At 68.1% G+C, this 56,486-nt stretch carries 54 protein-coding genes (1 of these 54 only partly in view); 34 read left to right on the forward strand and 20 right to left on the reverse strand.

Features of this window, described 5'->3' with window-relative positions; genetic code table 11:
• The 6 genes from DM992_RS04625 to DM992_RS04650 all read left to right on the forward strand — a co-directional run.
• Positions 1-483: the 3' end of an ABC transporter substrate-binding protein gene (locus tag DM992_RS04625; protein WP_111015899.1), read on the forward strand. It extends 1,146 nt beyond the left edge of the window; 483 of the gene's 1,629 nt are visible here — the last part of the coding sequence; its start codon lies beyond the left edge, outside the window; it ends in the stop codon at positions 481-483.
• Between the two features lie 118 nt (positions 484-601).
• Positions 602-1,612 carry an ABC transporter permease subunit gene (locus DM992_RS04630; RefSeq protein WP_111015900.1) on the forward strand — a complete coding sequence of 337 codons (1,011 nt, stop codon included), beginning with the start codon at positions 602-604 and terminating at the stop codon, positions 1,610-1,612.
• 4 nt (positions 1,613-1,616) lie between these two features.
• Complete coding sequence (locus tag DM992_RS04635; RefSeq protein ID WP_072437556.1) at positions 1,617-2,534, forward strand: ABC transporter permease subunit; 918 nt, start codon at positions 1,617-1,619, stop codon at positions 2,532-2,534.
• A gap of 2 nt (positions 2,535-2,536) precedes the next feature.
• On the forward strand, positions 2,537-3,535 hold the full coding sequence (locus DM992_RS04640) for an ABC transporter ATP-binding protein (protein ID WP_111015901.1): 999 nt from the start codon (positions 2,537-2,539) through the stop codon (positions 3,533-3,535).
• Positions 3,532-4,548 (forward strand): peptide ABC transporter ATP-binding protein, encoded by a 1,017-nt coding sequence (locus tag DM992_RS04645; protein ID WP_111015902.1) that lies wholly within the window; start codon positions 3,532-3,534, stop codon positions 4,546-4,548. The genes DM992_RS04640 and DM992_RS04645 overlap by 4 nt, the downstream gene beginning before the upstream one ends.
• Complete coding sequence (locus DM992_RS04650) at positions 4,541-5,686, forward strand: TraB/GumN family protein (RefSeq protein ID WP_034179284.1); 1,146 nt, start codon at positions 4,541-4,543, stop codon at positions 5,684-5,686. The genes DM992_RS04645 and DM992_RS04650 overlap by 8 nt, the downstream gene beginning before the upstream one ends.
• A gap of 548 nt (positions 5,687-6,234) precedes the next feature.
• Here DM992_RS04650 and pxpA read toward each other — a convergent pair.
• From pxpA to pxpB, 3 genes are read right to left on the reverse strand one after another with little or no spacing between them, the layout of a single operon-like run.
• Positions 6,235-6,999, reverse strand: coding sequence for a 5-oxoprolinase subunit PxpA (gene pxpA / locus DM992_RS04655; RefSeq protein WP_034179283.1), 765 nt, complete (start codon positions 6,997-6,999; stop codon positions 6,235-6,237).
• Positions 7,000-7,054: 55 nt separating this feature from the next.
• Entirely contained in the window at positions 7,055-8,122 is a 1,068-nt protein-coding gene (locus DM992_RS04660) for a biotin-dependent carboxyltransferase family protein (RefSeq protein ID WP_111015903.1), read from the reverse strand.
• Complete coding sequence (gene pxpB / locus DM992_RS04665) at positions 8,119-8,775, reverse strand: 5-oxoprolinase subunit PxpB (protein ID WP_111015904.1); 657 nt, start codon at positions 8,773-8,775, stop codon at positions 8,119-8,121. Before pxpB ends, DM992_RS04660 begins: the two co-directional genes overlap by 4 nt.
• 148 nt (positions 8,776-8,923) lie before the next feature.
• Between pxpB and DM992_RS04670 the strand changes: the two genes are divergently transcribed.
• On the forward strand, positions 8,924-9,436 hold the full coding sequence (locus DM992_RS04670) for a winged helix DNA-binding protein (RefSeq protein WP_034179280.1): 513 nt from the start codon (positions 8,924-8,926) through the stop codon (positions 9,434-9,436).
• A 74-nt stretch (positions 9,437-9,510) separates the two neighbouring features.
• Here the strand turns inward: DM992_RS04670 and DM992_RS04675 are convergent, their stop codons facing one another.
• A complete protein-coding gene (locus DM992_RS04675; RefSeq protein WP_111015905.1) occupies positions 9,511-10,119 on the reverse strand; it encodes a 5-formyltetrahydrofolate cyclo-ligase in 609 nt (202 codons plus the stop codon).
• Between the two features lie 8 nt (positions 10,120-10,127).
• Between DM992_RS04675 and DM992_RS04680 the strand changes: the two genes are divergently transcribed.
• The 4 genes from DM992_RS04680 to DM992_RS04695 all read left to right on the forward strand — a co-directional run bounded on the left by DM992_RS04680 (position 10,128) and on the right by DM992_RS04695 (position 15,056).
• On the forward strand, positions 10,128-12,080 hold the full coding sequence (locus tag DM992_RS04680) for a lytic transglycosylase domain-containing protein (RefSeq protein WP_111015906.1): 1,953 nt from the start codon (positions 10,128-10,130) through the stop codon (positions 12,078-12,080).
• Between the two features lie 57 nt (positions 12,081-12,137).
• A complete protein-coding gene (locus DM992_RS04685) occupies positions 12,138-13,100 on the forward strand; it encodes a complex I NDUFA9 subunit family protein (protein ID WP_111015907.1) in 963 nt (320 codons plus the stop codon).
• 70 nt (positions 13,101-13,170) lie between these two features.
• Positions 13,171-13,818, forward strand: a complete 648-nt coding sequence (locus tag DM992_RS04690) for a glutathione S-transferase family protein (protein ID WP_111015908.1) — start codon at positions 13,171-13,173, stop codon at positions 13,816-13,818.
• Complete coding sequence (locus tag DM992_RS04695) at positions 13,815-15,056, forward strand: multifunctional CCA addition/repair protein (protein WP_111015909.1); 1,242 nt, start codon at positions 13,815-13,817, stop codon at positions 15,054-15,056. Before DM992_RS04690 ends, DM992_RS04695 begins: the two co-directional genes overlap by 4 nt.
• Positions 15,057-15,098: 42 nt before the next feature.
• On the opposite strand, the gene DM992_RS04700 is transcribed toward DM992_RS04695, so the two are convergent.
• Entirely contained in the window at positions 15,099-15,899 is an 801-nt protein-coding gene (locus DM992_RS04700; protein WP_111015910.1) for an XRE family transcriptional regulator, read from the reverse strand.
• A gap of 430 nt (positions 15,900-16,329) precedes the next feature.
• Here DM992_RS04700 and DM992_RS04710 point away from each other — a divergent pair, with 430 nt between their 5' ends.
• A complete protein-coding gene (locus DM992_RS04710) occupies positions 16,330-18,180 on the forward strand; it encodes a M24 family metallopeptidase (RefSeq protein ID WP_111015912.1) in 1,851 nt (616 codons plus the stop codon).
• Between the two features lie 49 nt (positions 18,181-18,229).
• Here DM992_RS04710 and DM992_RS04715 read toward each other — a convergent pair whose 3' ends face one another.
• The 3 genes from DM992_RS04715 to flgA form a co-directional block, all read right to left on the reverse strand.
• On the reverse strand, positions 18,230-18,670 hold the full coding sequence (locus DM992_RS04715; RefSeq protein ID WP_111015913.1) for a flagellar protein FlgN: 441 nt from the start codon (positions 18,668-18,670) through the stop codon (positions 18,230-18,232).
• Positions 18,671-18,746: 76 nt separating this feature from the next.
• Positions 18,747-19,076 carry a flagellar biosynthesis anti-sigma factor FlgM gene (flgM, locus tag DM992_RS04720; protein ID WP_111015914.1) on the reverse strand — a complete coding sequence of 110 codons (330 nt, stop codon included), beginning with the start codon at positions 19,074-19,076 and terminating at the stop codon, positions 18,747-18,749.
• Between the two features lie 118 nt (positions 19,077-19,194).
• A complete protein-coding gene (gene flgA, locus DM992_RS04725; RefSeq protein ID WP_111015915.1) occupies positions 19,195-20,418 on the reverse strand; it encodes a flagellar basal body P-ring formation chaperone FlgA in 1,224 nt (407 codons plus the stop codon).
• Positions 20,419-20,622: 204 nt separating this feature from the next.
• Here flgA and flgB point away from each other — a divergent pair, with 204 nt between their 5' ends.
• The 13 genes from flgB to DM992_RS04795 all read left to right on the forward strand — a co-directional run bounded on the left by flgB (position 20,623) and on the right by DM992_RS04795 (position 34,141).
• Entirely contained in the window at positions 20,623-21,111 is a 489-nt protein-coding gene (flgB, locus tag DM992_RS04730) for a flagellar basal body rod protein FlgB (RefSeq protein WP_111015916.1), read from the forward strand.
• A gap of 42 nt (positions 21,112-21,153) precedes the next feature.
• Entirely contained in the window at positions 21,154-21,579 is a 426-nt protein-coding gene (gene flgC, locus DM992_RS04735) for a flagellar basal body rod protein FlgC (RefSeq protein WP_006485701.1), read from the forward strand.
• 55 nt (positions 21,580-21,634) lie between these two features.
• Positions 21,635-22,375: a flagellar hook assembly protein FlgD gene (gene flgD, locus DM992_RS04740; RefSeq protein ID WP_111015917.1), complete on the forward strand. Its 741-nt coding sequence runs from the start codon at positions 21,635-21,637 to the stop codon at positions 22,373-22,375.
• Between the two features lie 27 nt (positions 22,376-22,402).
• The gene (flgE, locus tag DM992_RS04745; protein WP_111015918.1) at positions 22,403-23,644 is read left to right on the forward strand and encodes a flagellar hook protein FlgE; all 1,242 of its coding nucleotides are present in this window, start codon (positions 22,403-22,405) and stop codon (positions 23,642-23,644) included.
• Between the two features lie 19 nt (positions 23,645-23,663).
• The gene (gene flgF / locus DM992_RS04750; RefSeq protein WP_111015919.1) at positions 23,664-24,422 is read left to right on the forward strand and encodes a flagellar basal-body rod protein FlgF; all 759 of its coding nucleotides are present in this window, start codon (positions 23,664-23,666) and stop codon (positions 24,420-24,422) included.
• A 34-nt stretch (positions 24,423-24,456) separates the two neighbouring features.
• Positions 24,457-25,245 carry a flagellar basal-body rod protein FlgG gene (gene flgG, locus DM992_RS04755; protein ID WP_111015920.1) on the forward strand — a complete coding sequence of 263 codons (789 nt, stop codon included), beginning with the start codon at positions 24,457-24,459 and terminating at the stop codon, positions 25,243-25,245.
• A gap of 21 nt (positions 25,246-25,266) precedes the next feature.
• A complete protein-coding gene (gene flgH / locus DM992_RS04760) occupies positions 25,267-25,956 on the forward strand; it encodes a flagellar basal body L-ring protein FlgH (protein WP_096471958.1) in 690 nt (229 codons plus the stop codon).
• Positions 25,956-27,140: a flagellar basal body P-ring protein FlgI gene (locus tag DM992_RS04765; protein WP_204356101.1), complete on the forward strand. Its 1,185-nt coding sequence runs from the start codon at positions 25,956-25,958 to the stop codon at positions 27,138-27,140. Before flgH ends, DM992_RS04765 begins: the two co-directional genes overlap by 1 nt.
• A complete protein-coding gene (flgJ, locus tag DM992_RS04770; RefSeq protein WP_111015921.1) occupies positions 27,141-28,127 on the forward strand; it encodes a flagellar assembly peptidoglycan hydrolase FlgJ in 987 nt (328 codons plus the stop codon). It begins immediately after the preceding gene.
• Between the two features lie 245 nt (positions 28,128-28,372).
• Positions 28,373-29,128: a flagellar brake protein gene (locus DM992_RS04780; RefSeq protein WP_111015922.1), complete on the forward strand. Its 756-nt coding sequence runs from the start codon at positions 28,373-28,375 to the stop codon at positions 29,126-29,128.
• Between the two features lie 194 nt (positions 29,129-29,322).
• A complete protein-coding gene (gene flgK, locus DM992_RS04785) occupies positions 29,323-31,305 on the forward strand; it encodes a flagellar hook-associated protein FlgK (RefSeq protein WP_111015923.1) in 1,983 nt (660 codons plus the stop codon).
• A gap of 22 nt (positions 31,306-31,327) precedes the next feature.
• Positions 31,328-32,569, forward strand: a complete 1,242-nt coding sequence (flgL, locus tag DM992_RS04790; protein WP_111015924.1) for a flagellar hook-associated protein FlgL — start codon at positions 31,328-31,330, stop codon at positions 32,567-32,569.
• Positions 32,570-32,833: 264 nt separating this feature from the next.
• On the forward strand, positions 32,834-34,141 hold the full coding sequence (locus tag DM992_RS04795; protein ID WP_111015925.1) for a solute carrier family 23 protein: 1,308 nt from the start codon (positions 32,834-32,836) through the stop codon (positions 34,139-34,141).
• A 274-nt stretch (positions 34,142-34,415) separates the two neighbouring features.
• On the opposite strand, the gene DM992_RS41500 is transcribed toward DM992_RS04795, so the two are convergent.
• Together DM992_RS41500 and DM992_RS04800 are read right to left on the reverse strand one after the other, a co-directional pair.
• The gene (locus DM992_RS41500; RefSeq protein WP_162631591.1) at positions 34,416-34,622 is read right to left on the reverse strand and encodes a hypothetical protein; all 207 of its coding nucleotides are present in this window, start codon (positions 34,620-34,622) and stop codon (positions 34,416-34,418) included.
• A gap of 354 nt (positions 34,623-34,976) precedes the next feature.
• The gene (locus DM992_RS04800) at positions 34,977-35,861 is read right to left on the reverse strand and encodes a transcriptional regulator GcvA (protein ID WP_111015926.1); all 885 of its coding nucleotides are present in this window, start codon (positions 35,859-35,861) and stop codon (positions 34,977-34,979) included.
• A gap of 96 nt (positions 35,862-35,957) precedes the next feature.
• On the opposite strand from DM992_RS04800, the gene DM992_RS04805 reads away from it, so the two are divergent.
• The 9 genes from DM992_RS04805 (at position 35,958) to DM992_RS04845 (ending at position 43,970) form a co-directional block, all read left to right on the forward strand.
• Positions 35,958-36,581: a chromate transporter gene (locus DM992_RS04805; protein WP_111015927.1), complete on the forward strand. Its 624-nt coding sequence runs from the start codon at positions 35,958-35,960 to the stop codon at positions 36,579-36,581.
• Positions 36,578-37,105, forward strand: a complete 528-nt coding sequence (locus tag DM992_RS04810) for a chromate transporter (protein WP_111015928.1) — start codon at positions 36,578-36,580, stop codon at positions 37,103-37,105. Before DM992_RS04805 ends, DM992_RS04810 begins: the two co-directional genes overlap by 4 nt.
• Positions 37,106-37,163: 58 nt before the next feature.
• The gene (locus DM992_RS04815; protein WP_111015929.1) at positions 37,164-37,886 is read left to right on the forward strand and encodes a YoaK family protein; all 723 of its coding nucleotides are present in this window, start codon (positions 37,164-37,166) and stop codon (positions 37,884-37,886) included.
• Positions 37,887-38,394: 508 nt separating this feature from the next.
• Positions 38,395-39,516 (forward strand): porin, encoded by a 1,122-nt coding sequence (locus tag DM992_RS04820; protein ID WP_111017804.1) that lies wholly within the window; start codon positions 38,395-38,397, stop codon positions 39,514-39,516.
• A gap of 376 nt (positions 39,517-39,892) precedes the next feature.
• The gene (locus DM992_RS04825; RefSeq protein ID WP_111017805.1) at positions 39,893-40,120 is read left to right on the forward strand and encodes a hypothetical protein; all 228 of its coding nucleotides are present in this window, start codon (positions 39,893-39,895) and stop codon (positions 40,118-40,120) included.
• Positions 40,121-40,364: 244 nt separating this feature from the next.
• Positions 40,365-41,720, forward strand: coding sequence for a glutathione-disulfide reductase (gene gor, locus DM992_RS04830; RefSeq protein ID WP_111015930.1), 1,356 nt, complete (start codon positions 40,365-40,367; stop codon positions 41,718-41,720).
• Positions 41,721-42,112: 392 nt separating this feature from the next.
• Positions 42,113-42,784 carry a CsgG/HfaB family protein gene (locus tag DM992_RS04835; RefSeq protein ID WP_200882387.1) on the forward strand — a complete coding sequence of 224 codons (672 nt, stop codon included), beginning with the start codon at positions 42,113-42,115 and terminating at the stop codon, positions 42,782-42,784.
• A gap of 66 nt (positions 42,785-42,850) precedes the next feature.
• The gene (locus DM992_RS04840) at positions 42,851-43,294 is read left to right on the forward strand and encodes a DUF4810 domain-containing protein (protein ID WP_111015931.1); all 444 of its coding nucleotides are present in this window, start codon (positions 42,851-42,853) and stop codon (positions 43,292-43,294) included.
• A gap of 10 nt (positions 43,295-43,304) precedes the next feature.
• The gene (locus DM992_RS04845; RefSeq protein WP_111015932.1) at positions 43,305-43,970 is read left to right on the forward strand and encodes a DUF799 domain-containing protein; all 666 of its coding nucleotides are present in this window, start codon (positions 43,305-43,307) and stop codon (positions 43,968-43,970) included.
• A gap of 123 nt (positions 43,971-44,093) precedes the next feature.
• On the opposite strand, the gene DM992_RS04850 is transcribed toward DM992_RS04845, so the two are convergent.
• The 10 genes from DM992_RS04850 to DM992_RS04895 all read right to left on the reverse strand — a co-directional run bounded on the left by DM992_RS04850 (position 44,094) and on the right by DM992_RS04895 (position 56,485).
• Positions 44,094-45,395, reverse strand: a complete 1,302-nt coding sequence (locus DM992_RS04850; RefSeq protein ID WP_111015933.1) for an FAD-binding oxidoreductase — start codon at positions 45,393-45,395, stop codon at positions 44,094-44,096.
• A 20-nt stretch (positions 45,396-45,415) separates the two neighbouring features.
• Positions 45,416-46,720, reverse strand: a complete 1,305-nt coding sequence (locus DM992_RS04855; RefSeq protein ID WP_111015934.1) for an FAD-binding oxidoreductase — start codon at positions 46,718-46,720, stop codon at positions 45,416-45,418.
• Positions 46,721-46,832: 112 nt separating this feature from the next.
• Complete coding sequence (locus DM992_RS04860; protein WP_111015935.1) at positions 46,833-48,407, reverse strand: DUF3138 family protein; 1,575 nt, start codon at positions 48,405-48,407, stop codon at positions 46,833-46,835.
• 101 nt (positions 48,408-48,508) lie between these two features.
• A complete protein-coding gene (locus DM992_RS04865) occupies positions 48,509-49,348 on the reverse strand; it encodes an ABC transporter permease subunit (protein WP_034179243.1) in 840 nt (279 codons plus the stop codon).
• Positions 49,345-50,331 (reverse strand): ABC transporter permease subunit, encoded by a 987-nt coding sequence (locus DM992_RS04870; RefSeq protein ID WP_111015936.1) that lies wholly within the window; start codon positions 50,329-50,331, stop codon positions 49,345-49,347. The genes DM992_RS04865 and DM992_RS04870 overlap by 4 nt, the downstream gene beginning before the upstream one ends.
• A gap of 10 nt (positions 50,332-50,341) precedes the next feature.
• The gene (gene potA, locus DM992_RS04875; RefSeq protein ID WP_111015937.1) at positions 50,342-51,496 is read right to left on the reverse strand and encodes a polyamine ABC transporter ATP-binding protein; all 1,155 of its coding nucleotides are present in this window, start codon (positions 51,494-51,496) and stop codon (positions 50,342-50,344) included.
• 188 nt (positions 51,497-51,684) lie between these two features.
• Positions 51,685-52,800 carry a polyamine ABC transporter substrate-binding protein gene (locus DM992_RS04880; RefSeq protein WP_111015938.1) on the reverse strand — a complete coding sequence of 372 codons (1,116 nt, stop codon included), beginning with the start codon at positions 52,798-52,800 and terminating at the stop codon, positions 51,685-51,687.
• Positions 52,801-52,861: 61 nt separating this feature from the next.
• Positions 52,862-54,295, reverse strand: coding sequence for an aspartate aminotransferase family protein (locus DM992_RS04885; protein ID WP_111015939.1), 1,434 nt, complete (start codon positions 54,293-54,295; stop codon positions 52,862-52,864).
• Between the two features lie 38 nt (positions 54,296-54,333).
• The gene (locus DM992_RS04890; protein WP_111015940.1) at positions 54,334-55,671 is read right to left on the reverse strand and encodes a glutamine synthetase family protein; all 1,338 of its coding nucleotides are present in this window, start codon (positions 55,669-55,671) and stop codon (positions 54,334-54,336) included.
• Positions 55,672-55,699: 28 nt separating this feature from the next.
• Positions 55,700-56,485: a gamma-glutamyl-gamma-aminobutyrate hydrolase family protein gene (locus DM992_RS04895; protein WP_111015941.1), complete on the reverse strand. Its 786-nt coding sequence runs from the start codon at positions 56,483-56,485 to the stop codon at positions 55,700-55,702.
• Position 56,486 lies beyond the last annotated feature (1 nt).

Here is a 56,486-nt window from a genome sequence, read left to right on the forward strand (position 1 = left end):
ACGCTGTGGGCGATGCCCGTGCAGCGCGCGTACAACCCGAACGCCCGCCTGATGGCCGAGATGATCCAGGCCGACTGGGCGAAGATCGGCGTGAAGGCGAAGATCGTCACGTACGAGTGGGGCGAGTACATCAAGCGCGCGCACACGGGCGAGCAGGACACGATGCTGATCGGCTGGACGGGCGACAACGGCGACCCGGACAACTGGCTCGGCACGCTGCTCGGCTGCGAGGCGATCAAGGGCAACAACTTCTCGCACTGGTGCTACAAGCCGTTCGACGAGCTGGTCCAGAAGGGCCGCACGACGACGGGCCAGGACGCGCGCACGAAGCTCTACACGCAGGCTCAGCAGATCTTCGCGCAACAGCTGCCGTTCTCGCCGATCGCGAACTCGACGGTCTACCAGCCGGTGCGCAAGAACGTGGTCGACATGCGCATCGAGCCGCTCGGCTATGCGCGCTTCGACGGCGTCGGCGTGAAGTAATACGACCGGCGTAAGCTGTCGTCGTTGAGAAGACCGGCTTGAAATCATCCGGCGGCGGGAGGCCAAAAGCCCCCCGTCGCCGGTCGCACATTTCCCACAAGAAAATACGAGAAGCATCATGCTCCGATTCGTGTTGCGCCGCGTGGGAATGGTGATCCCGACCTTCATCGGCATCACCATTCTCGCGTTCGCGCTGATTCACCTGATACCGGGCGACCCCATCGAAGTGATGATGGGCGAGCGCGGCGTCGATCCCGCCATGCACGCGGAGGCGATGAAACGCCTCGGGCTCGACCAGCCGCTGCCCTTGCAGTACGTCCACTACATCGGCCGTGCGCTGCACGGCGATCTCGGCACGTCGATCATTACCAACACCAGTGTCGCGGGCGAGTTCTTCGCGCGCTTCCCGGCGACCGTCGAGCTGTCGCTGTGCGCGCTCGTGTTCGCGCTCGCCATCGGGCTGCCGGCCGGCGTGATCGCCGCGCTGCGGCGCGGTTCGGTCATCGACCACGGCGTGATGGGTACCGCGCTCACCGGCTACTCGATGCCGATCTTCTGGTGGGGGCTGATCCTCATCATGGTGTTTTCGTCGTATCTCGGCTGGACGCCCGTGTCGGGGCGCATCGCCGTCGAATACGACTTCCCGCACCCGACGGGCTTCATGCTGATCGACGCGCTGCTCGCGCCGGACGAAGGCTCGTTCAGGTCGGCGGTCAGCCACCTGATCCTGCCCGCGATCGTGCTCGGCACGATCCCGCTCGCGGTGATCGCGCGGATGACGCGCTCGTCGATGCTCGAAGTGCTGCGCGAGGACTACATCCGCACCGCACGCGCGAAGGGGCTGTCGCCCGTGCGCGTGGTCGTCGTGCATGCGCTGCGCAACGCGCTGATCCCGGTCGTCACCGTGATCGGCCTGCAGATCGGCACGCTGCTCGCGGGCGCCGTGCTGACCGAGACGCTCTTTTCGTGGCCCGGTGTCGGCAAGTGGCTGATCGATGCGATCGGCCGCCGCGACTATCCGGTCGTTCAGGGCGGCATCCTGCTGATCGCGACGCTCGTGATCGTCGTGAACCTGGTCGTCGACCTGCTGTACGGCGTGCTGAATCCGCGCATCCGCCACACGAGGTAATTCCATGAGCAATCTGCAAAACACCCTGCCGAGCGAATCCGCGCCGGCCGGCGGCCGTGCGCTCGCGCTGCGCGAGTTCTGGGCCAACTTCTCGCGCAACCGCGGCGCCGTCGGCGCCGGCATCGTCGTGCTCGCGCTGATCCTGGTCGCACTGCTCGCGCCGCTGATCGCGCCGCACAGCCCGGTCGAGCAATACCGCGACTACGTGAAGATTCCGCCCGCATGGCTCGACGGCGGCAACTGGAAATTCATCCTCGGCACCGACGAAGCGGGCCGCGACATTCTTTCGCGGCTGATGTTCGGCGCGCGGATGTCGTTCTGGATCGGCTTCGTGTCGGTCGTGCTCGCGCTGATCCCCGGCATCGTGCTCGGGCTCGTCGCCGCGTTCTTCCAGAAGTGGGCCGACACGCCCGTGATGCGCATCATGGACGTGCTGCTCGCGCTGCCGTCGCTGTTGCTCGCGGTCGCGGTCGTCGCGATCATCGGCCCGGGCCTCACCAACACGATGTTCGCGATCGCGATCGTCGCGCTGCCGGCCTATGTGCGCCTCACGCGCGCGTCGGCGCTCGGCGAGCTGCAGAAGGAATACGTGACGGCGTCGCGCGTGGCCGGTGCCGGCACGCTGCGCCTGATGTTCTCGCAGGTGCTGCCGAACTGCACGGCGCCGCTGATCGTGCAGGCGACGCTGGGCTTCTCGTCGGCGATCCTCGACGCGGCCGCGCTCGGCTTCCTCGGCCTCGGCGTGCAGCCGCCGACCGCGGAATGGGGCGCGATGCTCGCGTCCGCGCGCGACTACATCGACAACGCGTGGTGGATCGTGACGATGCCGGGCCTGTCGATCCTGATTTCGGTGCTCGCGATCAACCTGCTCGGCGACGGGCTGCGCGACGCGCTCGATCCCAAACTGAAGCGGATGGCATAAACATGAGCCAAGATCTTCTGACCATCCGCAATCTCGCGGTGAACTTCAACGGTCTGCCCGCTGTCGACCGCATCAACATGTCGATCGCGCCGGGCGAGGTGGTGGGCGTCGTCGGCGAATCGGGCTCGGGCAAGAGCGTGACGATGATGGCGCTGATGGGCCTGATCGACGCGCCGGGCAAGGTGACGGCCGACGAGGTCACGTTCAACGGCGTCGACCTGCTGAAGGCGTCGCCCAACGCGCGTCGCAAGATCGTCGGCAAGGACATCGCGATGGTGTTCCAGGACGCGCTGACGAGCCTGAACCCGAGCTATACGGTCGGCTACCAGATCAAGGAGGTGCTGAAGCTGCACGAAGGCCTGCGCGGCGACGCGCTGCACCGGCGCGCGCTTGAACTGCTCGATCAGGTCGGCATTCCCGATGCGAAGAACCGCATCGCGTCGTTCCCGCACCAGATGTCGGGCGGGATGAACCAGCGCGTGATGATCGCGATGGCCGTCGCGTGCAACCCGAAGCTGCTGATCGCCGACGAGCCGACCACCGCGCTCGACGTGACGATCCAGGCGCAGATCATGGATCTGCTGGTGAAGCTGCAGAAGGAGCGCGGGATGGCGCTCGTGCTGATCTCGCACGACCTGGCCGTGGTATCGGAGGTCGCGCAGCGCGTCGCGGTGATGTACGCGGGCGAGATCATCGAGACCAACCGCGTGCCCGACATCTTCCGTACGCCGCATCATCCGTACACCGAAGCGCTGCTCGCGGCGATTCCCGAGCACAATAAGGGGGCGCGTCGCCTTGCCGCATTGCCCGGCATGGTGCCGGGCCGCGATGATCGCCCGTCCGGGTGCCTGTTCGCGCCGCGCTGCAAGTATGTCGTCGACGATTGCCGCAAGGCGCGGCCGGCGCTCGACACGCTGGTGTCCGGCAACGATGCGATGCGCGCGCGCTGCATCAAGCCGCTCCATGTTTCCAACCTCGACCTGACGGGAGGCGCACGATGAACGCAGTCCACGAAACGCGCGCCACGCCGCACGACGACGACGTCGTGCTGGTTGCCGACCAGCTCGCCAAACACTACACGGTCAAGCGCGGCATGTTCGGCCAGGGCACGGTGAAGGCGCTCAACGGCGTGTCGTTTTCGCTGAAGCGCGGCAAGACGCTCGCCGTCGTCGGCGAATCCGGTTGCGGGAAGTCGACGCTCGCGCGGCAGCTGACGATGATCGAGACGCCGACGTCCGGCCACCTGTCGATCGACGGCAAGGACGTCGCGGGCGCGGACCGGCACCGGGTCGCCGACCTGCGCCGCCGCGTGCAGATGGTGTTCCAGAACCCGTTCGCGTCGCTCAACCCGCGCAAGACCGTCGAGCAGACGCTCTCCGAGCCGCTCGAGATCAACGCGAACCTGACGGCCGCCGAACGCGCGCAGCGCGTCGCGCAGATCATGCGCACGGTCGGCTTGCGGCCCGAGCATGCGAAGCGTTATCCGCACATGTTCTCGGGCGGCCAGCGGCAGCGTGTCGCGATCGCGCGCGCGATGATCCTCGATCCGCGGATCGTCGTCGCCGACGAGCCGGTGTCCGCGCTCGACGTGTCGATCCAGGCGCAGATCCTGAACCTGTTCATGGATCTGCAGGAGCAGTTCAAGACGAGCTACGTGTTCATCTCGCACAACCTGTCGGTGGTCGAGCATGTCGCGGACGACGTGATGGTGATGTACTTCGGCAGCGTCGCCGAGCTCGGCGACAAGGAGACGATCTACGCGCGGCCGCGCCATCCGTACACGCGCGCGCTGATGTCGGCGACGCCGGCGATCTTCGAGGAAGACCGCCGCGTGCAGATCAAGCTGCAGGGCGAACTGCCGTCGCCTCTCAATCCGCCGTCGGGCTGCGCGTTCCACCAGCGCTGCCCGTATGCGGTCGAGCGCTGCCGCGTCGAGGAGCCGCAGCTGCGCGAGGTCGACGGACGGCGCGTGGCCTGCCATCGCGCCGAGGAGGTAGGGGAGGCGAATGCCTGAAGCGTTGGCGGCGCGCGTGTCCGGCGCGCGCCGTTCGGGGGCAAGCAGCGCGCGCGTGATGCGCGCGTACCGCTACGCGCGGCGCTGGAGCGTGCGCACCGTCACGGGCGCGGCGCTGGCCGGCGCGTGCGTGGCAGCCAGCCTCGCGGTTCCCGTCGAGGCCGCGCGCGCCGAAGGGCGCGCGCCGGCCACTTCGCCGATCCATCCGTCGCAAGTCCCGCCGCCCGGCATGAGCCTGCCGGGCTTCCACGCGCCTGCCGTGTCGAACGGCACGGTCGCGAGCGGCGCGGTGCGCGTGCAGCCCGCGCGCATGCCGTTCTACGTCGCGACCAGGGGCAAGGTCACGCTCTACGTGCTCGGCACGCTGCACACGGGCGACCCGTCCGACTACCCGAGCGCGCAGCCGTTCCGGCCGCGCATCCTCGCGGCGCTCGCCGCGTCGCCGACGCTTGCGCTTGAACTGTCGCCCGACGACCTGCTCGAATCGCAGGACGACGTGTCGAAGTACGGCGTGTGCCGCTATCCGTGCCTGCAGCGCCTGCTGCCCGAGCCGCTGTGGCAGCGGCTCGCGGCGCGCCTGCGCGGCAACCCGGCCGCGCTCGCCGAGATCCGCAAGATGCGGCCGTGGCTCGCGGCGCTCGTCGTCGAGACCTACGATTCGCTGTCGGCCGGCCTGCAGACGGAATACGGCACCGAGGCGCAACTGCAGAACGTATTCCTGAAGAAGAAGGGCGGCCGCGTGATCGGGCTCGAGACGCTCGCCGAACAGATGCGCGCGTTCACCGGGCTGACGCTGGCCGAGCAGCGCGAGATGCTCGCGCAGGACATGGTGCAGACACCCGCGCAGAACGCGGACGACATCAAGGCGTTGCACCGGCTGTGGCGAATTGGCGACGCCGACGCGATCTCGGCGTGGGCCGTCGCGAAGAGCGAGCGGCTCGCGCGTTCGAAGGCGTTGTCGGCGTCGATCGACAACAAGATTCTGTACGAGCGCAACCGCCGCTTCGTTGCACGGATGACGGCAATCGCCGCGCCGAACCGGCCGCTGTTCGTCGCGATCGGCGCGCTGCATCTGGGCGGCTCGCGCGGCGTGCTCGAATTGTTGCGCCAGCAAGGATACCGGGTCGACGCGAACTGATCGCGTCCGGCGGAACGCACCGATCTTCCCCTGTTTGATTGCCATCGCGCGCACGTCGCGAGGCGCCGGCGCGGCTGCGGCAATCGATAAGGAAAACCCTCGAATCGTCGGAAAATAGCGTTTGAAACGATTGACATCCTGTTCTGCCAATATCTATTCTTCACCCCACAAGTTGAAAAAATGAAAAGAATAGATAAGTTCTACGGGGTAGCAGAAATAAAGCGCGGGTTAGCGTTGCCGGCACGTGAAGCGCGTGCCGGCCGCGGAGTGTCTGCATGCACGGCGGGGCCAATCATCGTCGGACAACACATGCATGCGGGCCGACTTGCAGATAAGCGACGTTCCGTTGTCTGACCGGGGAATGCAGTGATCGGGCGGCGGCGGACGTTTTTTAATCCGGAATGTTTTTCCGGTCACCGTCGAAAGACGGTTTCGGGGGGCGAATCGACAGACGGCGAAGCCGCAGCGATTGCGCCAACGTAAAAGCGCCGCGAGGGCGCTTTTTTCTTTTGGGCGACGGATGCGTGCAATGTACGTGCGGATACGCGTCACGCGCCTTCGTCCGCCTGCAGCGCACCGGGCGCCACGACATCGACACCCGCCGCCTCGAGCGCCGCGCGGATTCGCTTCGCGAACGCCAGCGCATGCGGCCCGTCGCCGTGCAGGCAGACGGTCTGCGCGTTCAGCGGCACCCATTCGCCGCTCAATGCACGCACGTGCCGGTTGCGCACCATGTCGAGCGTGCGCGCGAGCACCGCTTCTTCGTCGTCGATCAGCGCGCCGGGCTGGCTGCGCGGCACAAGCGAGCCGTCCGCGCGGTAGCCGCGATCGGCGAACACTTCCTCCACCGCGGCGAGCCCCGCCTGCCGCGCGGCCGCGACGAACACGCTGTTCGCGAGCCCGAACACCGCGAGCGACGGATCGAAATCGTGGATCGCGGACACCACCGCATCGGCGATCATCGGGTCGCGCGCGGCCTGGTTGTACAGCGCGCCGTGCGGCTTCACGTGCGCGATGCGCCCGCCTTCGGCCTGCGCGATCGCCGACAGCGCGCCGAGCTGGTACAGCACGCCGGCGTAGATGTCGCCGGCCGGCAGCTGCATTTCCTTGCGGCCGAAATTCTCCGGATCGTGAAAGCTCGGGTGCGCGCCGATCGACACCCCTTTCTGCACGGACCAGCGCACGCAGTCGCGCATCGCATTGGCGCCGCCCGCGTGCCAGCCGCATGCGATGTTCGCCGACGTGACGAGGTCGAGCAGCGCCTCGTCCGATCCGCATCCTTCGCCGAGATCGGCATTCAGATCGATTTCCATGATGTTCCTCGTCCACTGATTGCGTGGCGCGTTTTCCGTACCGCTTCCGCCATTGTCACGCCGCGCGCGATTGGGCGCGGCGGCGCGCTTCCTCGCGCATGTCGATCGCGATGTCGATCTGCCGCAGATACGCACGTTCCGCGGCGAGGGCGGCACGCGCCGCGTCGGGAGTCGTGCGCACGAAGCGGATCGGCAGGTTGAGCCGTGCCTGTGCGAGCTTCCACAGATCGGCGCGGATCACCGTGCCGATCTTCGGGTAGCCGCCGGTGGTCTGCGCGTCGTGCATCAGGACGATGGGCTGGCCGTTCGGCGGCACCTGGATCGTGCCGGGCAGCACCGCGTGCGACAGCAGCTCGACCGGCCGCTCGCGCACGAGCTCGGCGCCGGCGAGGCGATAGCCCATCCGGTTGCTGTTCGCGGTGACGAGCCATTCGTCGTCCCAGAACGCCTGCTGCGAATCGGCCGCGAACGACGCGTAGTCGGGGCCCGGCAGCACGCGCACGGGCATCGCCCACGGCGCATGCGCGGGGCGGTGGCGGCGCGGCGGCTCGTCGACGCGCGCGAATGCGCACCACGCGGGCGCCTTCACGCCGAATTCGGGCGCGTCGGCCGCGAGGCAGCCCGCGCCGGCCGGCGGCACGCCGACCGGGAGCCGATCGCCGTCGCGCAGCGTGCGGCCGCCGAGGCCGCCGAAGCGCGACGCGAGATCGGTGCTGCGCGAGCCGAGCATCGGCAGCACGTCGATGCCGCCCGCGATGCACAGGTAGCCGCGCATCCCGCGTTTCGCGGCCGGCAGCACGAGCATCTGCCCGGCTTCGACCGGCAGGCTCCACCACGAATACACGCGCCGGCCGTCGAGCGTCGCGCCGAATTCGGTGCCGGTGATCGCGATGCGGGTGGCGCGCGTGAAGCGGAATGCGGTCGGACCGATCGTGATCTCGACGGCCGCCGCGTCGGGGCGGTTGCCGACGAGCCGGTTGCCGACCTCGAGCGCGAGGCCGTCGAGCGCGCCGCCCTGTGCGACGCCGAGATGGCGCGCGCCGCGGCGCCCGAGATCCTGCACGGTCGACAGCGGGCCGGCCCGCACCACCTCGATGGTGCCCGGTGCGTTGCTCTGGGTCATCGTGCGTCGACTCCTGCAATGGTGAAGCGCACGCGATCGCCGGGCAGCAGCAGCGTCGGCTGCGGCCGCGCCGGATCGAACAGCACGTGCGACGTGCGGCCGATCAACTGCCAGCCGCCGGGCGACGTGGCCGGGTAGATGCCCGTCTGCACGCCGCCGATGCCGACCGAGCCGGCCGGCACCTCGAGGCGCGGCGCCGCGCGGCGCGGCGTGTGCAGCGATGCGTCGAGGCCGCCGAGATACGCGAAACCCGGCTGGAAGCCGATGAAGAACACGACGTATTCGCCGGCCGCGTGGCGCGCGACCACCTCGTCTACCGACAGGCCCGTGTGCGCGGCGACGGCCGCCAGATCGGGGCCGGCGGCACCGCCGTACTCGACCGGGATCTCGACTTCGCGGCCGTCCGCGTGCTCGACGTCGGCCGTCTCCCACGCGTCGCGCAGCGCCGGCGTGAGCGACTCGGCCGTCGCGGCGAGCGGGTCGAACACGATGGTCAGGTTGTTCATGCCCGGCACGACGTCGATCACGTCGGGCCACGCGCGCGCGGCCTCGGCAACGGCCCACACGCGGCGCTGGCAATCGAGCGTGGCGGGGGGCGGCACCTCGCAGACGAGGGCGGCATCGCCGAGCGGATAAAAGCGGGGTTGCGTCATCGGACTGGCACGGTTCGGACGGCAATGTTAGCGCACATTGTCAACAAGATATCGATAACTTACCAATAAGCGTTTTCGCCTAGCCCGTATACGGGGCCTTCTGACGTACACTCGGCACACCCTGACATCCTGCTTGCGCCGCCTTTCCATGAAGCGTTCTCCGACCAAGATCGTGTCATCCGAACACCTCGTTTCCGATTCGAGCGCGGAGCTGTCGGAGCTCGAATACGGGCTCATCATGGCCGGCAACGCGTTCAACCGCTGGATGGTGCGCTGCATGTCGGCGGCCGGCGCGAAGGACATGACGGCGGTCGAGGTGTCGCTGCTGCATCACGTGAGCCATCGCGAACGCAAGAAGAAGCTCGCCGACATCTGCTTCGTGCTCAATATCGAGGATACGCACGTCGCGACCTATGCGCTGAAAAAACTGATCGCCCGCGGTTACGTGAAGAGCGAGAAAAACGGCAAGGAAGTGTTCTTCTTCGCAACCGACGCGGGCCGCGACCTGTGCCTGAAGTATCGCGAGGTGCGCGAGCACTGCCTGATCGAGACGCTGAAGGACAGCGGGCTCACCAACGAGCAGATCGGCGACGCGGCGCAGTTGCTGCGCCACGCATCGGGCCTGTACGACACGGCCGCGCGCGCGGCGGCGTCGCTGTAAACGATTGCGGAAAGTGTTGCGCGCGGCGTTGCGCTGACGGGCGTGCGGCGACGGCCGTGGCGCCGCGCGCCGCGTCATCCGGCGGCCGGGTAGAGCGCGCCGTCGGTCACGATCCAGCGCAGCGCGAGATCGTGCGCTTCGGCCGGCAGCGCATCGACGCGGCACGCTTCATACGCGATGCCGACCGTCACCGGCAGCGTGTCGCCCGGCCACGCGGCGAGCGTGCGGTCGTAATAGCCGCCGCCGTAGCCGAGCCGGTAGCGCTGCGGATCGAATCCCACGCAGGGAATCAGCAGCAGGTCGGGCACGACGACGATGCCCGCCGCCGGTTCCGGAATCCGGTGATGACCTTCGCGCATCGGCGTGTGCGCGTCCCACGCATGGAACGCGAGCGGCGTGTGCCGCTCGCCGATCACGGGCAGCGCGGCGCGCCGGCCGGCACCGGCCGCGCACCACGCGAGCACCGCGTCGCGCGCATCGAATTCGCCCGGCAGCGGCCAGTAGAACCCGACCGTGCGCGGCGCGAGCCGGTCGAGCAGCGTGCGCAGCCGCGCGTCGAGCGCGGCGTTCGCGGCGGGCTGCGACGCGGCGTCGCGACGCGCGCCGGACAGCGTTTTGCGCAGTGCAACCTTCGGGTTCGGCACAGGGTGGCGTGCTATGCTTTCGCTCAATTCGTGCTCCATTCAAAACGATGTCGAACAGCCTTTTCCGAGTATATCGTGCGGTCGCGCTGACGCTTTCGGCGGCCGCGCTCGTCGCGGGCACGGCCGCATGCGCCGCACCGGGCGACGACACGGTCGCCGGGGATGACCAGATCTTCGTGCAGCTTCGCGAAGCCGCACGCCGCAACGACGCCGCGAAAGCCGCGCAGCTTGCGTCGATGATCCCGAACTATCCGGTCCCGTCCTACGTCGAGTATTTCCAGATCAAGCCGCAGCTGTTCGATTCGACGGGCCGCGCGCGCGTCGACGCGCCGGACGCGCCCGTGCAGTCGTTCCTGCAGCGCTACGACGGCCAGGCGATCGCCGACCGCCTGCGCAACGACTACCTGCTCGTGCTCGGCGCGCGCCACGACTGGCGCAGCTTCGACGATCAATACAAGCGCTTCGTGCTCGACGACGACACGCAGGTCAGGTGCTACGCGCTCGAATCGCGCGCGGCGCGCGGCGAGAACGTCGCCGATGCGGCGCGCGCGCTGCTCGTCGAGCCGAAGAACTACGGCGACGCGTGCGTCGACCTGATCACCGCGCTCACGGTCAACCAGCAGTTCACGAGCGACGACGTGTGGCAGCAGGCGCGCCTCGCGTACGAGCAGAACTACACGACGCTCGGCGGCAAGATCGTCGATGCGCTCGGCCCGCGCCCGGTCGCCTTCGACCAGGCGACGAGCGCGCCGCCGCTGTACCTCGCGCGCGGCGTCGGCCCCGACGCGACGTCGCACCAGCTCGCGCTGATCGCGCTCGGCCGCATGGCGCGCAACGATCCGGACGCGGCCGCCGGGATGCTGACGTCCGTCGCCGGCTCGCTCACGAAACAGGAACAGGCGATCGCATGGGGCGCGATCGGTTACCAGGGCGCGATCAAGCGCTCGCCGCTCGCGTCGGTCTGGTACGCGAAATCCGCGAATGCGCCGCTGTCGAACCCGGGCTACGAATGGCGCACGCGCGCCGCGTTGCTCGCCGGCAACTGGCCGATGGTGCGCTGGTCGATCGAGCAGATGCCGCCGTCGCTGCGCAGCGATCCGGCGTGGATCTACTGGCATGCGCGTGCGCTCAAGCAGAGCGGCGACACGCTGCAGGCGAACCAGGAGTTCGAGCAGGTCGCGGGCCAGTTCAACTTCTACGGGCAGCTCGCCGGCGAAGAGCTCGGCCAGCGCACGACGGTCCCGCCGCGCACGAAGGTGAGCGACGCGGAGATCGACGCGATGAGCAAGATCCCGGGCTTCGCGCTCGCGCAGCGCTTCTACGCGCTGAACCTGCGCCTCGAAGGCAACCGCGAATGGAACTGGCCGCTGCGCGGGATGACCGATCGCCAGCTGCTCGCGGCCGCCGAGTACGGCAAGCGCGTCGAGCTGCTCGACCGCACGGTCAACACGGCCGACCGCACGAAGGCCGAGCACGACTTCACGCTGCGCTACCCGTCGCCGTACCGCAACATCGTCGAGCGCTATGCGCAGTCGACGGGCCTCGACATCGAATGGGCGTACGGGCTGATCCGCCAGGAGTCGCGTTTCATCACGACCGCGCGCTCGTCGGTGGGCGCGGGCGGCCTGATGCAGCTGATGCCGGCCACCGCCCAGCTCGTCGCGAAGAAGCTCGGCATGGGCACGATCACGCGCGCGCAGATGCACGACATCGATACCAACGTCCAGCTCGGCACCTGGTATCTGGCGGACATCTACAACAACTTCGACAGCTCGCCGGTGCTGGCCACCGCCGGCTACAACGCGGGCCCGGGCAGGCCGCGCCAGTGGCGGCAGGTGTTGACGCAGCCGGTCGAAGGCGCGATCTTCGCAGAGACGATTCCGTTCAACGAGACGCGCGACTACGTGAAGAACGTGCTGTCGAACACCGTCTATTACGCGGCGCTCTTCGAGGGCAAACCGCAGTCGTTGAAGAAACGTCTAGGCATGATCTCGCCCTGATCCGCAATCTTCACACTGCCGCGCGAGACGCGGCAGTGTTTTTTTGAGGTGTCGAACATGGATCGCCAGACCGTCGCTCTGCTGGGCGGCACCGGCTTCGTCGGCAGCCGGCTCGTCAATGCGCTGATCGACGCCGGCAAGCAGGTGCGGATCGGCACGCGGCGGCGCGACCACGCGCGCCATCTGCAGATGCTGCCGGTCGAGATCGTCGAGCTCGAGGCGCTCGACACGCGCACGCTCGCGCGCTTCGTCGCCGGCGCGCACGCGGCGATCAATCTGGTCGGCGTGCTGCACGGCGGCCGCGGCACGCCGTACGGGCCCGGCTTCGAGCGCGCGCACGTCGCGCTGCCGGCCGCGCTTGCGAGCGCGTGCGCCGAGGTCGGCGTGCGGCGCCTGCTGCACATGAGCGCGCTCGGCGCCGATTCGCACGGCGCAAGCATGTACCAGCGCTCGAAGGGCGATGGCGAAGCGGCGCTGCATGCGATCGCGGCGACCGATTCGCTCGAGCTGACGATCTTCCGCCCGTCGGTCGTGTTCGGCCCCGGCGACTCATTCCTCAACACGTTCGCGAACCTGCAGCGCACGGTGCCCGTGCTGCCGCTCGCGATGCCCGACGCGCGCTTCCAGCCGGTGTTCGTCGGCGATGTCGTGCGCGCGTTCGTCAACACGCTCGATCTCGCGGCCGCGCACGGCAAGACCTACGAACTCGGCGGCCCGACCGTCTATACGCTCGAGCAACTGGTGCGCTATTGCGGCACGCTGGTCGGCCGGCAGGCACGCATCGTGCGGCTGCCCGACGCGCTTGCGCGGCTGCAGGCAAGCGTGTTCGAATGCCTGCCCGGAGAACCGGTACTCACGCGCGACAATCTCGCGTCGATGTCGGTGCCGAACGTGCTGTCGGGGCCGCTCGCGCCGGAACTCGGGATCACGCCCGCGAGTCTCGAAAGCATTGCGCCCGCGTATCTCGGCAACACCGCGGCGCGGTCGCGGTTCGACTGGTTCCGCTCGCGGCGGCGCTAGGCCCGGCCCGGCCGGGGCGCCGTCGTTCAGCATCGTCCTTTCCACCTTCGCGTTTTCCGGAAACACCATCATGAAACTCGTCATTGGAGACAAGAACTACTCGTCGTGGTCGATGCGTCCGTGGCTGCTGCTCGCGCATTTCGGCATCCCGTTCGACGAGATCGCGGTCGAGCTGCGCCGCGACGACACGGCCGCGCGGATCCTCGAGTATTCGCCGTCCGGCAAGGTGCCGTGCCTGATCGACGACCACGGCGTCGCGATCTGGGATTCGCTCGCGATTGCCGAGACGCTCGCCGAGCGCTATCCGCAGTTTCCGATGTGGCCGGCCGATCCGCTCGAACGCGCGCATGCGCGCTGCATCGCGGCCGAGATGCATTCGGGCTTCGCGGCGCTGCGCACGCAGATGGGCATGAACGTGCGTGCGTCGATGCCGGGGCGCGGCGCGACGCCCGACGCGCTCGCCGATATCGCGCGCATCGACGCGCTGTGGAGCGCGTGCCTCGAGGCGTCGGGCGGGCCGTTCCTGTTCGGCGAGTTCGGGATCGCGGATGCGATGTACGCGCCCGTCGTGATGCGCTTCAACACGTACGAGCCGGGCCTGTCGCCGGACGCGGCCGGCTACGCGGCGCGCGTGACGGCGCTGCCGGCGGTGCAGCGGTGGATCGACGCCGCGCGCAGCGAGACCAACGTGATCGCCGAATACGAGCCGCAGCCATGAACATCTACGCAGTAGGCGGTGCGATCCGCGACGAACTGCTCGGCGTGCCCGTGCAGGACCGCGACTACGTGGTGGTGGGCGCGACGCCGGAGCAGATGGCCGCGCAGGGCTTCCGGCCGGTCGGCAAGGATTTTCCGGTGTTCCTGCATCCGCACACGCAGGAGGAATACGCGCTGGCGCGCACCGAGCGCAAGACGGCGGCCGGGTATCACGGCTTCCAGTTCCATTACGCGCCGGACGTGACGCTCGACGAGGATCTCGCGCGGCGCGACCTGACGATCAACGCGATGGCGCGCGAGGTGAGTCCGGAGGGCGCGCTGGTCGGGCCCGTGATCGACCCGTTCGACGGGCAGGCCGACCTGCGCGCGCGCGTGTTCCGGCACGTGAGCGACGCGTTCGTCGAGGATCCGGTGCGGATCCTGCGCATTGCGCGCTTCGCCGCGCGGTTCGCGGATTTCACGGTCGCCGACGAAACGCTCGCGCTGATGCGGCGGATGGTCGACGCGGGCGAGGCCGACGCGCTGGTGCCCGAGCGTGTGTGGCAGGAAATCGCGCGCGGGCTGATGGAGGCGAAGCCGTCGCGGATGTTCGCGGTGCTGCGCGACTGCGGCGCGCTCGCGCGCGTCCTGCCCGAGGTCGATGCGCTGTGGGGCGTGCCGCAGCGCGCCGACTATCACCCGGAAGTCGATACGGGCGTGCACGTGATGATGGTCGTCGACTACGCGGCGAAGCAGGGCTATTCGCTGCCGGTGCGCTTCGCGGCGCTCACGCACGATCTCGGCAAGGCGACGACGCCGGCGGACGTGCTGCCGCGCCACGTCGGCCACGAGGGCCGCAGCGTCGACCTGCTCAAGCCGCTGTGCGAACGGTTGCGCGTGCCGAACGATTGCCGCGATCTCGCGCTCGTGGTCGCGCGCGAGCACGGCAACCTGCATCGCGTGATGGAGATGGGCGCGGCCGCGCTGGTGCGGCTGTTCGAGCGCAGCGACGCGCTGCGCAAGCCGGCGCGTTTCGCCGAGATGCTGCAGGCGTGCGAATCGGATGCGCGCGGGCGGCTCGGGCTCGACGCGCAGCCTTATCCGCAGGCCGAGCGGCTGCGCGTGGCGCTCGCGGCCGCGCGCAGCGTCGATGCCGGCGCGATCGCGCGCGGCATCGGCAGCGAGGCGGAGAAGATCAAGGAGGCCGTGCATCGCGCGCGGATCCAGGCCGTCGCGCAGGCGCTCGCGATCGGCGAATAGGGGCAGGTATGAAAGGGGCGGGCGGCGCGCGGCCGTCAGCCGTTACGACTTCATGTGCGCGGCTGCCTTGCGCGCAGGGGTCGCGGCCGCCGGACGTTTGCCGGCGGATGCGCGCGGCTTGGCAGCCGCCTGCTTTTCCGCCGCGCCGGCCGGCCGGGCCGGATCGGCGTCGCGGCCGCGTTTCGGTGCCGGTTCGCGGCGGCTCGTGCGCGGTTCTCCCGGCGCCGTGCGCACAGCGGGCGCGGGCTGCCTGATTTCCATCGTCGCGGACACGAATTCGGCACAAGTGTCGTCGAACAGCGGTAGCGTGCCGACCACGATCAGTTCGGCGGGCCCGTCGCCCATGTTGGCGACGCGATGCCGCTTGCGCGCGTCGAAGTGCAGCGAGTCGCCGGGCGCCAGCGGGTAATCCTTCTTGCCGATCGTGTAGCAGATGCGGCCGGTCAGCACGTAGACGAATTCGTCGCCGCCGTGCGACACCCATTCCGAGCGGTAGCCTTCCATCATCTGCACCTTGACCGCGTTGATCTGACTGCCGTCGAACGTGGTGGACAGCCGTTCGTACCACTGCGACGCGCTGTCGACCGCGTACGGTTCGCGGCTGCCTTCGTGCGAATCGGGCTGCGCCTGGCGCGGCTGGTCGATCAGCGCGCCGAGCGGCACGCCCAGCGCCTTCGCGACATTGACGAGCGACGACAGCGAGATGCCCGTGAGATGGCGCTCGACCTGCGACAGGAACCCGACCGACAGCTTCGCTTCGGTCGCGACTTCCAGCAGCGTCTTCTTCGCTTCCCGGCGCAGGCGGCGAATGCGCTGGCCGATACGCATGATGTCTGAATCCATGAATCTCTTTCGTGGCAACGAGTCGGGAGGCGAGCGGAGGGGCGGTGCAGTCGCCGGGACGTTGCTTTCCGCGCATCGCACGAAGCACGGCCGTCGGGACGACGATGCCGGCGCATTGTACCGCGCGGTGTCGCCGGGCGAGGCCACGTTGCGCCTGCGTACGGAACCGTGCCGCCGATTTTAGTCCTACGAAAATTTTGGCTTGACCTCAATTTCAGCGTGCTCTAGATTCTGTCGCGCGCATCAAACAAAGTTAAGTGAGACAAAAATTTTCGCGGACCTGCCGCTGGCACTGCACAGCGGCCCGGCGACGTGCAGTGCCGCGCGTCGCCCGACCATCGGCGCCGTGTCGCGACAAGCCTGCTTCAGGCATGCGCCCCGCCGCGTCACGCCGCCGGCCGCCGACAACAATGGATAACGTGGGCATCCGATGATCGATCGACTGAAATACAGCTTCTCCGGCCTTCCCCCGTACGACGCGTCCGTCGCCGACACGCAGGCCGGCCTGTCGCGCCTGCTCGACGCCGCGCGGCTCGACGCGGTGGTGGTCACGTCGCAGGACGAATACGTCACCGAGTACCTGCCGCGCAGCAATAACCCGCGCTATGCGCTGTCGGGCTTCGACGGCTCGGCCGGCTGCGGGATCTTCCTGAGCGCGGAAACCGCGCGGGCGCTCGGCGCGCCGCCGTTCGTGCTGTTCGTCGACGGCCGTTATCACCTGCAGGCCGAGCAGCAGTGCGATCCGGCGTGCGTGCGCATCGAGAAGCTCGGGATGAACCTGACGATCTGGCAGGCGATGGCCGACTGGCTGGTCGCGCATGCGAGCCGGCTCGCGCGGGTCGGCTACGACGGGCTGCGGATCAGCGTCGCGCAGCGCGACCGGCTGCTCGAGCAGACGCAGGCCGCGGTGCTCGACTGGACGAGCCTCGCCGATCGCGAGATCGACCGTGCGATCGCGCTGCCGGGCTGGGTCGTCGAGCGGCCGATCTTCGAGCTGCCTGAATCGATGACGGGCCTGAGCGTCGCGCAGAACCTGGACACGCTGAACCGCAAGCTCGCCGCGCGTACCGGCGCGGCCGACGACAGGACCGCGTTCTTCACCTGCGCGTCGGACGATCTCGCGTATCTGCTGAACAGCCGCGGCTATCACATCCCGAATGCGTCGTCGCACCTCGGCTTCCTGTTCGCGGTCGGCGGGGAGGTCGCGCTGTTCTTGCCGGAAGGCTGCGACCGCTGCGAAGTCGCGCTCGAGTCGTATCCGGCGCTGCACGTGATCCGGCGCGATGTCGCGGCGCTCGAGCGCTTTCTCGCGCAGTTCGCGGTCGATCACGTGTGCTACGGCTTCGAATCGGTGAACTGCGCGCTCGTCGACGCGGTGAGCCGCGTGTGGCCGCACGCGCGGCATGCCGACTTCAATCCGGTCGAGGCGATGCGGGCCGCCAAGACGCCGGCGGCGCTCGACCGGTTCCGCGACGCGTTCGCGCGCAGCTCCGCGGCGATCGCCGAGACGATGCGCTGGGCGAAGACCGGCGAGCCGGGCGCACGCCACACCGAATACGACCTGGCGCGCACGATCAACGACGCGTACGGTGCGCGCTCGGCGGTTGCGCTGACGTTTCCGTCGATTGCGGCGAACGGCGCGAACAGCGCGTTCGCGCATTACACGGCGGCGAGCGCCGACGTCGAGCTGACGGAAGGCGAACTGGTGCTGCTCGACAGCGGCGCATACTACGAAGCCGGTTTCGCGACGGACTGCACGCGCGTCGTGCTGCGCCGCACGCGCGCGGATACGGTCGCGCAGCCGTGGCAGCGCGAGATCTACACGGTCGCGCTGAAGGCCTGCATCAAGGGGCTCGTCACGCGCTTCCCGGCCTCGGCGACGGGCGGCGACGTCGATGCGCTCGTGCGGCAGGTGTGCCGCGATCACGGCCACGATTTCGGCCACGGCACCGGGCACGGCGTCGGGATCCACGTGCACGAAGGCGGCGTGCGTTTCGCGCCGGGCGCGAAATACGGGCTGGTGCCGAATGCGGTGATTTCGGTCGAGCCGGGCATTTACGTGCCGGGCAAGGGCGGCGTGCGGATCGAGAACATCGTGATCATCCGGCCGGACGAAGCGCAGCCGGATACGGTGACGTTCGAGAACATCGTGACGGTCGGCTACGACTGGGACCTGATCGATCTCGACCTGCTGGATGACGACGAGCGCGCGTACCTGCGCGACTACGAGCGGCTGTGCGTGGAGCGCGGCACGCAGGTCACCGCGTGTCCGCTGTTGTAAGGAAAGGCAACGCAGGCGCGCGGCCGCCGGGCGGCCGCGCGGCGCGACGTCAGCGCGTCAGCGCCGACACGCGTCCGTCGGGGCCGTAGACGCCGGCCGGCGCGGGCGCCGAGCGCAGCACCGCGAGCGCGCGCTCGTTGTAGTCCATCCGGATCCGGATCAGCATCCCGTTGTTCGCATTGGCCTGGCGCGCGCGTTCGGCGGCCTGCTGCAGCAACTGCCAGCGGCCGGCGAGGCGTGCATCGCGCTCGGCGGCCTGGTCCATCCCTTTCTTGCCCGACGCAAAGCCGAGCGCGGACAGCTGCGTGTCGCGCGTGCGTTCGAGCTGCGCGAGCCGGTCGATCAGCTCGCTCTTCTTCTCGACGATCCCGGGCAGCATCTCGAGCGGCTCCGCCGTCGTCAGCGCTTTTTCCTCGTAGGCGAGCAGGGACGCGAACGCCTCGACCGTCGCGTGTTCGTCGTTGACCGTGGCCAGCAGCTCTTCTCTCATCGCGTCATGCTCGTCGCGCCGGTGCGCGGGGTGCGGCGCGCCGGCAAACCGGGGGACCGGCCGCGAGGCGGCCGGCTCAGCTGCCCTGCGGGCGCTGCTGCTGCAGCAGTTCGCGGGCGGTGTTCAATACGCCGTCGGCAATCTTGTTCGCGTCGATCGTCAGCGTGCCGTTGTTCAGCGCTTCCTTGATCGACTGGACCAGGCCCGTGTCGATATCGGCGTTGCCGGACGCGGATGTCGAGCGCAACTGGCCGGACAGACCCGACAGGTTCACGGTCGCGTCGCCGCCGTTCGATCCTGCGTCGGCCGCCTGCGCGGACGACTGGGCCGCGCCGGATTGTGCACGGGCCGCGCCGTTGCCGGTCGGCGCGAGAGGGCTCGGTTTCGGAGTGGAATCGATCTTCACGATGGGTTTCCTGTACGGGTTGACCCAGATAACGGCCGGGTCGGCCCGAACTTTAGCATCGTGAGCCCGAAATTCTCCGAATAAACAATTCTTTGCAATCTTGCGGCGAGATCCGTCCCTACAGCGGAATTTCCACGGTGCCGGCGTCCTTGACGATTGCCGTGACGATCTGGCCCGCCGCCATCCGTACCCGCACCGACTGCCCGGGCGCCGCATTCGCGAGCACGCTGCCCTCGGCCGAAATCGTGAAACCGGGGCCGGCCGCGACGACCCGCACCGTCTGGCCGGCCGACACCGACGCCGCGCTCTTCAGCATGTCCTGCCGCAGCGGCAGCCCGGCCGAGATGCGCGCGAGCGCGGTCGAGCCGACCGCCTGCGCCGGATCGGTGATCACCGCGAGCGGCAGCACCGTCAGGTCGCCGTCGCGCGCGACCAGGTCGGCCGCGCCCAGCGGCTCGCCGGGCGCGATCTGGCGCGCGGCGACGTAATAGGTGGCCTGCACGGTGACCTTTGCCTGCAGGTAGACGGTCCACGGCCGTTCGCCCGCGCAGCGCACGCCGACCGTCGTGCGGCCCCACAGGCGCGCGCCGGTCGGCAGGAACGGCTCGAGCGTCGTGCACGCGGCGAGCCCGCGCGGAAACGCGGTCGTGACCGTCGCCGTGGTCTTGCCGGGCAGGCCCGCGATCTGCTGCTGCAGGAACGCGAGGGCCGCGCGCCGGATCGAGTCGGGGTCCTGCTGGCCGGGCGGCGTCGCGCTCTGGGCCGCGGGGGCCGCCTGGGCCGGGTTGGCGGAAGCCGCCGGCGTGCGCGGCGCCGGCGCGGCTGACGCGGCGCGGGCCGCCGCCATGCGCGCGGCGACTGCCTGCGGCGCCGGCCGAGCGGGATTCGACGCGGGCTCGGCCGTCCCGGCGATGACCGTCGCAATGGCGCTGGGATCGGCGGCGCGCGGCGTGCCGTAGGCCGCGTTCGCACGAGCGGCTGCGTAGACGGGGGCCGGAGCGGCTACCGGTGCGGACGGCGGCGGAACGTTCGTCACGACCATCGCGCCCGCCGGTGGCGCCGCATAGCCGGCAGCGGCCGCACCGGCAGTGCCGGCCGTTGCGCGCCCGGCGTCCGGCGCCGTGCCCGAACCCATCCCCGCATTCCCGCCGAACTGCCCGCCGCTCGCCGCATTGGCGTGCGCGAGCGCGGTTTCGGCCGTCTCGCCGCGTCCGGGAATCACGATCGTCCCGTCGTCCGCGTGTGCGGCCGGTGCGGCGATCCACAGCGCCGCGGCGAGCGCAAACGCACGCCGGACGTGCGTGAGCCGCCCGTTCCTGCCGCGAAGTGCGTTGCCGGTCATCGCCGTGTCCTCGATCCGTTGATCCGATTTGCATTCTAGGGAGCGGCGCCGCCGCGCAAACGATGAATAGAGGGGGGCTTTGCCGCGTTATTCGCCCGATTGCCGGTTGCGTGCGGCGCCTACCATCGCTGTCATGGAAAAAAGCCTCTCGGGTCGCTATCCGGCGCGAGGGGCGTGCAGCGCTTCATACGGAGAGACGCACACATGCTGGACAAACTCGATGCGGAATTCGCGTTCGGCCGACAGGCGCTCGACGTGCGCGCCTACCGGCAGGAACTGCTGTCGTCGAACATCGCGAACGCCGACACGCCCGGCTACCAGGCCCGCGACGTCGATTTCGCGTCGACGCTCGCGCGCTCGCTGAAGCAGACGAACGGCGGCCTCGCGCCGAGCAACGCCGCGCAACTGCCGATGACGCAGCCGGCCGGCGTGACGAGCGGCATGTCGATGGTGTCGACGGCGCCGGGCCACATGGCCGGCACGGCGAAGCTGATCCCGACGGGCGGCCCGGCCGACGACTACGGCCGCGCGCAGTACCGGATGCCGCTGCAGCCGTCGCTCGACGGCAACACGGTCGATCTCGACGTCGAGCGCGTGCAGTTCGCGAACAACGCGCTGCACTACGAAACCGGGATGACCGTGATGACCCAGCAGATCAAGGCCATGATCGCCGCGATCTCGACGAACTCGTAAGCGCGCCGCTTCCGGACCCGCGCACAAGCACAAGGAGCCTCCATGCCTTCGTTGATGAACATCTTCGGCGTCGCCGGTTCGGCGCTGTCCGCGCAATCGCAGCGCCTGAACGTCACCGCGTCGAACCTCGCGAACGCCGACAGCGCCACCGGCCCCGACGGCAAGCCATACAAGGCCAAGCAGGTCGTGTTCGCGACCGACCCGATGGGCGGCGCGCGCACCGCGTCCGGCCAGGGCGTGGGCGGCGTGCGCGTGACGAAGGTGATGGACGACCCGTCGCCGATGAAGTCGACCTACGATCCGGCGAACCCGGCCGCCGACGCGAACGGCTACGTGCAGATGCCGAACGTCGACCCGGTGCAGGAGATGGTGAACATGATCTCGGCGTCGCGCTCGTACCAGGCCAACGTCGAGACGCTGAACACCGCGAAGACGCTGATGCTCAAGACGCTGACGATCGGCTCGTGAGCCGCGCGCCGACCGACCTTACAGACCCGACAGTTCCGATAGAAGGCCACCCAGGATGACTTCCTCCAGCACGACGATCGGCGGCAACGGCACGAACGTGTCGACCCTGCCGACCGACACGATGAACACCAACAGCGTGTCGTCGACCAACGGCACATCGGCGAGCGACCTGCAGGCGACGTTCCTGAAGCTGCTCGTCACGCAGTTGCAGAACCAGGATCCGACGAGCCCGGTCGACAGCTCGCAGATGACGTCGCAGCTCGCGCAGATCAACACGGTGAGCGGCATCGCGCAGCTGAACACGTCGCTCACGTCGCTGTCGACGCAGCTCACGGCCGGCCAGCAGACGCAGGCCGCGCTGCTGATCGGCACGAACGTGCTCGCGCCGGGCAACGCCGTCGCGGTGAAGAGCGGTGCGGCGTCGCCGTTCGGCGTGTCGCTGGCGAGCTCGGTGTCGAACCTGACGATCACCGTGAAGAACTCGGCGGGCGCCGTCGTGAACACGATCAACGCGGGCGCGCAGTCGGCCGGCACCGTGCCGTTCAACTGGACGCCGACCGACGCGGCGGGCAATGCGCTGCCGGACGGCAAGTACACGATCAGCGCGTCGTATACCAACAGCGCGGGCACGCCGCAGGCGGCCACGACGCTCGCGGCCGCGCAGGTGCAGAGCGTGATCAAGCAGGCTGACGGCACGGCGGGGCTCGTGCTGTCGAACGGCACGACGGTGGGGCTCACCCAGGTCGCGTCGATTTTCCCGAACACGTCGTCATCCGGCGGCACTACGTCCAACTGATTCAGCTTCCCCGAAACGGAGACCGAAATGGGTTATCAACAGGGTCTGAGCGGCCTCGCCGGCGCATCGAACGCGCTCGACGTGATCGGCAACAACATCGCGAACGCGAACACGGTCGGCTTCAAGTCGAGCACCGCGCAGTTCGCCGACATGTACGCGAACTCGGTCGCGACGTCGGTCAATACGCAGATCGGCATCGGCACGACGCTCGCGTCGGTGAATCAGCAGTTCGGCCAGGGCACGATCAATACGACGAACTCGTCGCTCGACGTCGCGATCAACGGCAACGGCTTCTTCCAGATGTCGAACAACGGCGTGACGACGTACTCGCGCGACGGCACGTTCCAGCGCGACAAGAACGGCTTCATCGTCGACTCGCAAGGCCGCAACCTGATGGGCTATGCGGCTGTCTCGGGCGGCGTGATCAACACCGCGCAGACCGTGCCGCTGCAGGCGCCGACGACCAACATCGCGCCGACCGCGACGACCAAGATCACCGGCCAGTTCAACCTGAACTCGCAGGACACGGTGCCGGCCAAGACGCCGTTCAGCGCGACCGACACCGCGACCTACAACTACTCGACGTCGGTCCAGGTGTACGACTCGCTCGGCGGTTCGCAGGCGGTCAACATGTACTTCGTGAAGTCGGCGGCCGGCACGTGGGAAGCGTACGCGGGCGTCCAGGGCGGCGCGACGACCGATCTCGGCACGGTCACGTTCGATACGTCGGGCGCGATCAAGAGCACGACGCTGCCGGGCGCGGGCGGGCCGACCACGTCGCTCGGCCAGTTCCAGTTCACCGTGCCGAATACCGACGGCTCGGCGACGCCGCAAAACCTTACGCTCGACCTGACCGGCACGACGCAGTACGGCGGCAAGGACGGCGTGAACAACCTCGCGCAGGACGGCTACGCGAGCGGCACGCTGACGACCTACTCGATCGGCGCCGACGGCAAGCTGACCGGCAACTACTCGAACGGCCAGACCGCCGTGCTCGGCCTGATCGCGCTCGCGAACTTCAACAACCCGAACGGGCTGGTGAACCTCGGCGGCAACCAGTATGCGGAGTCCTCCGCATCGGGCGTGCCGCAGATCTCGGCGCCCGGCAGCACGAACCACGGCAAGCTGCAGGGCAGCGCGCTCGAGAACTCGAACGTCGACCTCACGTCGCAGCTCGTCAACCTGATCACCGCGCAGCGCAACTACCAGGCGAACGCGCAGACGATCAAGACGCAGCAGACCGTCGACCAGACGCTCATCAACCTGTAAGCGCGGATAACCGGCAGCCATGGACCGACTGATCTACACGGCGATGACGGGCGCGTCGCAGTCGCTCGACCAGCAGGCGATCGTCGCGAACAACCTCGCGAACGCATCGACGACGGGCTTTCGCGCGCAGCTCGCGACGTATCGCGCGGTGCCGATGAATTTCGGCGACGGCAGCAACATCGACCCGACGACGACGCGCACCTACGTGCTCGCGTCGACGCCCGGCGCGGACTACGCACCGGGTCCGATCACGCGCACCGGCAATCCGCTCGACGTCGCCGTGCAGGGCGCCGGCTGGCTGTCGGTGCAGACGGCCGACGGCGGCGAGGCGTACACGCGCGCCGGCAACCTGCACGTCGACGAGAACGGCCAGCTCGTCAACGCGAGCAACCTGCCGGTGATCGGCAACGGCGGCCCGATCTCGGTGCCGCCGAACGCCGAGGTGACGATCGGCAAGGACGGCACCGTTTCCGCGCTGATGCCGGGCGACCCGCCGACGGCGGTCGCGATCGTCGACCAGATGAAGCTCGTCAATCCCGATCCGGCCACGCTCACGCGCGGCAACGACGGATTGTTCCGCACCGCCGACGGCAATCCGGCCGACGCCGACACGAACGTGGTCGTCACGCCGAATTCGCTCGAAGGCAGCAACGTCAACCCGGTGACCGCGATGGTCGCGATGATCGACAACGCGCGCGCGTTCCAGCTTCAGTCGAAGCTGATCCAGACGGCCGACCAGAACGAGCAGACGGCGAACCAGCTGCTCAACTTCAGCTGAGCGCCCGCGCCAGCCCACGCAGGAGAATCGACAAGTGAACCGTTCGCTCTACATCGCCGCCACCGGCATGAATGCGCAGCAGGCGCAGATGGACGTGATTTCGAACAACCTCGCGAACACCAGCACGAACGGCTTCAAGGCGTCGCGCGCGGTGTTCGAGGATCTGCTTTACCAGACGATCCGCCAGCCCGGCGCGAACTCGACGCAGCAGACCGAGCTGCCGTCGGGCCTGCAGCTCGGCACCGGCGTGCAGCAGGTCGCCACCGAGCGCCTGTACACGCAGGGCGGCCTCACGCAGACCGGCAACTCGAAGGACGTCGCGATCAACGGCGCGGGCTTCTTCCAGGTGCTGATGCCGGACGGCACGAACGCGTACACGCGCGACGGCTCGTTCCAGACCAACGCGCAGGGCCAGCTCGTCACGTCGAGCGGCTATCAGATTCTGCCGGCGATCACCGTGCCGCAGAACGCGCAGTCGCTGACGATCGGCAAGGACGGCGTCGTGTCGGTCACGCAGCCGGGCTCGGGCAACGCGGTGCAGATCGGCTCGCTGCAGATCGCGACCTTCATCAACCCGGCCGGCCTCGAGGCGAAGGGCGAGAACCTGTTCGCGGAAACGACGTCGTCGGGCGCGCCCAACGTGTCGCAGCCGGGGCTGAACGGCGCGGGCGTGCTCAACCAGGGTTATGTCGAAGCGTCGAACGTGAACGTCGTGCAGGAGCTCGTCAACATGATCCAGACGCAGCGTGCCTACGAGATCAACAGCAAGGCCGTGACGACGTCCGACCAGATGCTGCAGACCGTCACGCAGATGAAGAGCTAACCGGAACACCCCGTCGTCGCCATGAAGCAGGTTCGCCTCCTCCCGTCAGCCACCGTCCGCGCCGCGTGCGCGGTCGCGGTGGCGGCGCTCGCCGGTTGCGCGCAGATTCCGCGCGATCCGATCATCCAGCAGCCGATGACGGCGCAGCCGCCAGCGCCGATGTCGATGCAGGCGCCCGGCTCGATCTACAACCCCGGCTACGCGGGGCGGCCGCTTTTCGAGGATCAGCGGCCGCGCAACGTCGGCGACATCCTGACGATCATGATCGCGGAAAACATCAACGCGACCAAATCGTCGGGCGCGAACACGAACCGGCAGGGCAACACCGATTTCAACGTGCCGACGGCCGGCTTCCTCGGCGGGCTGTTCGCGAAGGCGAACCTGTCGGCGGCCGGCAACAACAAGTTCGCGGCGACGGGCGGCGCGAGCGCGGCGAACACGTTCAACGGCACGATCACGGTGACCGTCACCAACGTGCTGCCGAACGGCAACCTCGTGGTCAGCGGCGAGAAGCAGATGCTGATCAACCAGGGCAACGAATTCGTGCGCTTTTCGGGCGTCGTCAACCCGAACACGATCTCGGGCGCGAACTCCGTCTACTCGACCCAGGTCGCCGACGCGAAGATCGAATATTCGTCGAAGGGCTACATCAACGAAGCCGAGACGATGGGCTGGCTGCAGCGCTTCTTCCTCAACATCGCGCCGTGGTGATGACGATGCAGACGACCCTGTCCAACCGCCCGTCGTCCCGCGCGCAAGCCTTCGTGCGGTTCGCCGTCGCGTTCGTGGCCGCGGCCTGCGTGTTCGGCGCGGCGCCCGCGCACGCGGAACGCCTGAAGGATCTCGCGCAGATCCAGGGCGTGCGCGACAACCCGCTGATCGGCTATGGCCTCGTCGTCGGTCTCGACGGCACGGGCGACCAGACGATGCAGACGCCGTTCACGACACAGACGCTCGCGAACATGCTCGCGAACCTCGGCATCTCGATCAACAACGGCTCGGCCAACGGCGGCCCGTCGTCGCTGAACAACATGCAGCTGAAGAACGTCGCGGCCGTGATGGTGACCGCCACGCTGCCGCCGTTCGCGCGGCCGGGCGAGGCGGTCGACGTGACCGTGTCGTCGCTCGGCAACGCCAAGAGCCTGCGCGGCGGCACGCTGCTGCTCACGCCGCTGAAGGGCGCGGACGGGCAGGTGTACGCGCTCGCGCAGGGCAACATGGCGGTCGGCGGCGCGGGGGCCAGCGCGAACGGCAGCCGCGTGCAGGTGAACCAGCTCGCGGCCGGCCGGATCGTCGGCGGCGCGATCGTCGAGCGTTCGGTGCCGAACGCGATCGCGCAGATGAACGGCGTGCTGCAGCTGCAACTGAACGACATGGACTACGGCACGGCGCAGCGGATCGTGTCCGCGGTCAATTCGAGCTTCGGCCCGGGCACCGCGACGGCGCTCGACGGCCGCACGATCCAGCTCGCGGCGCCGGCCGACTCGGCGCAGCAGGTCGCGTTCATGGCGCGGCTGCAGAACCTCGACGTGAGCCCGGACAAGGCCGCGGCGAAGGTGATCCTGAACGCGCGCACCGGCTCGATCGTGATGAACCAGATGGTCACGCTGCAGAGCTGCGCGGTCGCGCACGGCAACCTGTCGGTCGTCGTCAACACGCAGCCGGTCGTGTCGCAGCCGGGGCCGTTCTCGAACGGGCAGACGGTGGTCGCGCAGCAGTCGCAGATCCAGCTCAAGCAGGACAACGGCGCGCTGAAGATGGTGACGGCCGGCGCGAACCTCGCCGACGTCGTGAAGGCGCTGAACACGCTCGGCGCGACGCCGGCGGACCTGATGTCGATCCTGCAGGCGATGAAGGCGGCCGGCGCGTTGCGCGCGGACCTGGAGATCATCTAAATGGCAGCGAATCTTCCGAACGCGAACGATCTCACGCAGCGCTTCGCGCTCGACGTGCAGGGTTTCGACGCGCTGCGCGCGCAGGCGAAGCAGTCGCCGCAGGCCGGCGCGAAGGCCGTCGCGGGCCAGTTCGACGCGATGTTCACGCAGATGATGCTCAAGAGCATGCGCGACGCGACGCCCGACGGCGGGCTGCTCGATTCGCATACGTCGAAGATGTACACGTCGATGCTCGACCAGCAGCTCGCGCAGCAGATGTCGACGCGCGGGATCGGCGTCGCCGACGCGCTGATGAAGCAGTTGCTGCGCAATGCGGGCGTGGGCGCGGGCAGCGACACGGCGGCCGGCGTCGGCGCGGGCGGCTTGGGCGCGGGCGGTCTCGGCACGGCCGGCAACGAAGGCAGCCTCGCAGCGATGAACGCGATGGCGCGCGCGTACGCGAACGCGGCCGGCAACAACGGCGGGCTCGCCGGCGCGCGCGGCTACTCGGCCGGCAGCGCGCTGACGCCGCCGCTGAAGGGCGCGAGCGGCGCGCCGGACGCCGACGCGTTCGTCGACCGGCTCGCGGCTCCCGCACAGGCGGCCAGCGCGTCGACCGGCATCCCGGCGCGCTTCATCGTCGGCCAGGCGGCGCTCGAATCGGGCTGGGGCAAGCGCGAGATCCGCGCGGCCGACGGCTCGACCAGCTACAACGTGTTCGGCATCAAGGCGAACAAGGGCTGGACGGGCCGCACGGTGTCGGCGCTGACGACCGAGTACGTGAACGGCACGCCGCGCCGCGTGGTCGCGAAATTCCGCGCATACGACTCGTACGAGCACGCGATGACCGATTACGCGAACCTGCTGAAGAACAATCCGCGCTACTCGGGCGTGCTGAGCGCGAGCCGCAGCGTCGAAGGCTTCGCGCACGGGATGCAGAAGGCCGGTTACGCGACCGACCCGAACTACGCGAAAAAGCTGATCTCGATCATGCAGCAGATCGGCTGACGGGCCAGGGCCTGCGCCGCCGATAACAGGCTCCGGCCCATCGTCAGTTACCCTCTCAGGACCGCGCCCGGCAGCCCGCCGCGCGCGGTTTCAACGTTTGCGCGAAAAAAATCGGCAAATCGATCTAAACTTTCGGTCAGCACTGCCGCTAAGTGTGAGAGACCTGCGACCGGGCCCCCGTTCTGGCCCGGTTTTACTGCGCGCCGGGTGCCCCGGGCGCCCATGACAAGAAAGACCGGCTAGCCATGAATATCGAAACGTCGACGGACCCCAGCCTGGATGCAGGCCACTCCGGGCCCGACTATGCCCGCCGCAATCCGCTGGAAATCGGCGTGCAGCTGCGCAACCTCGTGAACCGCGGCGATTTCCTGACCGTCCAGTACCCGGGCGGCCAGCTCGTCACGCGCCTGCTCGAGGTCGACGTCGGCGCGCGGACGTTCACGTTCGACTGGGGTGCGCTGTCCGAGCAGAACGCCGGCATCCTCGGCGCGTCGCACTGCACGTTCGCGGCTTCGCCGGAGGGCGTGCGCGTCGAATTCACCACGGGCACGCCGCGCGAGACGCGCTACGAGGGGCTGCCCGCGTTCGTCGCCGATTTCCCCGAAGTCCTGATGTGCATCCAGCGCCGTGAATATTTCCGGGTCGATGCGCCGATCGTCGATCCGTTCCTGTGCCGCGGCAAGCTGCCGGACGGCGAGAGCTTCCTGTTCGAGGTGCACAACCTGTCGCTCGGCGGCGTGGGGCTGCGCACGGCCGACGAACGCGTCGAGGCGCTCGAGGTCGGCACGCTGCTGCCCGAAGTCGAGCTCGAGCTGACCGGCCACGGCAAGCTGTCGCTCGACCTGCAGCTGGTGTCGCAGCGCTCGACGCAGATGCCGAACGGGTCGCGGCGCTACCAGCTCGGCTTCCGCTACATGTCGCTGCCGGGCAGCGCCGAGAACACGCTGCAGCGGCTGATCACGCAGCTCGAAATGAAGCGCCGCTCGCTCGCGCGGGCCTGACGCGCACGCGGCCGCCGGCCCTGCACGGGCCGCCCGCGCACCGCCGCCGGCCCCGCCGGCCGGACGCTCCGACCAGCGATGCGCACCCGCGCGCCGCGCGTGCATTTTTCTCTCAATTTTTTCGATTCGCGGCCGTTATACCGGGAGTTACGCAACCCGGCGGCCGCAGCGCGGCCGGCTCATCAGGATCGCGCATGTCCAACTCACTCATGAACCTCGGCGTCAGCGGCCTGAATGCCGCGCTCTGGGGCCTCACGACGACCGGCAACAACATCAGCAACGCCGCGACGCCCGGTTATTCGGTCGAGCGGCCCGTCTATGCCGAGGCGAGCGGCCAGTACACGGGCAGCGGTTACATGCCGCAGGGCGTGAACACCGTCACCGTGCAGCGGCAGTACAGCCAGTACCTGAGCGACCAGCAGAACACCGCGCAGACGCAGGGCGGCGCGCTGTCGACGTGGTACACGCTCGTCGCGCAGTTGAACAACTACATCGGCAGCCCGACGGCGGGGATCTCGACCGCGATCACGAGCTACTTCACCGGGCTGCAGAACGTCGCGAACAACGCGTCCGACCCGTCGGTGCGGCAGACCGCGATCAGCAATGCGCAGACGCTGGCCAACCAGATCAACGCGGCCGGCCAGCAGTACGACGCGCTGCGCCAGAGCGTGAACGCGCAGCTCACCAGCACCGTGTCGCAGATCAACACGTACACCGCGCAGATCGCGCAGCTGAACCAGCAGATCTCGGCGGCGAGCAGCCAGGGGCAGCCGCCGAACCAGCTGATGGACCAGCGCGACCTCGCGGTGTCGAACCTGTCGAGCCTCGCCGGCGTGCAGGTCGTGCGCAACGACAGCGGCTACAGCGTGTTTCTCGCGGGCGGCCAGCCGCTCGTCGTCGCCGACAAGGGCTACCAGCTCGCGACCGTCACGTCGCCGTCGGACCCGAGCGAGCTGACCGTCGTGTCGCAGGGGATCGCCGGCGCGAACCCGCAGGGGCCGAACCAGGCACTGCCCGATTCGTCGCTGTCGGGCGGCACGCTCGGCGGCCTGCTCGCGTTCCGCAGCCAGACGCTCGACCCCGCACAGGCCCAGCTCGGCGCGATCGCGACCAGCTTCGCCGCGCAGGTCGACGCGCAGAACGCGCTCGGCATCGATCTGTCGGGCAATCCGGGCGGCAACCTGTTCACGACGCCGTCCCCGACCGTGTACTCGAACCAGGGCAATACCGGCAACGCGTCGCTGTCCGTGTCGTTCGCCAACGCGTCGCAGCCGACGACGAGCGACTACACGCTGTCCTACGACGGCACGAAATACACGCTGACCGACCGCGCGAGCGGCGCGATGGTCGACCAGAAGGCGGGGCCGATGCCGGTCTCGCTCGGCGGGCTGAATTTCTCGTTCGCGTCGGGTTCGATGAACGCCGGCGACAAGTTCACCGTGCTGCCGACGCGCGGCGCGCTGAACGGCTTCGGCCTCGCGACGACCAGCAGCTCGGCGATCGCGGCCGCGTCGCCGGCCGTCACGTCGGCGGCGAGTACCAACACCGGCACGGGCAAGATCACGCTGGGCGGGGTGACCGCGGGCTACCAGGTGCCGACGACCAAGCTGACCTACGACGCGACCGCGAAGACGCTGACGGGCTTCCCGGTCGGCACCACGGTGACGATCGGCACCACGCCGCCGACGACGGTGACCATCAACAACCCGACGGACACCGTGCCGTACGACCCGGCGGCCGGCGCGACGATGACGATGTCGGGGACCGCCGCGGGCGCGCTCAACGGCGTGCGCGTCACGCTGTCCGGCGCGCCGGCGACCGGCGATTCGTTCACGATCGGGCCGTATGCGGGCGGCACCAGCGACGGCTCCAACGCGCTCGCGCTGTCGAAGCTCGTCAATGCGAAGGCGCTCGGCAACGGCACGGCGACGCTCACGGGCGCGTATGCGAGCTACGTGAACGGCATCGGCAACACGACGACCCAGCTGAAATCGTCGAGCGCCGCGCAAACCGCGCTGGTCGGCCAGATCACCCAGGCGCAGCAGTCGGTGTCGGGCGTGAACCAGAACGAGGAAGCGGCGAACCTGATGCAGTACCAGCAGCTTTACCAGGCGAACGCGAAGGTGATCCAGACGGCGGCGACGCTGTTCCAGACCGTGCTCGGCCTGTTCAACTGACCGGATTCGAGGAATACAAGCGATGCGGATTTCCAGCGCCCAGTTCTTCCAGCTGAACGTTTCACAAATGAACGACCAGCAGGCCCAGCTCGCGCAGCTGTATCAGCAGATATCGAGCGGCGTGAGCCTGCAGACGGCGGCCGACAACCCGGTCGGCGCGGCGCAGGCCGTGCAGCTGTCGATGACGTCGGCGACGCTGTCGCAGTACGCGACCAACCAGAACACGGCGCTCGCTTCGCTGCAGGCCGAGGACCAGACGCTGCAGAACGTGAGCAGCGTGCTGACGAGCGCGCAGACGCTGCTCGTGCGCGCCGGCGACGGTTCGCTGTCGAACAGCGACCGCTCGGCGCTCGCGACGCAGTTGCAGGGCTACCGCGACCAGTTGATGACGCTCGGGAACACGAACGACGGCGCGGGCAACTACCTGTTCGCCGGCACGAAGAATTCGGCGGCACCGTTTACGACCACGCCGAGCGGCAGCGTCACCTATGTCGGCGACTCCGGCACGCGCCAGGTGCAGATCGCCGATTCGAGCAGCGTGTCGCAGGGCGACACGGGCTCGGCCGTCTTCATGTCGGTGTCGGCGATCGGCAGCTCGCCGGTGCCGTCGGCCGGCGCGGCCAACACGGGCACCGGCACGATCGGCGCGGTCACGGTGACGAACCCGTCGGTCGCGACGAACGGCCACCAGTTCACGATCCAGTTCGGCGGTACGGCCGCCGCGCCGACCTACACGGTGACCGACAACACGGCCAGCCCGCCGACCACCACGCCGGCACAGGCCTATTCGACGGGCTCGGCGATCTCGCTCGGCGGCGGGATGACGGTGGCGGTGTCGGGTACGCCGGCCGCCGGCGACACGTTCGCGGTCGAGCCCGCGCCGCAGGCGAGCGGCGGCTCCGACGTGTTCTCGACGTTCGATGCGGTGATCTCGGCGCTGAAGACGCCCGTGACGGCCAATGCGGTGGCGGGCGCGGCGCTGACCAACGCGCTGATGACGGGCTCGACCAAGCTCGGCAACACGATGCGCAACGTCACGACGATCCAGGCGTCGGTCGGCGGCCGCGAGCAGGAAGTCAAGGCGATGCAGGCCGTCAACCAGACGGCGGCGCTGCAGACGACCAGCAACCTGTCGGACCTGACCAGCACCAACATGGTGACGACGATCAGTCAGTTCCTGCAGATGCAGAACGCGCTGACGGGCTCGCAGAAGGCTTACGCGCAGCTGCAGAACCTGTCGCTGTTCCAGTACATCAACCCTTGATGCACGGGGCGCCGGCGACGATGTGAGCGCACGCTTGCATCGCCGCCTGCGCCATCCGCCGTCCGCGCGCAACGCACGGGCGGCCGCTGCACCGGGCCGCGCGGCCGCGCACCGGTTCGCGCATGCGGCAAGCCGCATCGCGCGCTCGTCGGCCCCGCGTGTGAGTCCGCTTGCCAGCCCGATTCCCGCTCCGTAAACTCGCGCCAGATTCCAGACCGGCGCGCCCTCCGCAGCCGGCGACAGACCGACAGGAGCGCTTTCCCCATGTCCGATTCCTACTTCCCGCGCTGGCGGGTGCAATCGACCGGCGCGGCGTCGCGCGTGGTCGGCCCCGACGAGCGCCTGCCGTGGCCGCAGATGGTCGCGATGGGCGTGCAGCACGTCGTCGCGATGTTCGGCTCGACCGTGCTCGCGCCGCTGTTGATGGGCTTCGACCCGAACCTGTGCATCTTCATGTCGGGCATCGGCACGCTGCTGTTCTTTGCGCTGGTCGGCGGCCGCGTGCCGAGCTACCTCGGCTCGAGCTTCGCGTTCATCGGCCTCGTGATCGCGGTGACGGGCTACGGCGGCAGCGGCCCGAACCCGAACATCCCGGTCGCGCTCGGCGGGATCGTCGCGTGCGGCGTCGTGTATGTCGCGCTCGGCGTGCTGGTGCAGGCGATCGGCACGCGCTGGATCGAGACGCTGATGCCGCCCGTCGTCACCGGTGCGGTCGTCGCGGTGATCGGGCTGAACCTCGCGCCGATCGCGGTCAAGGGCGTATCGGCATCGACCTTCGACTCGGTGATGGCGCTCGTCACGGTGCTCTGCGTCGGCGGCGTCGCGGTGTTCGCGCGCGGGATGATGCAGCGCCTGCTGATCCTCGTCGGGCTTGCAATCGCGTACGCGATCTACGCGATCGCGACCAACGGGATGGGCCTCGGCAAGCCGATCGACTTCGCGATCGTCGCGCATGCCGCGTGGTTCGGCGTGCCGGTGTTCCGGACGCCGGTGTTCGACCCGCACGCGATGCTGATGCTCGCGCCGGTCGCGGTGATCCTCGTCGCCGAGAACCTCGGCCATATCAAGGCCGTCAGCGCGATGACGGGGCGCAACCTCGACCGCTACGTCGGCCGCGCATTCATCGGCGACGGCCTTGCGACGATCGTGTCGGGCAGCGTCGGCGGCACGGGCGTCACGACCTACGCGGAGAACATCGGCGTGATGGCCGTCACGCGGATCTACTCGACGCTGGTCTTCGCGGTCGCCGCGCTGATCGCGATCGGGCTCGGGTTCTCGCCGAAATTCGGCGCGGTGATCCAGACGATTCCGGGCCCGGTGCTCGGCGGCGTGTCGATCGTCGTGTTCGGGCTGATCGCGGTGACGGGTGCGCGGATCTGGGGCGTCAACAAGGTCGACTTCTCCGACAACCGCAACCTGATCGTCGCGGCCGTCACGCTGGTGCTCGGCGCGGGCGACTTCTCGCTGAAGTTCGGCGGCTTCGCGCTCGGCGGGATCGGCACCGCGACGTTCGGCGCGATCATCCTGTACGCGATCCTGCGCAAGGAAAAGGAGCCGGGCCCGGTGCTGTGAGCCGCCGCGCGGATCATGGCCGCCGGCCCCGGCGAGCGTCGGGCGTCACGGGTTGTTGACGTTCGGCACGCTCGGGTTGCCGACGCTCGTGTCCTTGTTCGCGATCACGAACTGGGCGGGACTGGTCGCCTTGTATGTGCCGGCCGGACCGGCGCGGCGCCTGGGGCTCGGGAGGCCTGGCTTCGGCGCCGCGGGGCGTACGACGTCCCGCAGCCGCAGCCGCAGCCGTCGCCGCCCGCGCGCATGCGCCCGGCAGGAGTTTCCCTGGGTTCGCCTATCGAATCGAGGCGTCGCGGCGTCGGGTGACGGTGCGGACCGTGTCGGCGCATCGGATCTCGACGGTGCGAAGTCGCGCCGTCGGCATCAGCGGATGCGTGACAGGAGCAGTGAAAGGAGCGGTGATGCGAGACAGCAGCCGTGTGACGGCCGAAATGATTTTCGACATGATTTCCCCGACTTCATGATTGTTTGTCGCCTGCATCGAGCCGCTCGGCCGTGCAGTCGCTTTTGTCTGCACGGCTGCATGAGCAAGCAGCGGGCCAGCGCGCGGATTGCCGCGCGGACAGGGGCTGAGCGGTCGCTGCCTGCAGCCGTGCAACGGGTCGGAGGCGGCAATGTTTCAGGCGTGAAACCTGCGGCGGCGGAGCCGGTCGGCGGTGCGCCGGGCCTGGTGCGGAACGGCCGGACCGACGGGGGATCGTTGGTGCGGCGCGACGGCGATTCCGCAGGAGAAACGGACGCGCCGCATGCGGAACGGTTTCAGTCTTGCAACGCGTGCGGGGAGGGGCGGCGGCGCATCGCTGCCGTTTCGATCAGGCGTCGGGTGCGCGGCGCGTCATGCGTTCACATTCGACTGCGCTTCCAGCCACGCGCAGAACTGCGCGACGAGCGGATCGTCGGCCGGCGCGCGCGGCGTGATCCACCAGTAGCTGCGCGTCGCGATGCGCGGCCCGGGCAGCGGCATCACGAGCCGGCCGCTCGCGAGCTCGTCGTCGATCAGCGGCAGCGGGCCGAGCGCGACGCCGAGCCCGTCGACGGCCGCCTGCAGCGCCAGGTAGAAGTGGTCGAACGACTGCCGCTTGCGCGCCTTCATCGCGACGCCGGCCGCCGCGAACCAGTCGCGCCAGCCTTCCGGCCGCGTATCCGAATGCAGCAGCACGTGCCGTGCGAGGTCGTCCGCGCGCGCGATCGGCGCGCGTTTGAGCAGCGCCGGGCTGCAGACCGGGATCACGCTTTCGTCGAGGAAGTGGCCGCTCGTCCAGTTCGGCCAGTGGCCGGGGCCGCGGCGGATCGCGATATCGAAGCCGTCGAGCGCGTCGAGCGGCGCGTTCGACGTCGACAGTTTCAGTTCGGCGTTCGGCACGTCGCGCTGGAACCGCGACAGGCGCGGCAGCAGCCATTTCATCGCGAAGGTCGGCAGCGCATTGATGCGCAGCACGCGCGCAGCACCCGTGTTGCGCAACTGCTCGCTCGCGTGCGCGATGCTGTCGAACGCCGCGCGCACGGTGTCCAGGTAACGGCGGCCTTCGTCGGTGAGCTTCACGCGCTTGCCGTAGCGGTGGAACACCGGCTTGCCGAGCCACGCCTCGAACGCGGCGATCTGCCGGCTGATGGCACCGTGAGTCACATGCAGCTCGTCGCCGGCGGCGCTGAAGCTTTCATGTCGTGCCGCAGCTTCAAAGGCCCGAAGCGCGGAAAAGGGTGGGAGATCACGTGCCATGCTTGTGATTCTAGATCACAAGGGCACGCCGATAAAATCGTTTTGCGGGGATCCTGAACGGCGGTAACCTCGGCTGACCGTTTGATGAGGAGCCCCATGCAATCCGTTTCCCCGCAGCCCGCGTCACCTCGCAGCGTCGGTCTTGCCGAGCTGTTCACCGGCTTCCTGTCGCTCGGCCTCATGTCGTTCGGCGGCGCGCTGCCGTTCGCGCGGCGCACGATCGTCGACGAGCGCAAGTGGCTCTCCGCCGACGAATTCACCGATCTGCTCGGCCTGTGCCAGTTCCTGCCGGGCGGCAACGTGATCAACCTGTCGGTTGCCGTCGGCATGCGCTTTCGCGGCATCGCCGGCGCGTTCGCGGGCATTCTCGGGCTGATCGCGGGCCCGACGCTCGTCGTCGTCGCGCTCGGCGTGCTGTACGCGAAGACGCAGAACGATCCGCACGTGCAGCACCTGTTCGCGGGGCTCGCCGCCGCGGCCGCCGGGCTGCTCGTCGCGATGGCCGTGAAGGTCGCGAAGCCGCTGCGGCACGCGCGCGCGGCGGCCGGCATCGCGGCGCTCGCGTTCGTCGCGATCGCGGTGCTGCGCATTCCGCTGCCGACCACGATGCTCGTGCTGACGCCCGTCAGCGTCTGGCTCGCGTCGCGGCGCCGCGATGCGGGCATGCCGCAGCCGGCGCAGGCTCCGGTGCGCGATACGCAGCCGGGAGGCCGGCCATGAACGACACGCTGGTCGCGATCGCGACGATCTTCAGCCAGTTGTCGCTGCTCGCGTTCGGCGGCGGCAATACGATCCTGCCGGAGATGCAGCGGCAGGTCGTCGACGTGCATCACTGGATGAGCGCGCACGAGTTCACCGCGCTGTTCGCGCTGGCCCAGGCCGCGCCCGGGCCGAACATGATGATCGTGTCGCTGGTCGGCTGGCACGTCGCCGGCTGGGCCGGGCTGCTCGTCGCGTCGCTCGCGAAGTTCGGGCCGTCGTCAATCGTCACCGTGCTTGCGCTGCATGCATGGGAGCGCTTTCGCGACCGGCCGTGGCGCCGCTACGTGCAGCAGGGGATGATGCCCGTCACGGCCGGGCTCGTCGCGGCGAGCGCGGTCCTGATCTCCGACGCGTCGAACCGCACGGCGATCCAGTGGGGCATTACGGCCGCGTGCGCGGTGCTCGCGTGGCGCACGCGCATCCATCCGCTGTGGCTGCTCGCCGGCGGCGCGCTGATCGGGCTCACGGGTATCGGGCAGTGAGCGAAGGACAAGCCATCTCCCGTCGCGCATACTGGCGCGAATATTCACGGGAGGATCGATGGATCTCGACGGCGCCAGCCGCAATCTCACTGTCGCCGCGTTGCTGACGCTGTCCGGCGGCTACCTCGACGCGTACACGTACGTCGGCCACGGCCACGTGTTCGCGAACACGATGACCGGCAACGTCGCGCTGCTCGGCATCAACCTGTCGGCCGGCGAATGGGCCGCCGCGCTGCATCACGTGCCGCCGCTCGTCGGCTTCGTGATCGCGGTATTCGTCGCGCACCTGCTCGGTCTCGCCGCGCAGCGCGGCTGGATGCGGCACACCGCGTTCGCGAGCCTGATCGTCGAGATCGCGTTTCTCGGCGTCGCCGCGAGCGGCCTCGTCGGCGCGTCGAGCGCGTGGCTGATTCCGGGCATCTCGTTCGTCGCGACGCTGCAGACGCTGTCGTTCACCCATCTCGAGGAACTGTCGTACACGTCGGTGATGACGACCGGCAACCTGCGGCGCGCCGCGCAGAAGCTGTTCGTCGGGTTGATCCCGCGCTACGACGTGCTCGCGCTGCACGATTCGGCGCTGCTCGCGACGATCAGCTTCTGCTTCCTGGCCGGCGCGGTGTTTGGCGGCCTCGTGACGCGGCTCGCGCCGGACGTCGCGCTGTGGGGCGCCGTGCTGCTGCTTGCGGGCGCGTTCGCGGAGATCGTACGGCGCGCGTGGCGTCGCGCGGGGAACGGCGGCGATGGTGGTCGCGGCGAAGACGGGGCGGCGCAAACGGCCTGACGGCGCGCATCGCCCGGCAGCCGTTGACGTCGCGTTCCGGATTTACCGCTTCATCGATTCACCGACCCGCCGACCCGCCGACCCGCCGACCCGCCGACCCGCCGACCCGCCGACCGACCCACCGACCCACGGGCACACCCGAACGCGGGCCGGTTGCACCGGCCGCGCCCGCTGCGGGCGTTCGCGACATATTCCGGTTGCATCGACCGCGTCAACCGGCCCGCCGGGATACACCCCTTGCCGCACTGCACCATCGCCGATCCTTACAGCACCGCCGGCACACACCGACACCGTCGAGAACCGTCCCGCCGGCCCACGAGGCAGGCCCGGCACGGAAACGTTGTTCCCGGGCGACAGTCACGCGATTACCGCGCGTTTCAATTTCTTTCAGCGATTGCAGTCGTCATATGATTCAAGCCACATCGCGCGCGCCAAAAACGTGTGCGATCGCCACCCGGCTGCGCACGTGGCCGGCAATGAACGGAGACACCTACAAAAAGGAAAGCTCATGAAGCAGACCACCCGACTCGCAGCCATCGCAGGGGGCGCCGCGCTCGCATTCGCCAGCCAGTACGCGGCCGCACAAAGCTCGGTCACGCTCTGGGGCGTCGCCGACGTCAGCGTCCGGTACCTGACCAACGCGAACGCCAAGAATGACGGACTGCTGTCGATGTCCAACGGCGCGATCACCAACAGCCGCTTCGGCATCTACGGCACCGAAGACCTCGGCAGCGGCCTGAAGGCCGTGTTCAACCTCGAAAGCGGCGTGAACCTGCAGAACGGTGCATTCGCCGACAGCGGCCGCCTGTTCAACCGTGCGGCATACGTCGGCCTGCAGAGCCCGTACGGCACGGTGACCCTCGGCCGCCAGAAGACGCCGCTGTTCGATCTGCTGTCGGATACCTACGATCCGCTGACGGTCGGCAACTACCTCGAAAATGCATGGCTGCCGGTCGCACTCGGCGGCGGCCTGTATGCGGACAACCAGATCAAGTACACGGGCAAGTTCGCGGGCCTGACCGCGAAGGCGATGTACTCGACGGGCACCAACTACGAATCGACCGGTGCCGGCGGCTTCTCGGGCCAGATTCCGGGTTCGCTCGGCAAGGGCAATGCATGGGGCGTGTCGCTGTCGTACGTGATGGGCCCGCTCAGCATCGCGGCCGGCGCGCAGCAGAACAGCGACAACTCGGCGCGCAAGCAGACCATCTACCACGCGAACGTCGTGTACGCGTTCAGCAAGGCGAAGGTCTACGCGGGCTACCTGCGTTCGAAGGACGACACGGGTTTCGTCGACAGCCTGCTCGCGCAGCAGACGATTCCGGTCGCGAAGGGCACGGGCCGGATCGACGACGGTCCGTTCGCGGGCGTGAGCTGGCAGGTCAGCACGCCGCTGACGCTGACGGGCGCGTTCTACTACGACCACATGCGCAATGCGATGACCGCGAACGGCACGCTCGCGAGCGGCAACCGCTACGCGATCGTCGGCATCGCCGAGTACGCGCTGAGCAAGCGCACCGAAATCTACGGCACCGTCGACTTCAACAAGACGAACGGCGCGGCGAACGTCGAGCTGCCGGGCCGCAGCAACCAGACTGGCATCGCGATCGGCCTGCGCAATATCTTCTGACGAACGTCGGAACGCACGCGCCGGCATTCGTCCGGCACGCATCGAAGAGGCTCCGCAAGGAGCCTCTTTTTTTTCGTCATGCGGCGTTCATATGCGAACACGACTATTCGGCAATCGCTTCATCACGGATTCCCCGCGCCGTAAGCGATCCGTCGGCATTCCAGAACATACTTTTACAGTACGCGAGAAGGCTTTCCGCTACGCTGCGTGCATCGCCCGCCGCGTGCCGTCGCGCATGCGCGTGCGTCGTTCCGGTGGCGCTCGTCGAGCGCGGCCGGCCTGGTGCGTAACTTGTGTATCCGGCGATGACAGACACGGTCTGCCGGTTTTTTTTCGTGGGACGATCGGCCTCACGATTTCTTGAAAGGGGATGACGATGGGTATCCTGAACACCGTGGGCGAAATCGCCGGTGCAGTGGCGGCAGTCGAAGCCGCGGAAAAGCTGGATCCGGATGCGGGCCTGCTGACCAAGGCGGCAGCGGCCGTTGCCGGCTTCAAGGGCGCCGAAGCGATCGAGGGCATGCTCGAGAAGAAGGAAGAGAAGCCCGAGCAGGCGGCAGACGATACGCAGGCGACGGACGGCAGCGACACGCCGCAGGCATGAGCATGGTGGCCGGTTCGGCCGCGGGCGCGCTTCTCGCGCGCCCGGGCGGACCGGTGCCGCGCGGCCGGCAGGTCGGGCATGTGGTCGATCGGTGACGCATGGCACACCCGGCAGCTGGTTTGACCGGCGAGAGGCGACGCTTCTCGCCGTTTTTTATTGGGCGCGCGCCGGGTCGTGCCGTGCGCCGCAAGAATTCCGGAATCTTGCTATCGTGCCGTCATCCGAACTGCGATGAGGCAACGCGATGGATTTCGACTATGACCTGTTCGTCATCGGGGCCGGCTCGGGCGGCGTGAGGCTCGCCCGGATGTCGGCATCATACGGCGCGCGCGTCGGCATAGCGGAACAAGAGCAGATCGGCGGCACCTGCGTGCTGCGCGGCTGCATTCCGAAGAAGCTGCTCGTCTACGCATCGCACTACCCGCACGAAGTCGAGGACGCGCAGGGCTTCGGCTGGACCTTCGGCGCCGGCACGCTCGACTGGCCCGCGCTGATCGCCGCGAAGGATCGCGAGATCAACCGGCTGAGCGACATCTACATCAACCTGCTGCGGCAATCGGGCGTCGAGATGCACGCGGGGCGCGCGACGCTCGTCGATGCGCACACCGTCGCGATCGGCGAGCGCACGATCCGTGCGCGCCATATCGCGATCGCGACCGGCTCGCGTCCGTCGCTGCCGCATCGGCCCGGCATCGAGCACGCGATCACGTCGCGCGAGGCGCTGTCGCTCGCGACGTGCCCCAGGCGCATCGCGGTGGTCGGCGGCGGTTATATCGCGGTCGAGTTCGCGGGCATCTTCAACGGCTTCGGCAGTCGCGTCGACCTGTTCTATCGCGGCGAGAAGATCCTGCGCGGCTTCGACGACGACGTGCGCCAGTTCCTGACCGACGAGATGACGAAGCAGGGCGTCACGATCCACGCGCGCACGGTGGTCGAATCGATTTCCCGCGCGGACGACGGCACGCTGAGCGTGCGCGTCGGCGATGCGCAGCACGGGCCGTACGACGCGGTGCTCTATGCGACCGGCCGAGTGCCGAATGTCGACGGGCTCGGGCTCGAGCAGGCGGGCGTGATGCTCGACGCGCGTGGTGCGATCGCCGTCGATGCGTATTCGGCGACGTCGGTCGCGTCGATCCATGCGATCGGCGACGTCACGTCACGGCCGCAGCTCACGCCGGTGGCGACGCGCGACGGCGCGCTGCTCGCGCGCACGCTGTTCGGCGGGTCGCGCGTCGCGGCCGATCACGAATGGGTGCCGTCGGCCGTGTTCAGCCAGCCCGAGGTCGCGACGGTCGGCCTGACCGAGGCCGATGCGCGTCGCGCGTACGGCGACGTCGACATCTACCGCACGTCGTTCAAGGCACTGCGCCACACGCTGTCGGGCCGCGACGAGCGCACGCTGATGAAGCTCGTCGTCGCGCGCGACAGCCAGCGCGTGATCGGTGCGCACATGGTCGGCCGCGATGCGGGCGAGATCGTCCAGGGGATCGCGATCGCGATTCGCGCGGGCGCGACGAAGGCGCAGTTCGACGACACGATCGGCATCCATCCGACCGCGGCCGAGGAATTCGTGACGATGCGGCAGAAAGTGGCCGACTAGCGCGGCGATCGGGTTCGTCCTGTGTCGATTCCGGGCGATCGCCGCCGCCGCGCTGCCGGCACACAAAATTCGTCAATTATCTAAAAGACATCCCGTCTCAATAAATACGTTTGGTATCATCGCGCAAAATCATACGGGGGGCCGTATCATGCGCGATCAACAGCGCAGCATCCGCAATAACGGGGTAACGGGCGCGCACGTGCATGTCGCGTGTTCTGCCGCCTTTCCGCTTTTCGCCGCAACACGCCTGTTGCGTGCACCTTTCCTTCGAATGTCGTAGTCGCCAGTCCGGCGACGAATCAGGCCGCGCGTGCGCCGCATCGATGCGCGCACGTCCGCACCGACACGCCCGTTCCGGGCAATCTTTCCACGCAAGGAGACCAGCAGTGAAAATCCAGACACGACGCACCGTACTCGTGGCGGCAGCGGTCGTCGCAGCGCTGTCCGGCTGCGCGACCGAATCGTCGCGCACGCTCGACGTGCCGGCCGTGAGCAGCGCGCAGAAGCCTTACGCGGGCAAGCCCGTTGCGATCGCGGTCGGCAAGTTCGACAACCGCTCAAGCTACATGCGCGGCATCTTCTCCGACGGCATCGACCGCCTCGGCGGACAGGCGAAGACGATCCTCGTCACGCGCCTGCAGCAGAGCCGGCGCTTCAACGTGCTCGATCGCGAGAACCTCGACGAGATCAAGCAGGAAGCCGGCTTCATGAAGAAGGCGCAGGCGGTGAAGGGCGCGAACTACGTGGTGACGGGCGACGTGACCGAATTCGGCCGCAAGGACGTCGGCGATCACCAGCTGTTCGGCATCCTCGGCCGCGGCAAGACGCAGGTCGCGTACGCGAAGGTCAACCTGAACATCGTCGACACGACGACGTCGGAAGTCGTCGCGTCGAGCCAGGGCGCGGGCGAGTTCAGCCTGTCGAACCGCGAAGTGATCGGCTTCGGCGGCACGGCCGGCTACGATTCGACGCTCAACGGCAAGGTGCTCGACCTCGCGATCCAGGAGGCCGTGAACCATCTCGCCGAGCAGGTCGACGCCGGTGCGCTGAAGACCGCGAAGTAAGCGCTGCAGGCGCCGGGGCCGGCGCCGCATGCGATCGATTCACCACGACATCAAAGAGAAAAGACCATGAAACGGGGTAACTGGCTGCCGGCGACGGCCGCCGCATTGCTGCTCGCCGGCTGCGCGAGCTCGACGCCGCCGCTCTATCAGTGGACGGGCTACCAGCCGCAGGTGTACGAATACTTCAAGGGGCAGAAGTCGCCGCAGGAGCAGATCGACGCGCTCGAAAAGGCGTTGCAGGACATCCGCGGCAAGGGCCATACGCCGCCGCCGGGCTTCCATGCGCATCTCGGGATGCTGTACGCGAGCGTCGGCAACGAGCAGCAGGCCGAGCAGGAACTGCAGGCAGAGAAGCAGCTGTTCCCGGAATCGTCGACCTTCATGGATTTCCTGCTGAAGAAGAAAACCGGCGCAGCGAAACCCGCGGATCAGAAGGCTGCCGGGCAGAGCGCCGCCGGCCAGACGATCGCCGGCCAGAAGAACGCCGATTCGAATTCCGCCAAACAGTGACGCGCCCGCCATGTTCAAGACACTCTCATTCAAGCTGATGTCCGTGCTGTCGATCGTCGCACTGCTGAGCGCGTGCGCGCAGCCGGTGAAACGACCCGACTATACGGCGTTCAAGAAGAGCCAGCCGCGCTCGATCCTCGTGCTGCCGCCGATCAACGAGACCTCGGACGTCGCGGCCACCTACGGGGTGCTGTCGCAAATGACGCTGCCGCTTGCCGAGTCAGGCTATTACGTGGTGCCGGTCGCGGTGATGGACGAGACGTTCAAGCAGAACGGCCTGACCAACGCGGCCGAGATCCAGGGAACGTCGCCCGCGAAGCTGCGCGAGATCTTCGGCGCGGACGCCGCGCTGTATTCGAAGGTTTCGCAGTACGGCACCGTGTACCGGATTCTCGCGAGCGCGACGGTCGTGTCCGCGTCGGCGAAGCTCGTCGACCTGCGCACGGGCGACGTGCTGTGGCAGGGCCGGGCGAGCGCGAGCAGCGACGAAGGCGGCAACAACGGCGGCGGCGGCCTGATCGGCATGCTCGTGGTGGCCGCGGTCAAGCAGATCGCGAACACGCTGATGGATCAGAGCCACGACGTCGCCGCGTTCACGAGCAGCCGGCTGTTGTCGGCCGGGCCGCCGAACGGGTTGCTGTATGGGCCGCATTCGCCGAAGTACGGCACGGATTGATCGACGCGGGCTGCCCGCCGCATAGGGGCACGGAAACGAAGCGGCCGCGCACGCCACGTGCGCGGCCGTTTTGCGTTGATGCGGCCGAAAAAATGCGGGAAGCGGCCGGCGCCGCGCAGCGGCTCAATGCACGCCGAAGGCGTCGAGCAGCCGGTACCAGCTCATCGCGAGCACCAGCGCCGGCGTGCGCAGTGCCGCGCCGCCGGGGAAGTCGCGATGCCGGATCTTGCCGAACAGGTCGAAGCGGCTCGCCTGTCCGTCGATCGCCTCGGCAATCAGCTTGCCCGCGAGCGCGGTCGTGTTCACGCCATGCCCCGAAAATCCCTGCGCGAAGTACATCGTCGGCGCGACGCGGCCGAAGTGCGGTGCGCGGTTCATCGTGATGTCGACAAAGCCGCCCCATGCGTAGTCGACCTTCACGTCCGCGAGCTGCGGGAACGTCTTCAGCATGTCCGCGCGCATCGCGGCCGCGAGATCGCGCGGCTCTCGCGTCGAATAGCTGACCTTGCCGCCCCACACGAGCCGCGTGTCGGGCGCCGGCCGGAAATAGTCGAGCACGAAGCGGCTGTCGCAGATTGCCGCGCGCGCGGGCATCAGCGCGGCGGCGCGCGCTTCGCCGAGCGGTTCCGTCGCGATCACATAGGTGCCGACCGGCATGATCTTCTTCGACAGCGCGGGCGCGAGCGTGCCGACGTAGGTATTGCATGCGAGCACGACGAAACGCGCACGAACGTTGCCGCCGCTCGTCTCGACGACGTGGCCGCCAGCGACGTCGCGCACGCGCGTCACGCAACTGTCCTCGTGGATGCGCACGCCCGCGCCGGTCGCCGCACGGGCGAGGCCGAGCGTGTAGTTGAGCGGATGCAGGTGGCCGCTGTCCGGGTCGTACAGGCCGCCGCAATAGCGGGCGGACTGCACGTAGTCGCCGAGTTCGTCGGCTTCGACGAAGTGGAAGCGATCGTAGCCGAAGCGCTTCGCGGCTTCGTCGCGCCAGCGCTTCAGCGCATCCGCATCGCGCTCGGTGTTCGCGGCGGTCAGGTAGCCGGGCACCAGCGCGCAGTCGATGTCGTGCCGTGCGATGCGCGACTTCACGAGCGACAGCGTTTCGAGCCCCATCTCCCAGATGCGCTTCACGTCGCCTTCCGGCATGAATTGCCCGAACGTGTCGATGCCGCACGCAAAGCCGCCGATCAACTGGCCGCCGTTGCGGCCGCTCGCCGCCCATCCGACCCGCGACGCTTCGAGCACGGTCACCGAGTGGCCGCGCTCGGCGAGGTTGAGCGCGGCGGACAGGCCCGTGAGGCCCGCGCCGATCACGCACACGTCGGCGTCGGTCGCGCCGGCGAGCGGCGCGTGGCGGGTCGTATCGTTGGCGGTCGCCGCGTAGTAGGACGCGACGTGCGGCTGGTTGGCGAAAGTCTGCATGGTCAGGAGAACGGAGAAAGTCAGAATAGCTCGCGCACGCGGTGGTACAGCATCCCGAGTTCGAGCGCGGGTTGCCGCCATGCGTCGCCGCCGGGGAAGCGCCGGTGGCGCACGCGCGCGAACAGGTCGAATGCGCGCGTGTCGCCCGCGATCGCGCCGGCGACCGCGCGTCCGGCGATGCCGGTGAGCGCGACGCCGTGCCCGCTGAAACCCTGCACGTAGAAGAAGTTCGGATCGAGCGCGCCGAAATCCGGCGCGCGGTTGCGCGTGACGTCGACGAAACCACCCCACGCGTGGTCGACGCGCACGTCGCCAAGCTGCGGGAATACGCCGACCATGCGCTGCCGAATCGTTTCGGCGAGCGTCGCGGGCGATGCGCCGGCCGAATTCGCGCGGCCGCCGAACAGCATCCGGTGGTCGGCCGACAGCCGGAAATAGTCGAGGAAGAAGTTGTTGTCGCACACGGCTTCGCGGCGTGCGATCAGTGCGTCGGCGCGTGCCTGGCCGAGCGGCTCGGTCGCGATGATGTACGACGCGATCGGCGCGATGCGCGCGGCGGTCGCGGCCGGCAGCACGCCACCGGGGCCCGCGTTGCAGCACGATACGACGAAGCGGCAGCGCACCTCGCCCGACGGCGTGCGTACGACGGGCCGCGCACCGCGCACGATGTCGAGCGCGGGCGTGTGCGCATACAGCGCGACGCCTTCGCGGCGCGCGGCTTCGGCGAGGCCAAGGCAATACTTGAGCGGATGCAGATGGCCCGACAGCGGATCGTGCACCCCGGCCAGGTAGCGCGTCGACGCGATGCGCGCGCGGATCGCGCCGGTGTCGAGCCACGCGAGCGACGGATGGCCCCAGCGCGACGTCGCGGCGTCCATCCACGCGCGCAGGTCGTCGATACGGCGCGGCTTCGTCGCGACCGTCAGGTAGCCGCGCGTGAAGTCGCAGTCGATCCCGTAGCGCGCGATCCGCTCGGCGATCAGCGCGACGCCGTCGAGCGACAGCGACCACGCGGCGCGCGCGCCGTCGGCACCGAGCTGCCGCTCGATCTCGTCGTCCTTCGCGAAGCCGGTGATCGCCTGGCCGCCGTTGCGGCCCGACGCGCCCCAGCCGGGCCGGTGCGCATCGATCACGGCGACCGACAGCCCGCGCGCGCGGCAGTCGAGCGCCGTCGACAGGCCCGCGAAGCCGGCGCCGATCACGCAGACGTCGACGTCGACTCCATCGTCGAGTACCGGGTCATCGACCGCGGGCCGCGTGGCCGTCGCTTCATAGTACGAGTCGCGCGCGAGCGCATCGGCGCGGCGGGTGAAAGACTGCGTCATCAAGTCGACTCCCTCTTTACGGCCGGCAGACGGTGCGCGACGCACCGCGATCCGGCCGGCAAAAACGGCGCGGGACGCCGTGCACGCGGCACGGCGTCCCGCGTGTGCTGCGTCAGAACGAATAGATGAACTGAGTCGCGAGCAGGTCGTTGGACTTGCCGTACGAACCGTCGTTGCGCAGGAACACCTTGTTGTTCGCCCAGTCGTGCCGGTATTCGACCTTCACGGTGATCTGCTGGGTCGGATAGAACAGCAGGTCGAGCGCGACGTCCTGGCGCACGGCGCCCTTGCACTCGAAGCCCAGGCCGCCGCCGGCCTTCGACATCGCGAGGCAGTCCGCGTCGACGCCGAAACCGTTGTTCGGATCCATCCCGTTGCCGTTCAGCGCGATGCCGCCGCCGCCGCCGCCGTTCTTCGTGTTGGCGAGCAGGTCGTAGCGCAGCGTCACGCCCATGCGGCCGACCACCGGCGCGTTGAACTTGCGGTGCGCGAGCAGCGACAGGCCGTACCACTGCGCGAGCCCGCCGTTGAATGCCGCGTGCTGCTGCCGGCCGTAGTCGACTTCGGCGTTGTACTGAATATCGGCGAGCGTATAGGTCGCGTCGAGTTCGCCGAAGAAGAACGAACCGTATGCGCTCGGCGCCGCACCGCCCGGGCCGTAGTGGACGACGCCCTGGTCGTCGATCGCGCTCGCCAGCGTCTGCCGCCCGATGTTGAACGACCCGCCGATATCGAGCGCGCTCGACCACGTGTAGTCCGCGCGCGCGGTGAAGGTCGGCACCTTGTTGCTGGTGCTGATCGGGTCGCCGAGCGCGTTGGTGCCCGTCTGCGTGACCGAACCGTACGTGCGGTACTGCTCGTTGCCGAGGAAGAACTTCCACGCCCAGTTGCCCTTCGTGTAGTTCGCGCCGACACCGACGTAGCTGCCCGGATCCGAGAAATCGTACAGCAGGTTGTGCGTGAGCGTGAGCATCTGGTTCGACTGCTGCACCTCGTAGCCGCCGAAGCTCGGGATCAGGCCGGCGACCAGCGTCGTCGTGGCGGTGATCGGCACGTTGATGACCGCCGTGTTCAGCAGGTTGTCGGTGATCGAGCCGCGCGAGTTCTGCAGCAGCGTGATGCCGTTGCCGCGGTTCGGCATCAGCGTGATCTCGGCAGACGGCGCCATCGGGCCGACGCCGAACGTCTTCTTGATGTCGAGGTAGAGATCGCCAAACGTGCTGTTGAAGTAGTTGTACGCGTTCTCGTGGTTCGCGAACAGGAACGACGACGTGCCGGCCGCGCGGTTGTAGATGTAGGTCGGATCGATGTAGCCGGTCACCGACAGGCCGGCGAGCGGGCCCGTGTTGGCCGCATCGGTCAGCGAGTCGACCTTCAGCTGCTGGTTCGCGATCTGCTGCTTCATGTCGCTGACCTCGTCGTTGGTCAGCGTGGCCTGCGCCTTGCCGTAGTCGGGCGAGCCCGGATCGACGGTCACCGCAACCGGCGCCGCGCCGGCCTTCGCACCGGCTTGCGCGACAGCGGCGCCGCCCGGCTTCGCGGCGAGCTGCGCCTGCATCGCCTTCATCTGCTTCTGCAGCGCCGCGACCTGCGCCTGCAGCGCCTTGATCTCGGCGGATGTCGAGTCGGCCAGCGCGATGCCCGGCAACGCGCCGGCCACCAGCAGGCAGATCAGTTTCTTCTTCATTGCGGATTCTCCTTGTCGTGCGCCAGTCAAAGTGCGATCGGTTCGCGCGCCGCAGGGCGCGGCGCGCGGGTCTTGTTATCGATGAAAAGAAAAGGGGAGGCTCACGCCACCGCGAACGCCGCCTTCATGTCGGCCACGCGGCGCCGCTCGCGCGCGATCATCATCCGGTTCACGACGATCACGCCGATCGTCACGGCCGTGATGAACAGCGTCGCCAGTGCGTTCATCTCCGGGTTCAGCCCGAGCCGCACGCGCGAGAACACCACCAGCGGCAGCGTCGTCGACCCCGGCCCCGACAGGAACGCCGACAGCACCAGGTCGTCGATCGACAGCGTGAACGACAGCAGCCAGCCCGACAGCAGCGCCTGCGAGATCAGCGGCAGCGTCACCACGAAGAACACCTTCAGCGGCGTCGCGCCCAGATCCAGCGCTGCCTCTTCCAGCGACTTGTTCATCTCCTTCACGCGCGACTGCACGATGATCGCCACGTACGACACGCACAGCATCACGTGACCGATCCAGATCGTCACCATCCCGCGGCCCTTCGGCCAGCCGAACATCTGCTCCAGCGCAACGAACAGCAGCAGCAGCGAGATGCCCTGGATCACTTCCGGAATCACCAGCGGCGCGTTGATCATCCCCGTGTACAGCGTGAAGCCCCTGAAGCGGCCGAAGCGCGCGAGCACGAAACCCGCCCACGTGCCGATCACGACCGACGCGGTGGCCGTCAGCAGGCCGATCTTCAGCGACAGCCACGCGGCGCTCAGCAACTCGTCGTCCTGCCACAGCGACGCGTACCACTTCAGCGAGAAGCCCGACCACACCGTCACCAGCTTCGACTCGTTGAACGAGTACACGACCAGGCTGATGATCGGGATGTACAGGAACAGGAAGCCGAAGGCGAGAACGCCCGTCGACAGCGGTTTGCTCGGCTTGATCATTTCGCTTCCTCCAGTTCCTTGACCTGGTAGTACTGGAACAGCGCCATCGGCACCAGCAGCAGCATCACCATCGCGACCGTCACCGCGGACGCCATCGGCCAGTCCATGTTGTTGAAGAATTCATCCCACATCACGCGGCCGATCATCAGCGTGTCGGCGCCGCCGAGCAGTTCCGGAATCACGTATTCGCCGACCGCCGGAATGAACACCAGCAGGCTGCCGGCGATGATCCCGTTCTTCGACAGCGGCAGCGTGATCCGCGTGAACGCGACCCACGGCCTGGCACCGAGGTCGTACGCGGCTTCGAGCAACGTCAGGTCCATCTTCACGAGGTGCGCGTACAGCGGCATCACCATGAACGGCAGGTACGAATAGACCATGCCGATGTAGACGCCTGCATCGCTGTGGTACAGCCGCAGCGGCGTGTGGATGATGCCGAGCGCGATCAGCGTGTGGTTCAGCAGACCGTCGTCCTTCAGGATCCCGATCCATGCGTACACGCGGATCAGGAACGACGTCCAGAACGGCAGCATCACGGCCATCATCAGCACGTTGCGCCGGTTCGGCTCGGCGCGCGCGATGTAGTACGCCATCGGATAACCGATCAGCAGGCACAGCACCGTCGACACGGCGGCCATCTTCAGCGAGCTGAGGTAGGTCGCGATGTACAGGTCGTCCTGCAGCAGGAACGCGTAGTGCGACAGCTGCAGCGCGAAGTGCACGACGCCGTCCTTGAACTCGACGAGCGACGTGTACGGCGGAATGCCCATCACCTGGTCGGCGAAGCTGATCTTCAGCACCAGCACGAACGGCAGTGCGAAGAAGACCGCGAGCCACAGGAACGGCACGCCGATCGCGATGCTGCGGCCTGACGGCAGGAAGCGCGACAGCGCGGCGAAGCGGCCCGGACGAGCCCGGGCGGCGCCGGTGCTCGCGGCGCCGGTCGACACCGGCGCGGACGGAGTGGAAGCGGAGGTTCTCATCGTGTCGTCCTCATTGCGTCAGCACGACGCCGCTGGCCGGCGACCACGACACGAACACGTCGTCGTTCCACGCGGGCGCGCTGTCGGTCATCAGGTGCGAGCTCGACAGGTTCGACACGACCGTCTTGCCGCTCGGCAAGCGCACGTGATACAGCGAGTAGCTGCCCATGTACGCGATATCGGTGACGACGCCGCGCGCCCAGTTGTGTTTCGAGCCCGGTTTGTCGCGCGATACGTGCACGCGTTCCGGGCGCACCGAGATGCCGACCGGCATCCCGAGCGGGCCCGTCACGCCGTGGCTGACGTACATGCGTGCTTCGAGGTCGTCGCTTTCGACGAAGATGTGATCCGGCTCGTCCTCGACGACGCGCCCTTCGAACAGGTTGGTCGAGCCGATGAATTCGGCCGAGAAGCGGCTGTTCGGGTATTCGTAGACTTCGCCGGGCGTGCCGATCTGCACGATCTTGCCTTCGCTCATCACCGCGAGGCGGCTCGCCATCGTCATCGCTTCTTCCTGGTCGTGCGTGACCATCACGCAGGTCACGTCGACCTTCTCGATGATGTTCACGAGTTCGAGCTGGGTCTTCTGGCGGATCTTCTTGTCGAGCGCGGACATCGGCTCGTCGAGCAGCAGCAGCTTCGGGCGCTTGACCAGCGAGCGCGCCAGCGCGACGCGCTGCTGCTGGCCGCCCGAAAGCTGGTGCGGCTTGCGCTTCGCGTACTTGCTCATCTGCACGAGCGCGAGCGCGTCGGCCACGCGCTCCTTGATCTCGTTCTTCGGCGTGCCTTCCTGCTTCAGGCCGAACGCGACGTTCGATTCGACCGTCATGTGCGGGAACAGCGCGTACGACTGGAACATCATGTTGACCGGGCGGCGGTACGGCGGCAGCGACGCGAGGTCCTCGCCGTCGACGAAGATCTTGCCGGAGGTCGCCGTTTCGAGCCCGGCGAGCATGCGCAGCAGCGTCGACTTGCCGCAGCCCGAGCTGCCGAGCAGCGCGAACAGCTCGTTCTTCGCGATCGTCAGGTTCACGTTGTCGACGGCCGTGCTGTCGCCGAATTTCTTCACGACGTTTTCGATGCGCACGAACGCGTCGTTTTGCGTGCGGGCCGCGGCGGCCGGTTGAATCTGTCGTGCAGCAGCGGAAGAGGGTATCGATTGCATGGGAGTCACCATTCGTTCTTCACGGATTGCAGGCGTGAGCGTCCCCGCACGAGGCGCGCAACGCGACTCGCGGACAACGGCTCGTGCCGGATGGAACAGTGCGCGCGACGCGCGCGGGCGGACGGAGGTCCGCGAATCTCAGGCGCGCAGGCGTGGAGCGATGCCTGCGCCGCCGTGATGCGTGGCGATCAGTGGCCGGTTTTCAGCTGCGCCCACAGACGGTTCTCGAGGCGCAGGATGTCGGCCGGCATCGGCTTCATCAGCACCATCTTCTTCAGCACGTCTTCAGGCGGATAAACGGTCGGGTCCTGCGCAACGGCCGGCGTGACGAACTGGTGCGCGGCCTTGTTCGCGGTCGGGTAGAACACCGTGTTGGTGATCGCCGCGTTGACCTTCGGATCGGACACGTAGTTGATCCACTTCAGTGCAGCCTCGGGGTGCGGCGCATCCTTCGGGATCACCATCACGTCGAACCACAGCAGGCCGCCTTCCTTCGGGTTCGAGAACTTGATGTCGTACGAGCGCTTCGCTTCCGACGAGCGGCGGTGCGCGATGCCGATGTCGCCCGACCAGCCGAGCGCGACGCATACGTCGTTGTTCGCGAGGTCGTTGATGTAGCCGGACGAGTTGAACTGGGTGATGTACGGGCGGACTTTCTTCAGGACTTCGAATGCAGCCTGGTAGTCGCCGGGGTTCTTGCTGTTCGGATCCTTGCCCATGTACTGCAGCGTGGCGGCGAACACGTCGACGGCCTGGTCGAGGAACGATACGCCGCAGCTCTTCAGCTTCTCCATGTTGGCCGGATCGAACACCAGTGCCCAGCTGTCGACGGGCGCCTTGTCGCCGAGTGCCTTCTTCACCGCCTGCGCGTTGTAGCCGATGCCGTCCGTGCCAAAGGCCCAGGGGACGCCGTACTGGTTGCCCGGATCGGCATCCGAGATCATCTTCATCAGCAGCGGGTCGAGGTTCGCGAGGTTCGGGATCTTCGACTTGTCGAGTTTCTGGTACACGCCGGCCTGGATCTGCTTGGCCATGTAGTTCGACGTCGGCACGACGATGTCGTAGCCCGAACTGCCGGCAAGCAGCTTCGCCTGCAACGTGTCGTCGCTGTCGTAGTTGTCGTACTTGACGTGGATGCCCGTCTGCTTCTGGAAGTTCGGGATCGTGTCCGGTGCGATGTAGTCGGACCAGTTGTAGACATTCAGCTCGTCGGCACGCGCCGACGGGCTGGCGACCGACGTGAATGCTGCCGCGGCGGCGAGGGCGGCAACGGAACAGGCTTGGCGAAGAAAGCAGGCACGCATGGTGGAGTTCCCCTGGTTATGGCAGCGTGCGGCGCCCGCCGCACGCCTGTAGGCAAGGCCGTTACGAAATACCCAGTTGCTGGGCGGTTGCATCGACGGCCTTCTTCGCCTTCGACACGAGTTCATCGATTTCCTGACGCGAGATCACGAGCGGCGGCGACAGCAGCATCCGGTCGCCGGTCGCACGCATGATCAGGTTGCCGTTGAAGCAGAAGTCGCGGCAGATCGTGCCGACGTCGCCGCCGTTCGCGAAGCGGCGACGTTCGGCCGGCGCTTCGGCGAGCTGCAGACTCGCGACGAGGCCGTGGCCGTGCACTTCGCCGACGATAGGGTGACGCGCGAAGGTTTCGCGCATCAGCGCCTGGAAGTACGGGCCCGTGTCGCTCTTCACGCGCTCGACGATCCCTTCGTCGCGCAGCAGCTTCAGGTTCGCGACCGCGACGGCCGCGGCGACCGGGTGGCCCGAGTACGTGAGGCCGTGGTTGAATTCGCCGTTGTCGATGATCGGCCGTGCAACACGCTCGTGAATGCCGACCGCGCCCATCGGCACATAACCCGACGTGAGGCCCTTCGCCATCGTGATCAGATCCGGCTCGAAGCCGAAGTGCTGGTGTGCGAACCATTCGCCGGTGCGGCCGAAGCCGCCGATCACTTCGTCGGCGACCAGCAGGATGTCGTACTTGCGGCAGATCCGCTGGATTTCCGGCCAGTACGTCGACGGCGGGAAGATCACGCCGCCCGCGCCCTGGAACGGCTCGCCGATGAACGCCGCGACGTTCTCCGCACCGAGTTCGAGAATCTTCGCTTCGAGCTGCTGCGCGCGCGCGAGGCCGAACGCTTCCGGGGTTTCGCCCGGCTGCGCTTCGCCGAAGAAATACGGTTGATCGATATGCACGATGTGCTCGACCTTCGACGGCATCTGCTCGTGCATGTAGCCCATGCCGCCGAGCGTGCCGCCCGCGATCGTCGAACCGTGGTAGCCGTTCTTGCGCGAGATCACGTACTTCTTCTGTGGCTTGCCCTGCACGCGCCAGTACTGGTGCACGAGGCGCAGCACGGTGTCGTTGCCTTCCGAGCCGCTGTTGCAATAGAAGAAGTGGTTGAAGCCGGCGGGCGTCACTTCCGCGAGCATCGCGGAAAGCTCGATCACCGGCGGATGCGTCGTCTTGAAGAAGGTGTTGTAGAACGGCAGTTCCTGCAGCTGGCGATACGCGGCATCGGCGAGTTCCTTGCGGCCATAGCCGACGTTCACGCACCAGAGGCCGGCCATCCCGTCGATGATCTTGTTGCCGTCCGAGTCCCACAGGTAGACGCCGTCGGCCTTCACGATCACGCGGCTGCCCGCGCGGTTCAGCGCGCCCATGTCCGAGAACGGGTGGATGTGGTGCGCGGCGTCGAGCGCACGGTATTCGGCGGTCGAGCGTGCCTGCGTCGCGCGCGGCGCGGCGGCCGGCGCGGCCGGCTGGATCCAGGCAGATTCGTTGCGGTAAGTCATGTTTCCTCCGTGATTCCGTATGGCGGTTGTGCGCGCGCTTAGACGTGCAGCAGCAGATGGCGGCGTTCCCACGAGCTGATCACGCGGAAGAACGCTTCGTATTCGGTTTCCTTCAGCGCGAAATACGCCTTCAGGAACTTGTGGCCGAGGATCTCGCCGAGCGGCTCGCACGCGGCCATCAGCGTCAGCCCTTCCTCGAGGTTGCGCGGCAACTGGTACGGCAGGTCGTAGCCGTCGCTGACGAGCGGCTCGGTCGGCTCCAGGCGTTGCGTCATGCCGAGGTAGCCGGCCGCGAGCGTCGCGGCGAGCGCGAGGTACGGGTTGCAGTCGACGCCCGGGATGCGGTTCTCGATGCGGCGTGCCGCCGGGCCCGAGTGCGGGATGCGGAAGCCGACCGTGCGGTTGTCGTAGCCCCACTGCACGTTGATCGGCGCGGCCATGAAGCGCGACAGCCGGCGATACGAGTTGATGTACGGCGCGAAGATCGGCATCAGCGCCGGCGTGTACTTCTGCAGCCCCGCGAGGTAGTTGTAGAACATCGACGTCGCGCCGCCGGTTTCCTGCGACGTGAACAGGTTCTGGCCCGTTTCCTCGTCGACGATGCTCTGGTGCACGTGCATCGCCGAACCCGGCTCGTTTTCCATCGGCTTGGCCATGAACGTCGCGTACATGTTGTGACGCAGCGCGGCCTCGCGCACCGTGCGCTTGAACAGGAACACCTGGTCGGCCAGCGACAGCGCGTCGCCGTGCATGAAGTTGATCTCCATCTGTGCGGCGCCGACTTCGTGGATCAGCGTGTCGATGTCGAGGTTCTGTGCTTCGCAGTACTCGTAGATGTCCTCGAACAGCGGATCGAACTCGTTGACGGCCTCGATCGAATACGACTGGCGGCCCGTTTCGGGGCGGCCCGTGCGGCCGACCGGCGGGCGCAGCGGCAGGTCGGGGTCCTTGTTCATGTCGACCAGATAGAACTCGAGTTCCGGCGCGACGACGGGCTTCCAGCCCTTCGCCTTGTACAGCTCGAGCACGCGGCGCAGCACGTAGCGCGGCGAGATCTCGACCGGCGAGCCGTCGAAGTGCACGCAGTCGTGGATCACCTGCGCGGTCGGATCGACGGCCCACGGGATCAGGCGGATCGTCGACTCGTCGGGCACGCACACCATGTCGGGATCGGTCACGCCGGTCAGCGAGCCGTCTTCCGGATATTCGCCGGTGACGGTCTGCACCATCACGGCCTGCGGCAGCCGCATCGATTCGCCGGACGTGAACTTGTTGCGCGGCGTGATCTTGCCGCGCGCGATGCCGGCCATGTCGGGAATGATCGCCTCGACTTCGGTGATCCGGTGTTGTTTCAGAAAGTCTTCGATGTCTTGCATGTCTGTTCTCGTAAGTTGGTCGGCGCGCTCAGGCGAGCGCAGCGGCGGCCGTGGCGCGCGTGCGGGCAGTGCGGCGGGCGCGGCAGGCGTCGCCGAAGGCGCGGAAGATCGCGCTCGACAGCGGGTCCTGCGCATGCCGCCATTCCGGGTGCCATTGCACGGCGAGTGCGAAAGCCGGTGCATCGACGACGCTGACGGCCTCGATCAGGCCGTCCGGTGCGACGGCTTCGACGGTGAGGCCGGAGCCGAGCTGCGCGATGCCCTGCTGGTGCAGCGAGTTCACGCGCACTTCATCGCGGCCGCCGGCGAGCGCATGCAGCTTGCCGCCGGGCGTCAGGTGCACGACGTGTGCGGGGCCGTATTGCGTGTCCATCGGCGCGGCGTTGTCCTCGCGGTGATCGGCGAGGCCCGGAACGTCGTGCACGCGCTGATGCAGCGTGCCGCCGTAGACGACGTTCAGCTCCTGGAAGCCGCGGCAGACGGCGAGCACCGGCACGCCTGCGGCGATCGCCGCGCGCAGCAGCGGCAGCGTCGTCGCATCGCGAGCCGGGTCGTGCTTCGTGCCGGGCGCGCTCGGCTCGCCGCCATACAGGTGCGGCTCGACGTTCGAGTAGCTGCCGGTAAACAACAAGCCGTCGACCGTGTCGAGGATGTCGTCGACCGACTGGCGCTCGCCGAGCGCGGGCAACACCATCGCGAGCGCCTGCGCGCCGTCGACGATCGCGGCGACGTATTTGTCGCCGACCGTATGCGACGCGTGTGCGCCGATTTGCGTGTGGTCGGCAGTGATGCCGACGAGGGGTTTCCTTTCCATG

Origin of the sequence: Burkholderia sp. JP2-270, from assembly GCF_003233675.1 — a bacterium.
Taxonomy (GTDB): Bacteria; Pseudomonadota; Gammaproteobacteria; order Burkholderiales; family Burkholderiaceae; genus Burkholderia; species Burkholderia pyrrocinia_C.

Bases quoted from the DNA above. Each gene is read 5' to 3' on its own strand.
- DM992_RS04630 (WP_111015900.1), top strand. From the start codon at position 602: ATGCTCCGATTCGTGTTGCGCCGCGTGGGAATGGTGATCCCGACCTTC.
- DM992_RS04635 (WP_072437556.1), top strand. From the start codon at position 1,617: ATGAGCAATCTGCAAAACACCCTGCCGAGCGAATCCGCGCCGGCCGGC.
- DM992_RS04640 (WP_111015901.1), top strand. From the start codon at position 2,537: ATGAGCCAAGATCTTCTGACCATCCGCAATCTCGCGGTGAACTTCAAC.
- DM992_RS04645 (WP_111015902.1), top strand. From the start codon at position 3,532: ATGAACGCAGTCCACGAAACGCGCGCCACGCCGCACGACGACGACGTC.
- DM992_RS04650 (WP_034179284.1), top strand. From the start codon at position 4,541: ATGCCTGAAGCGTTGGCGGCGCGCGTGTCCGGCGCGCGCCGTTCGGGG.
- pxpA (WP_034179283.1), bottom strand. From the start codon at position 6,999: ATGGAAATCGATCTGAATGCCGATCTCGGCGAAGGATGCGGATCGGAC.
- DM992_RS04660 (WP_111015903.1), bottom strand. From the start codon at position 8,122: ATGACCCAGAGCAACGCACCGGGCACCATCGAGGTGGTGCGGGCCGGC.
- pxpB (WP_111015904.1), bottom strand. From the start codon at position 8,775: ATGACGCAACCCCGCTTTTATCCGCTCGGCGATGCCGCCCTCGTCTGC.
- DM992_RS04670 (WP_034179280.1), top strand. From the start codon at position 8,924: ATGAAGCGTTCTCCGACCAAGATCGTGTCATCCGAACACCTCGTTTCC.
- DM992_RS04675 (WP_111015905.1), bottom strand. From the start codon at position 10,119: ATGGAGCACGAATTGAGCGAAAGCATAGCACGCCACCCTGTGCCGAAC.
- DM992_RS04680 (WP_111015906.1), top strand. From the start codon at position 10,128: ATGTCGAACAGCCTTTTCCGAGTATATCGTGCGGTCGCGCTGACGCTT.
- DM992_RS04685 (WP_111015907.1), top strand. From the start codon at position 12,138: ATGGATCGCCAGACCGTCGCTCTGCTGGGCGGCACCGGCTTCGTCGGC.
- DM992_RS04690 (WP_111015908.1), top strand. From the start codon at position 13,171: ATGAAACTCGTCATTGGAGACAAGAACTACTCGTCGTGGTCGATGCGT.
- DM992_RS04695 (WP_111015909.1), top strand. From the start codon at position 13,815: ATGAACATCTACGCAGTAGGCGGTGCGATCCGCGACGAACTGCTCGGC.
- DM992_RS04700 (WP_111015910.1), bottom strand. From the start codon at position 15,899: ATGGATTCAGACATCATGCGTATCGGCCAGCGCATTCGCCGCCTGCGC.
- DM992_RS04710 (WP_111015912.1), top strand. From the start codon at position 16,330: ATGATCGATCGACTGAAATACAGCTTCTCCGGCCTTCCCCCGTACGAC.
- DM992_RS04715 (WP_111015913.1), bottom strand. From the start codon at position 18,670: ATGAGAGAAGAGCTGCTGGCCACGGTCAACGACGAACACGCGACGGTC.
- flgA (WP_111015915.1), bottom strand. From the start codon at position 20,418: ATGACCGGCAACGCACTTCGCGGCAGGAACGGGCGGCTCACGCACGTC.
- flgB (WP_111015916.1), top strand. From the start codon at position 20,623: ATGCTGGACAAACTCGATGCGGAATTCGCGTTCGGCCGACAGGCGCTC.
- flgC (WP_006485701.1), top strand. From the start codon at position 21,154: ATGCCTTCGTTGATGAACATCTTCGGCGTCGCCGGTTCGGCGCTGTCC.
- flgD (WP_111015917.1), top strand. From the start codon at position 21,635: ATGACTTCCTCCAGCACGACGATCGGCGGCAACGGCACGAACGTGTCG.
- flgE (WP_111015918.1), top strand. From the start codon at position 22,403: ATGGGTTATCAACAGGGTCTGAGCGGCCTCGCCGGCGCATCGAACGCG.
- flgF (WP_111015919.1), top strand. From the start codon at position 23,664: ATGGACCGACTGATCTACACGGCGATGACGGGCGCGTCGCAGTCGCTC.
- flgH (WP_096471958.1), top strand. From the start codon at position 25,267: ATGAAGCAGGTTCGCCTCCTCCCGTCAGCCACCGTCCGCGCCGCGTGC.
- DM992_RS04765 (WP_204356101.1), top strand. From the start codon at position 25,956: ATGACGATGCAGACGACCCTGTCCAACCGCCCGTCGTCCCGCGCGCAA.
- flgJ (WP_111015921.1), top strand. From the start codon at position 27,141: ATGGCAGCGAATCTTCCGAACGCGAACGATCTCACGCAGCGCTTCGCG.
- DM992_RS04780 (WP_111015922.1), top strand. From the start codon at position 28,373: ATGAATATCGAAACGTCGACGGACCCCAGCCTGGATGCAGGCCACTCC.
- flgK (WP_111015923.1), top strand. From the start codon at position 29,323: ATGTCCAACTCACTCATGAACCTCGGCGTCAGCGGCCTGAATGCCGCG.
- flgL (WP_111015924.1), top strand. From the start codon at position 31,328: ATGCGGATTTCCAGCGCCCAGTTCTTCCAGCTGAACGTTTCACAAATG.
- DM992_RS04795 (WP_111015925.1), top strand. From the start codon at position 32,834: ATGTCCGATTCCTACTTCCCGCGCTGGCGGGTGCAATCGACCGGCGCG.
- DM992_RS41500 (WP_162631591.1), bottom strand. From the start codon at position 34,622: ATGCAGGCGACAAACAATCATGAAGTCGGGGAAATCATGTCGAAAATC.
- DM992_RS04800 (WP_111015926.1), bottom strand. From the start codon at position 35,861: ATGGCACGTGATCTCCCACCCTTTTCCGCGCTTCGGGCCTTTGAAGCT.
- DM992_RS04805 (WP_111015927.1), top strand. From the start codon at position 35,958: ATGCAATCCGTTTCCCCGCAGCCCGCGTCACCTCGCAGCGTCGGTCTT.
- DM992_RS04810 (WP_111015928.1), top strand. From the start codon at position 36,578: ATGAACGACACGCTGGTCGCGATCGCGACGATCTTCAGCCAGTTGTCG.
- DM992_RS04815 (WP_111015929.1), top strand. From the start codon at position 37,164: ATGGATCTCGACGGCGCCAGCCGCAATCTCACTGTCGCCGCGTTGCTG.
- DM992_RS04820 (WP_111017804.1), top strand. From the start codon at position 38,395: ATGAAGCAGACCACCCGACTCGCAGCCATCGCAGGGGGCGCCGCGCTC.
- DM992_RS04825 (WP_111017805.1), top strand. From the start codon at position 39,893: ATGGGTATCCTGAACACCGTGGGCGAAATCGCCGGTGCAGTGGCGGCA.
- gor (WP_111015930.1), top strand. From the start codon at position 40,365: ATGGATTTCGACTATGACCTGTTCGTCATCGGGGCCGGCTCGGGCGGC.
- DM992_RS04840 (WP_111015931.1), top strand. From the start codon at position 42,851: ATGAAACGGGGTAACTGGCTGCCGGCGACGGCCGCCGCATTGCTGCTC.
- DM992_RS04845 (WP_111015932.1), top strand. From the start codon at position 43,305: ATGTTCAAGACACTCTCATTCAAGCTGATGTCCGTGCTGTCGATCGTC.
- DM992_RS04850 (WP_111015933.1), bottom strand. From the start codon at position 45,395: ATGCAGACTTTCGCCAACCAGCCGCACGTCGCGTCCTACTACGCGGCG.
- DM992_RS04855 (WP_111015934.1), bottom strand. From the start codon at position 46,720: ATGACGCAGTCTTTCACCCGCCGCGCCGATGCGCTCGCGCGCGACTCG.
- DM992_RS04860 (WP_111015935.1), bottom strand. From the start codon at position 48,407: ATGAAGAAGAAACTGATCTGCCTGCTGGTGGCCGGCGCGTTGCCGGGC.
- DM992_RS04865 (WP_034179243.1), bottom strand. From the start codon at position 49,348: ATGATCAAGCCGAGCAAACCGCTGTCGACGGGCGTTCTCGCCTTCGGC.
- DM992_RS04870 (WP_111015936.1), bottom strand. From the start codon at position 50,331: ATGAGAACCTCCGCTTCCACTCCGTCCGCGCCGGTGTCGACCGGCGCC.
- potA (WP_111015937.1), bottom strand. From the start codon at position 51,496: ATGCAATCGATACCCTCTTCCGCTGCTGCACGACAGATTCAACCGGCC.
- DM992_RS04880 (WP_111015938.1), bottom strand. From the start codon at position 52,800: ATGCGTGCCTGCTTTCTTCGCCAAGCCTGTTCCGTTGCCGCCCTCGCC.
- DM992_RS04885 (WP_111015939.1), bottom strand. From the start codon at position 54,295: ATGACTTACCGCAACGAATCTGCCTGGATCCAGCCGGCCGCGCCGGCC.
- DM992_RS04890 (WP_111015940.1), bottom strand. From the start codon at position 55,671: ATGCAAGACATCGAAGACTTTCTGAAACAACACCGGATCACCGAAGTC.
- DM992_RS04895 (WP_111015941.1), bottom strand. From the start codon at position 56,485: ATGGAAAGGAAACCCCTCGTCGGCATCACTGCCGACCACACGCAAATC.